Source organism: Streptomyces sp. NPDC086787, assembly GCF_044745865.1.
In the GTDB taxonomy this organism is placed as follows: Bacteria; Actinomycetota; Actinomycetes; order Streptomycetales; family Streptomycetaceae; genus Streptomyces.
Map to the genome: position 1 here is coordinate 55966 of NZ_JBIVBC010000003.1, position 57020 is coordinate 112985.

49 protein-coding genes, 1 pseudogene and 1 riboswitch (2 of these 51 only partly in view) are annotated in these 57020 nt (G+C 69.1%); of the genes and pseudogenes, 26 read left to right on the forward strand and 24 right to left on the reverse strand.

Features of this window, described 5'->3' with window-relative positions; translation table 11 throughout:
* Positions 1-954, reverse strand: the 5' portion of a protein-coding gene (locus ACIPK3_RS09875; RefSeq protein WP_402568640.1) for an ABC transporter ATP-binding protein. Its footprint begins 36 nt before the window's first position; 954 of the gene's 990 nt are visible here — the first part of the coding sequence; the start codon lies at positions 952-954; the stop codon falls past the left edge of the window.
* Between the two features lie 228 nt (positions 955-1182).
* Here ACIPK3_RS09875 and ACIPK3_RS09880 point away from each other — a divergent pair, with 228 nt between their 5' ends.
* The 4 genes from ACIPK3_RS09880 (at position 1183) to ACIPK3_RS09895 (ending at position 5475) form a co-directional block, all read left to right on the forward strand.
* Entirely contained in the window at positions 1183-2073 is an 891-nt protein-coding gene (locus ACIPK3_RS09880; RefSeq protein WP_402567967.1) for a M24 family metallopeptidase, read from the forward strand.
* An 8-nt stretch (positions 2074-2081) separates the two neighbouring features.
* The gene (locus ACIPK3_RS09885) at positions 2082-3836 is read left to right on the forward strand and encodes an SDR family oxidoreductase (protein ID WP_402567969.1); all 1755 of its coding nucleotides are present in this window, start codon (positions 2082-2084) and stop codon (positions 3834-3836) included.
* A 7-nt stretch (positions 3837-3843) separates the two neighbouring features.
* Positions 3844-4794 (forward strand): MerR family transcriptional regulator, encoded by a 951-nt coding sequence (locus tag ACIPK3_RS09890; protein WP_402567971.1) that lies wholly within the window; start codon positions 3844-3846, stop codon positions 4792-4794.
* Positions 4795-4917: 123 nt separating this feature from the next.
* Positions 4918-5475, forward strand: a complete 558-nt coding sequence (locus ACIPK3_RS09895) for an RNA 2'-phosphotransferase (protein ID WP_402567973.1) — start codon at positions 4918-4920, stop codon at positions 5473-5475.
* A gap of 13 nt (positions 5476-5488) precedes the next feature.
* Here ACIPK3_RS09895 and ACIPK3_RS09900 read toward each other — a convergent pair whose 3' ends face one another.
* Positions 5489-6391, reverse strand: a complete 903-nt coding sequence (locus ACIPK3_RS09900) for an LLM class flavin-dependent oxidoreductase (RefSeq protein ID WP_402567975.1) — start codon at positions 6389-6391, stop codon at positions 5489-5491.
* Positions 6392-6476: 85 nt separating this feature from the next.
* Between ACIPK3_RS09900 and ACIPK3_RS09905 the strand changes: the two genes are divergently transcribed.
* A complete protein-coding gene (locus ACIPK3_RS09905) occupies positions 6477-7439 on the forward strand; it encodes an HAD hydrolase family protein (RefSeq protein ID WP_402567977.1) in 963 nt (320 codons plus the stop codon).
* A 27-nt stretch (positions 7440-7466) separates the two neighbouring features.
* On the opposite strand, the gene cydD is transcribed toward ACIPK3_RS09905, so the two are convergent.
* The 4 genes from cydD to hisC all read right to left on the reverse strand — a co-directional run bounded on the left by cydD (position 7467) and on the right by hisC (position 14885).
* Positions 7467-10964: a thiol reductant ABC exporter subunit CydD gene (gene cydD, locus ACIPK3_RS09910; RefSeq protein WP_402567979.1), complete on the reverse strand. Its 3498-nt coding sequence runs from the start codon at positions 10962-10964 to the stop codon at positions 7467-7469.
* Positions 10965-11034: 70 nt separating this feature from the next.
* Entirely contained in the window at positions 11035-12054 is a 1020-nt protein-coding gene (gene cydB / locus ACIPK3_RS09915; protein WP_402567981.1) for a cytochrome d ubiquinol oxidase subunit II, read from the reverse strand.
* A gap of 17 nt (positions 12055-12071) precedes the next feature.
* Positions 12072-13580 carry a cytochrome ubiquinol oxidase subunit I gene (locus tag ACIPK3_RS09920; protein ID WP_402567983.1) on the reverse strand — a complete coding sequence of 503 codons (1509 nt, stop codon included), beginning with the start codon at positions 13578-13580 and terminating at the stop codon, positions 12072-12074.
* A 225-nt stretch (positions 13581-13805) separates the two neighbouring features.
* A complete protein-coding gene (gene hisC, locus ACIPK3_RS09925) occupies positions 13806-14885 on the reverse strand; it encodes a histidinol-phosphate transaminase (protein WP_402567985.1) in 1080 nt (359 codons plus the stop codon).
* A gap of 421 nt (positions 14886-15306) precedes the next feature.
* On the opposite strand from hisC, the gene ACIPK3_RS09930 reads away from it, so the two are divergent.
* The 3 genes from ACIPK3_RS09930 to ACIPK3_RS09940 all read left to right on the forward strand — a co-directional run bounded on the left by ACIPK3_RS09930 (position 15307) and on the right by ACIPK3_RS09940 (position 19000).
* Positions 15307-16419 (forward strand): LacI family DNA-binding transcriptional regulator, encoded by a 1113-nt coding sequence (locus tag ACIPK3_RS09930; protein ID WP_402567987.1) that lies wholly within the window; start codon positions 15307-15309, stop codon positions 16417-16419.
* A 459-nt stretch (positions 16420-16878) separates the two neighbouring features.
* Positions 16879-17952, forward strand: coding sequence for a metallophosphoesterase (locus ACIPK3_RS09935; RefSeq protein WP_402567988.1), 1074 nt, complete (start codon positions 16879-16881; stop codon positions 17950-17952).
* 181 nt (positions 17953-18133) lie between these two features.
* The gene (locus ACIPK3_RS09940) at positions 18134-19000 is read left to right on the forward strand and encodes a hypothetical protein (RefSeq protein WP_402567990.1); all 867 of its coding nucleotides are present in this window, start codon (positions 18134-18136) and stop codon (positions 18998-19000) included.
* A gap of 72 nt (positions 19001-19072) precedes the next feature.
* Here the strand turns inward: ACIPK3_RS09940 and thiC are convergent, their stop codons facing one another.
* Positions 19073-20881: a phosphomethylpyrimidine synthase ThiC gene (gene thiC / locus ACIPK3_RS09945; RefSeq protein ID WP_402567992.1), complete on the reverse strand. Its 1809-nt coding sequence runs from the start codon at positions 20879-20881 to the stop codon at positions 19073-19075.
* A riboswitch (TPP riboswitch) is annotated at positions 20874-21052 on the reverse strand. (Overlaps the previous gene by 8 nt.)
* Before the next feature lie 82 nt (positions 21053-21134).
* Here thiC and ACIPK3_RS09950 point away from each other — a divergent pair.
* On the forward strand, positions 21135-22523 hold the full coding sequence (locus ACIPK3_RS09950) for a YibE/F family protein (RefSeq protein WP_402568642.1): 1389 nt from the start codon (positions 21135-21137) through the stop codon (positions 22521-22523).
* A 94-nt stretch (positions 22524-22617) separates the two neighbouring features.
* On the opposite strand, the gene ACIPK3_RS09955 is transcribed toward ACIPK3_RS09950, so the two are convergent.
* From ACIPK3_RS09955 to ACIPK3_RS09970, 4 genes are all read right to left on the reverse strand, one after another.
* On the reverse strand, positions 22618-23055 hold the full coding sequence (locus ACIPK3_RS09955) for an SsgA family sporulation/cell division regulator (RefSeq protein ID WP_402567994.1): 438 nt from the start codon (positions 23053-23055) through the stop codon (positions 22618-22620).
* A 99-nt stretch (positions 23056-23154) separates the two neighbouring features.
* Positions 23155-24015 (reverse strand): IclR family transcriptional regulator, encoded by an 861-nt coding sequence (locus tag ACIPK3_RS09960; RefSeq protein WP_402567996.1) that lies wholly within the window; start codon positions 24013-24015, stop codon positions 23155-23157.
* A 196-nt stretch (positions 24016-24211) separates the two neighbouring features.
* Positions 24212-24424, reverse strand: coding sequence for a DUF5326 family protein (locus ACIPK3_RS09965; protein ID WP_402567997.1), 213 nt, complete (start codon positions 24422-24424; stop codon positions 24212-24214).
* Between the two features lie 135 nt (positions 24425-24559).
* Positions 24560-24877: a cupin domain-containing protein gene (locus ACIPK3_RS09970; protein WP_402567999.1), complete on the reverse strand. Its 318-nt coding sequence runs from the start codon at positions 24875-24877 to the stop codon at positions 24560-24562.
* Between the two features lie 60 nt (positions 24878-24937).
* Between ACIPK3_RS09970 and ACIPK3_RS09975 the strand changes: the two genes are divergently transcribed.
* From ACIPK3_RS09975 to ACIPK3_RS09995, 5 genes are all read left to right on the forward strand, one after another.
* Entirely contained in the window at positions 24938-25318 is a 381-nt protein-coding gene (locus tag ACIPK3_RS09975) for a phage holin family protein (RefSeq protein WP_402568001.1), read from the forward strand.
* Between the two features lie 6 nt (positions 25319-25324).
* On the forward strand, positions 25325-25816 hold the full coding sequence (locus ACIPK3_RS09980) for a low molecular weight protein-tyrosine-phosphatase (RefSeq protein WP_402568003.1): 492 nt from the start codon (positions 25325-25327) through the stop codon (positions 25814-25816).
* Positions 25813-26961 carry a cystathionine gamma-lyase gene (locus ACIPK3_RS09985; RefSeq protein WP_402568005.1) on the forward strand — a complete coding sequence of 383 codons (1149 nt, stop codon included), beginning with the start codon at positions 25813-25815 and terminating at the stop codon, positions 26959-26961. The genes ACIPK3_RS09980 and ACIPK3_RS09985 overlap by 4 nt, the downstream gene beginning before the upstream one ends.
* Positions 26962-27188: 227 nt before the next feature.
* The gene (locus tag ACIPK3_RS09990) at positions 27189-28088 is read left to right on the forward strand and encodes a LysR family transcriptional regulator (RefSeq protein ID WP_402568007.1); all 900 of its coding nucleotides are present in this window, start codon (positions 27189-27191) and stop codon (positions 28086-28088) included.
* Positions 28089-28175: 87 nt separating this feature from the next.
* Entirely contained in the window at positions 28176-28658 is a 483-nt protein-coding gene (locus ACIPK3_RS09995; protein WP_402568009.1) for an NUDIX domain-containing protein, read from the forward strand.
* 20 nt (positions 28659-28678) lie between these two features.
* Here ACIPK3_RS09995 and ACIPK3_RS10000 read toward each other — a convergent pair whose 3' ends face one another.
* Positions 28679-30076: a globin domain-containing protein gene (locus ACIPK3_RS10000; protein ID WP_402568010.1), complete on the reverse strand. Its 1398-nt coding sequence runs from the start codon at positions 30074-30076 to the stop codon at positions 28679-28681.
* A gap of 487 nt (positions 30077-30563) precedes the next feature.
* Between ACIPK3_RS10000 and ACIPK3_RS10005 the strand changes: the two genes are divergently transcribed.
* Positions 30564-31430 carry a GNAT family N-acetyltransferase gene (locus ACIPK3_RS10005; RefSeq protein WP_402568012.1) on the forward strand — a complete coding sequence of 289 codons (867 nt, stop codon included), beginning with the start codon at positions 30564-30566 and terminating at the stop codon, positions 31428-31430.
* 46 nt (positions 31431-31476) lie between these two features.
* Here ACIPK3_RS10005 and ACIPK3_RS10010 read toward each other — a convergent pair whose 3' ends face one another.
* On the reverse strand, positions 31477-32685 hold the full coding sequence (locus ACIPK3_RS10010; protein ID WP_402568014.1) for an MFS transporter: 1209 nt from the start codon (positions 32683-32685) through the stop codon (positions 31477-31479).
* A gap of 139 nt (positions 32686-32824) precedes the next feature.
* Here ACIPK3_RS10010 and ACIPK3_RS10015 point away from each other — a divergent pair, with 139 nt between their 5' ends.
* A complete protein-coding gene (locus tag ACIPK3_RS10015) occupies positions 32825-33283 on the forward strand; it encodes a MarR family winged helix-turn-helix transcriptional regulator (RefSeq protein ID WP_402568016.1) in 459 nt (152 codons plus the stop codon).
* A gap of 9 nt (positions 33284-33292) precedes the next feature.
* Positions 33293-33745: a GNAT family N-acetyltransferase gene (locus tag ACIPK3_RS10020; RefSeq protein WP_402568018.1), complete on the forward strand. Its 453-nt coding sequence runs from the start codon at positions 33293-33295 to the stop codon at positions 33743-33745.
* A gap of 78 nt (positions 33746-33823) precedes the next feature.
* Here ACIPK3_RS10020 and ACIPK3_RS10025 read toward each other — a convergent pair whose 3' ends face one another.
* The 4 genes and pseudogenes from ACIPK3_RS10025 to dnaB form a co-directional block, all read right to left on the reverse strand.
* The gene (locus ACIPK3_RS10025) at positions 33824-35209 is read right to left on the reverse strand and encodes a serine hydrolase domain-containing protein (protein ID WP_402568020.1); all 1386 of its coding nucleotides are present in this window, start codon (positions 35207-35209) and stop codon (positions 33824-33826) included.
* A 213-nt stretch (positions 35210-35422) separates the two neighbouring features.
* Positions 35423-35605, reverse strand: a pseudogene (locus ACIPK3_RS10030) (VOC family protein); the annotation flags it as partial.
* Between the two features lie 86 nt (positions 35606-35691).
* Positions 35692-35919 (reverse strand): LysR family transcriptional regulator, encoded by a 228-nt coding sequence (locus ACIPK3_RS10035; protein ID WP_402568644.1) that lies wholly within the window; start codon positions 35917-35919, stop codon positions 35692-35694.
* A 505-nt stretch (positions 35920-36424) separates the two neighbouring features.
* The gene (dnaB, locus tag ACIPK3_RS10040) at positions 36425-37903 is read right to left on the reverse strand and encodes a replicative DNA helicase (protein ID WP_402568022.1); all 1479 of its coding nucleotides are present in this window, start codon (positions 37901-37903) and stop codon (positions 36425-36427) included.
* A gap of 460 nt (positions 37904-38363) precedes the next feature.
* On the opposite strand from dnaB, the gene ACIPK3_RS10045 reads away from it, so the two are divergent.
* Positions 38364-39701, forward strand: a complete 1338-nt coding sequence (locus ACIPK3_RS10045) for an MATE family efflux transporter (RefSeq protein ID WP_402568024.1) — start codon at positions 38364-38366, stop codon at positions 39699-39701.
* A gap of 125 nt (positions 39702-39826) precedes the next feature.
* On the opposite strand, the gene rplI is transcribed toward ACIPK3_RS10045, so the two are convergent.
* The 4 genes from rplI to rpsF all read right to left on the reverse strand — a co-directional run bounded on the left by rplI (position 39827) and on the right by rpsF (position 41560).
* Positions 39827-40273, reverse strand: a complete 447-nt coding sequence (gene rplI, locus ACIPK3_RS10050; protein ID WP_402568025.1) for a 50S ribosomal protein L9 — start codon at positions 40271-40273, stop codon at positions 39827-39829.
* A 17-nt stretch (positions 40274-40290) separates the two neighbouring features.
* Positions 40291-40527, reverse strand: coding sequence for a 30S ribosomal protein S18 (rpsR, locus tag ACIPK3_RS10055; protein WP_003949403.1), 237 nt, complete (start codon positions 40525-40527; stop codon positions 40291-40293).
* A 58-nt stretch (positions 40528-40585) separates the two neighbouring features.
* Complete coding sequence (locus tag ACIPK3_RS10060; protein WP_402568026.1) at positions 40586-41188, reverse strand: single-stranded DNA-binding protein; 603 nt, start codon at positions 41186-41188, stop codon at positions 40586-40588.
* Between the two features lie 81 nt (positions 41189-41269).
* On the reverse strand, positions 41270-41560 hold the full coding sequence (gene rpsF / locus ACIPK3_RS10065) for a 30S ribosomal protein S6 (RefSeq protein ID WP_005482942.1): 291 nt from the start codon (positions 41558-41560) through the stop codon (positions 41270-41272).
* Positions 41561-41837: 277 nt separating this feature from the next.
* Between rpsF and ACIPK3_RS10070 the strand changes: the two genes are divergently transcribed.
* The 3 genes from ACIPK3_RS10070 to ACIPK3_RS10080 all read left to right on the forward strand — a co-directional run bounded on the left by ACIPK3_RS10070 (position 41838) and on the right by ACIPK3_RS10080 (position 44549).
* A complete protein-coding gene (locus ACIPK3_RS10070) occupies positions 41838-42137 on the forward strand; it encodes a hypothetical protein (RefSeq protein WP_402568646.1) in 300 nt (99 codons plus the stop codon).
* A gap of 179 nt (positions 42138-42316) precedes the next feature.
* Positions 42317-43438, forward strand: coding sequence for a peptidoglycan bridge formation glycyltransferase FemX (gene femX, locus ACIPK3_RS10075; RefSeq protein WP_402568027.1), 1122 nt, complete (start codon positions 42317-42319; stop codon positions 43436-43438).
* Positions 43439-43517: 79 nt separating this feature from the next.
* Entirely contained in the window at positions 43518-44549 is a 1032-nt protein-coding gene (locus tag ACIPK3_RS10080; RefSeq protein WP_402568028.1) for an alanine racemase, read from the forward strand.
* Between the two features lie 103 nt (positions 44550-44652).
* Here the strand turns inward: ACIPK3_RS10080 and ACIPK3_RS10085 are convergent, their stop codons facing one another.
* Positions 44653-46161, reverse strand: a complete 1509-nt coding sequence (locus ACIPK3_RS10085; RefSeq protein WP_402568029.1) for a glycosyltransferase family 87 protein — start codon at positions 46159-46161, stop codon at positions 44653-44655.
* Between the two features lie 130 nt (positions 46162-46291).
* Complete coding sequence (locus ACIPK3_RS10090; RefSeq protein WP_402568648.1) at positions 46292-48565, reverse strand: transglycosylase domain-containing protein; 2274 nt, start codon at positions 48563-48565, stop codon at positions 46292-46294.
* Positions 48566-49320: 755 nt separating this feature from the next.
* Between ACIPK3_RS10090 and ACIPK3_RS10095 the strand changes: the two genes are divergently transcribed.
* The 4 genes from ACIPK3_RS10095 to ACIPK3_RS10110 all read left to right on the forward strand — a co-directional run bounded on the left by ACIPK3_RS10095 (position 49321) and on the right by ACIPK3_RS10110 (position 53117).
* Positions 49321-50004: a PadR family transcriptional regulator gene (locus ACIPK3_RS10095; RefSeq protein WP_402568030.1), complete on the forward strand. Its 684-nt coding sequence runs from the start codon at positions 49321-49323 to the stop codon at positions 50002-50004.
* A gap of 44 nt (positions 50005-50048) precedes the next feature.
* Positions 50049-51131, forward strand: coding sequence for an inositol-3-phosphate synthase (locus ACIPK3_RS10100; protein ID WP_402568032.1), 1083 nt, complete (start codon positions 50049-50051; stop codon positions 51129-51131).
* Between the two features lie 95 nt (positions 51132-51226).
* Positions 51227-52489 (forward strand): MFS transporter, encoded by a 1263-nt coding sequence (locus tag ACIPK3_RS10105; protein ID WP_402568033.1) that lies wholly within the window; start codon positions 51227-51229, stop codon positions 52487-52489.
* Between the two features lie 136 nt (positions 52490-52625).
* On the forward strand, positions 52626-53117 hold the full coding sequence (locus ACIPK3_RS10110; protein ID WP_402568035.1) for a hypothetical protein: 492 nt from the start codon (positions 52626-52628) through the stop codon (positions 53115-53117).
* Between the two features lie 101 nt (positions 53118-53218).
* Here the strand turns inward: ACIPK3_RS10110 and ACIPK3_RS10115 are convergent, their stop codons facing one another.
* Positions 53219-54685, reverse strand: a complete 1467-nt coding sequence (locus ACIPK3_RS10115; protein WP_402568036.1) for a CCA tRNA nucleotidyltransferase — start codon at positions 54683-54685, stop codon at positions 53219-53221.
* 265 nt (positions 54686-54950) lie between these two features.
* Between ACIPK3_RS10115 and ACIPK3_RS10120 the strand changes: the two genes are divergently transcribed.
* Positions 54951-57020, forward strand: the 5' portion of a protein-coding gene (locus tag ACIPK3_RS10120; RefSeq protein ID WP_402568038.1) for a DUF6049 family protein. 294 nt of this gene lie beyond the right edge of the window; only the first 2070 of its 2364 coding nucleotides appear in the window; the start codon lies at positions 54951-54953; its stop codon lies off the right edge, out of view.

Genomic DNA, 57020 nt, shown 5'->3' on the forward strand with positions numbered 1-57020 from the left:
GTCCCCGTGCTGGTCGTCGTGCTGGTCCTCGCTGGTGAAGACCTCCGAGATGCGGTGCCGGCGCTGTTCCATGCGCACCAGGCCGAGGCCCAGGTCGGCGACCACGTCGCGCACCAGGTCGTAGGTCTCGTCGCCCGTGGCGGTCAGCAGCAGGATGTGGCCGGAGCCCGGCAGGCCGCCGCCCTCGAGGTGGGTCTCCACCCCGCGCGCGGTGAGCGCCTCGCGGACCGCGCGGGTGCCGTCGGGCAACTCGTCGTTGTCGGTGACCTCGATCGCGAGGGTGGTCGTGGTCTGGGTGAAGTCGGTGGTCGAGCTGGACCGCAGCAGCTTGCCGCCATCGATGACGACTACGTGGTCGCAGGTGCGCTCCAGTTCGCCCAGCAGGTGCGAGGTGACCAGGACGGAGATGCCGAAGTCGCTGTGGATCCGGCGGATCAGGCCGAGCATGTCGTCGCGGCCGACCGGGTCGAGGCCGTTGGTCGGCTCGTCCAGGAACACCAGCTTGGGGTCGTGGACGAGGGCCTGGGCGAGCTTGACTCGCTGCTTCATGCCGGTCGAGTAGCCGCCGATGGGTCGGTAGCGCTCCTCGTACAGGCCGACATGGCGCAGGGTGTCCGCGGTGCGCTCGCGCGCGGCCGTGGGCGGCAGGCCGGACATCCGAGCCATGTGCACGACGAACTCGGTGGCCGAGACGTCGGGCGGCAGGCAGTCGTGCTCGGGCATGTACCCGACCTGCTCACGGATGGCCGCGCCTTTGGTGGCGACGTCGAGGCCGAGTACCTCGGCGCGGCCCTCGGTGGCGGGGGAGAGACCCAGCAGGATCTTGATCAATGTGGACTTGCCGGCTCCGTTGGCACCCACGAGCCCCGTCACACCAGGTCCCACGTCCACGGAGAGCCGGTCAAGCGCGGTCACCCGGGGGAACCGCTTGCTCAGGCTTTCGGTCGCGATCACAGTCACGTATTCGACAGTAGTGAGGCGGAGGCCGTAGTCCATCAACCCGCAGAGCCGTCTTGGCGTCAGCCTCCAGTCGTACGGGGTCGTGGGGGATCTGCTGCCTGAGAGCTACGCCGGGGTTTTCCACAGGCCAGGACCGGCCCATTGACGCAGCCTCCGACAACTGTCACATTCACCAGTGTCAGGGTTAGGGGCACGCTACCGCGGTCGACGGGACGGGGCGGCATGACGGGCACAACGGGCACAACGGGCACAACAGGCACCGCCGGGGCATGGGACGGGGAGCTCTCCGCCCGGTTGCGCGGGTTCAGACGGGTCCAGCGGCTCGCCTACGAGTGCGCCGAGGCGGTCGCGGCGCGGCTGGAGCCCGGGGTGACCGAGCGCGAGGCCGCGCGCATGCAGCGCGAGTGGCTCCGCGAGCGGGGCGTGCGCGACTGGTTCCACCTGCCCTTCGCCTGGTTCGGGGACCGTACGGCGTTCACGGGCTTCCGGGTGCCGCTCCAGTTCTTCCCGACCGGCCGGCGGCTGGAGCCCGGTATGCCGTTCATCCTGGACATGGCCCCGGTGTACGAGGGATACACGGCTGACATCGGCTACTCGGGCTCCCTCGGCCCCCACCCGGTGCAGGAACGGCTGATGGCCGACCTCGAGGCGCACCGCGAGCTGATCCTGCGCGAGGTGCGCGAGCGTCGCCCGCTGCGCGAGATCTACGAGGACGTGGACCGCCTCATGGGCCGCCAGGGGTATGCCAACCGGCATCGCGCGTATCCCTTCGGGGTGATCGCGCACAAGGTGGACCAGGTGCGGCAGCGCCGCTGGTCGCCGCAGCTGTTCGGGTTCGGCACCCAGTCCCTGAAGGGCCTCGCCTCCGACGCGCTGCGCGGCCACCGTGAGGGCTGGTCGCCCCTGTGGTCGCCGTACCGCTTCTCCGACCACCCGCCGCGGCCGGGCCTGTGGGCGGTCGAACCGCACCTCGGTTTCCGGGGCACGGGCGCGAAGTTCGAGGAGATCCTGGTGGTGACCGACTCCCGGGACCCCGAGCAGAGTGCCTTCTGGCTCGACGACGATCTGCCGCATGTGCGGCGCTGGGTGGAGGAAGGGGCGGAAGCCAGGTGACGACCCGGATGACGACATTGAAGGACGCGCGGGAGCGCGTCGTCCGCACGGGCGGGGTCGAGCTGTGCGTGGCGGAGCTCGGTGATCCGGCACGGCCGACGGTGGTGCTGGTGCACGGCTATCCGGACAGCAAGGAGGTCTGGTCCGAGGTCGCCGTCCGGCTCGCCGAACGCTTTCACGTGGTGTTGTACGACGTCCGCGGCCACGGTGGATCGACGGCTCCGAAGCCGCTGCGCGGAGGCTTCACCCTGGCCAAGCTGACCGACGACTTCCTGGCCGTCGCGGACGCGGTCAGCCCGGACCGTCCGGTGCACCTGGTGGGGCACGACTGGGGTTCGGTGCAGGCCTGGGAGTTCGTCACGGTCGAGCGCACCAAGGGACGCGTCGCGTCCTTCACCTCGATGTCCGGCCCGTCCCTCGACCACTTCGGGCACTGGATCAACGCGCGCGTGAAGCGCCCGACCCCCCGCCGGGTGGGCCAGCTGCTCGGCCAGGGCGCCAAGTCCTGGTACGTGTACCTCCTGCACACCCCGGTCCTGCCCGAACTGGCCTGGCGCGGGCCGCTCGGCACCGCCTGGCCGCGGATCCTGCGGCGCGTCGAGAAGGTGCCCGGCGGCTACCCGACCTCCTCGCTGCCCAGGGACGCCGCGCACGGCGCCTGGCTGTACCGCGACAACGTGCGGCCACGGCTGCGCAGGCCGCGCGAGGACGCGCACGCGCATGTGCCCGTGCAGCTCGTCACGCCCACGGGGGACCTGTTCCTCTCGCAGCGGCTGTACGACGACCTGGAGCGCTGGGTGCCACGGCTGACCCGTCGCACCCTCCCGGCGGGCCACTGGATTCCGCGCACCCGGCCCGATCAACTGGCCTCCTGGATCGAGGAGTTCGTGACGGACACGGAAGGCGGACAGCCGGCACCGAAACCCGCCGGCCGCCACTTCGACCGCTTCGGCGGCCAGCTGGTGCTCATCACCGGGGCGGGCAGCGGCATCGGGCGGGCCACGGCGTTCGCCTTCGCGGAGGCGGGGGCGCGGATCGTCGCCGTGGACCGGGACGCGGAGTCCGCCGCCCGCACCGCCGAGCTGTCCGGGCTGCTCGGCGCCCCGAGCGCCTGGGCCGAGACCGCCGACGTGTCCGACGAGCAGGCGATGGAGAAGCTGGCCGAGAAGGTCGCCGCCGAGTACGGCGTAGTGGATGTTCTGGTCAACAATGCCGGTATCGGACTGTCCGGATCCTTCTTCGCCACCACACCGGAGGACTGGCGCAAGGTCCTCGACGTCAACCTGTGGGGTGTGATCCACGGCTGCCGCCTCTTCGGCGCGCAGATGGCCGCGCGCGGGCAGGGCGGCCACATCGTCAACATCGCTTCGGCTGCCGCTTACCAGCCCTCCAGGGCGCTGCCCGCCTACAGCACCTCCAAGGCGGCCGTGCTGATGCTGTCCGAGTGCCTGCGGGCCGAACTCGCCGGCCAGGACATCGGGGTGACCGCGATCTGCCCCGGCTTCGTCAACACCGCGATCACCTCCACCGCGCGCTTCACGGGCGTGGACGCGGAGGAGGAGCGGCGCCGTCAGAAGCGCACCGCGCGTCTGTACGGGATGCGCAACTACCCGCCGGAGAAGGTCGCGGAGGCGATCCTGCGAGCGGTCGCACGCAACGACGCGGTGGTCCCGGTGACTCCGGAGGCCCGCGGCGCCCGTCTCATGTCCCGGTTCGTACCAGGGGTGTTGCGGGCGATCGCACGAGTGGAACCGAAACTGTGAGGCGCGCGTGACCGGCTCGTCCCCCGGCGAAGGGGGTTACCGGATCGAGGACCTGGCCCAGCGGACCGGCGCCACGGTCCGCACCATCCGCGCCTACCAGGACCGCGGCCTGCTGCCACGCCCCGAACGCCGGGGCCGGGCCAACATGTACGGCGACACCCATGTCACCCGTCTCCGCCAGATCGCGGACCTGCTGGACCGCGGCTACACCCTGGCGTCCATCAAGGAGCTGCTGGACGCCTGGGACACCGGCCGAGGCCTGGGCGGCGTCCTCGGCCTGGTCACCGAGGTGGAGGGCCCGTGGACCGACGAGGAGCCGTCCCGCGTCTCCCGGGCGGAGCTGGACGTCCGCTTCGGCGGCGCCCCCGACGACGACGCCGTGACCGAGGCGGTCGAACTCGGCGTGCTCGAACCGGTCCCCGGCGACCCCGGCTCCTTCCTGGTGCCGAGCCCCCAAGAACTAGCCGTGGCCGCCGAGTTGCACGCCGCCGGGGTTCCGCTGATCGCGATCCTGGGCCATCTGCGGGAGTTGCGGGGCCAGGTGGAGCACATCGCCACGCGTTTCCTGGAGTTCACGACCGAACACGTCTTCGCCCCCTATCTCGACGCACCGCACCGTCTCACCGAGTCCGAGGCGGCCGAGGCCGCCGCTCTCGTACGCCGCCTGCGCCCACTCGCCCAGCACACCGTGGACGCCGAACTCGCCCGGGCCATGCGCCTGTTCGCTACCCGCGAGCTGCGTCAGCGGCTCGGCACGGGGGAGGCGCCGAAGACGTCGGAACAGAGCCGTGACATGCCGGTCCCCGCGGACACGATCCGGGCCGTGGAGCGGCTCGTTGGACCGGAGCGGGCTTCCGAGTTCGTCACGCTGGCCGTCGAACGCGAGGTGCGGGCAAGGGTTATGGATGACATGACGGCAAGTCACCCCACTCGTAATGATCTTGACGAAAAGTCCTGAGTCGTACGCCAGTTGTCCACAACTTCGTCAATTCAGCTGTGGATAACAGGACTTGGCTGTGGACCAAACCTCCAGACAAAAAATGGCCTGCGTGATCCGCGTCTCGCCCGGCACGCTGGTGCGGTGAACGAGAAACAGGAGAGCCGCACCGTGAAGGTGTCGAAGTACCTCTCGAAGCATCTGCGCCATCAGCCGGAGCGCATCGGCCTCGTGCTCGACGCGGGCGGCTGGGTGGAGATCGACACCCTGATCGCGGCGGCGGCCGCGCACGGGTTCCGGTTCAGCCGCGCGGAACTCGACCATGTGGTGGCCGCCAACGACAAGAAGCGGTTCGCCGTGGACGGCGACCGGATCCGCGCCAGCCAGGGCCACAGCGTCGAGGTCGACCTGGGACTGCCCCCGGCGACCCCGCCGCCGTACCTGTACCACGGGACCGTCCCCCGCAATCTGGAGTCGATCCGCGCGACGGGCCTCGAGCCGATGAACCGGCACGACGTGCATCTCTCGGCAGACCGGGAGACCGCCACCCGGGTCGGCGCCCGCCGCGGCCGCCCGGTCGTGCTCACGGTCGACGCGGCCGCCATGCACCGCGACGGCCACGTCTTCCAGGTCAGCGCGAACGGGGTGTGGCTGACCCGGGCCGTTCCGCCCCGGTATCTGCGGTTCGCCGAGCCGCGCTGAGCACCCAGCACCCCTACCCCAGCTGGGCGGGTGCCTCCATCGCGATCTGCTCGAAGACCTTCTCGTCCGCGGCGAAGTCCGAGTCGGGGATCGGCCAGTGCACCACGATCTCCGTGAAGCCCAGTTCCCGATGGCGGCCCGCGAAGTCGACGAACGCGTCCAGCGACTCCAGGGGCCGTCCACGGTCCGGCGTGAATCCGGTGAGCAGGACCTTGTCGAGCTCCGAGACGTCGCGGCCGATGGCCGCACACGCGTCGGCCAGCTTCCCGGCCTGCTCACGCAGGGCCACCACCGACTGCTCCGGGGTGCCCTCCTCGTACAGCTTGGGGTCTCCGGTGGTCACCCACGCCTGCCCGTACCGGGCGGCCAGCTTCAGCCCGCGCGGGCCCGTCGCGGCCACCGCGAAGGGCAGCCTGGGGCGCTGCACACAGCCCGGAATGTTGCGTGCCTCGACCGCCGAGTAGAAGTCGCCTTCGTGGGACACCGAGTCCTCGGTGAGCAGCCGGTCCAGCAGCGGCACGAACTCGGCGAACCGGTCCGCGCGCTCACGCGGGCTCCATGGTTCCTGGCCGAGCGCGGTGGCGTCGAAACCGGTGCCACCCGCCCCGATACCGAGGGTGACCCGGCCGCCGGAGATGTCGTCGAGGGAGATCAGCTCCTTCGCCAGCGTCACCGGGTGCCGGAAATTGGGCGAGGTGACCAGGGTGCCCAGACGTATGCGCCGGGTCACGGCCGCGGCGGCGGTCAGCGTGGGCACGGCACCGAACCACGGTCCGTCGCGGAAGCTCCGCCACGACAGGTGGTCGTAGGTGTACGCGGTGTGGAAGCCCAGCTCCTCTGCGCGCTGCCAGGCCGCGCCCCCGCCCTCGGTCCAGCGGCGGTACGGAAGAATCGCAGTGCTCAGACGGAAACTCATGCCTCAAAGCCTACGGCGATCCGCCCTGCGGGCCCGGGGCGGCCGTGTCTCAACCGCGCGCACCCTCGCACGGGCGTACTGGCATATGCGCGAGAATGGCCCGGTGACCTCAGCCACCGGAACGCCAGAGACCCCGGCCTCCCCCCAGCTCGCGACCTCGATTCCGACGCCGTTCGCGGCGTCGCTCCCGACGTCGTCCGAGCATGGAGGCACTCCCGCCGTCGCACCCCGGCTGATCGCCACCGATCTCGACGGCACCCTGCTGCGGGACGACAAGTCGGTGTCCCCGCGCACGATCGCCGCGCTCGCCGCCGCCGAGAAGGCGGGCATCGAGGTGTTCTTCGTGACCGGCCGTCCGGCCCGCTGGATGGACATCGTCAGCGAGCACGTCCACGGCCACGGCCTGGCGATCTGCGGCAACGGCGCCGCCGTCGTCGATCTGCACGGCGGCCCCGGCGCCCACCGGTTCATGAAGGTGCGTGAACTGGCCAGGCAGAACGCCCTGACCGCAGCGCTGCTGCTGCGTGAGGCCGCGCCGGGCGCGGTGTTCGCGGTCGAGCAGACCTACGGCTTCCACCAGGAACCGGCCTATCCGAAGCTGCACATGGAGGTCCCGGACACCCTGGCGCCGGCCGAGGAGCTGCTCGCCGACGACGGTCCGGGTGCCGCCGAGCCGGTACTCAAGATCCTCGCCTTCCACCCGGAACTGGACCCCGACGCCTTCCTCACCCTGGCCCGCCTCGCCGTCGGTGAGCACGCGAACGTCACCCGCTCCAGCCCCAGCGCCCTGCTGGAGCTCAGTGGCCCCGGCGTCTCCAAGGCCAGCACCCTCGCCCTGTGCTGCGCCGAGCGCGGCATCCTGCCCGAGGAGGTCGTCGCCTTCGGGGACATGCCCAACGACGTGGAGATGCTGACCTGGGCGGGCCGGTCGTACGCCATGGGCAACGCGCACCCGGCCGCGCTCGCCGCGGCCTCGGGACGGACGACCGGCAACAACGACGACGGCGTGGCGCTCGTCATCGAGCGGCTGCTGGCCGACCTGGCGTAGAACCCAGTCCCGGACCCGCCGGGGGCGTCAGCCGATTCCGGCCGACGCCTCCGTCCGCGCCTCACGCTCCGCCATGTCCCGCAGCGGCCCCGGCACTGCGGCCAGCTCGGCATACGGTCCCCGCTGCACCACGCGTCCCGCGTCCAGCACGATCACCTCGTCCACCGCTTCGAGTCCGGCGAGACGATGGGTGATGAGCAGGGTGGTACGCCCCTCGGTGGCGGCCAGCAGATCGGCGGTGAGCGCGTCGGCCGTGGGCAGGTCCAAGTGCTCGGCGGGCTCGTCGAGCACAAGGACCGGGAAGTCGGCGAGCAGCGTGCGGGCGAGCGCCAGCCGCTGCCGCTGCCCGCCGGACAGCCGCGCACCGTGCTCTCCGACGAGCGTGTCGAGCCCGTCGGGCAGCCCGTCCGCCCAGTCGAGCAGCCGGGCCCGGGCCAGCGCCCCGCGCAGATCGGTCTCGGTCGCCTGCTTCCTGGCGAGCAGGAGGTTCTCGCGGACCGAGCTGTCGAAGAGGTGCGCGTCCTGGGCGCACAGTCCGACGAGCCGCCGCACATCGTCGCCGTCCAGCGCGCAGGCGTCCACTCCGGCCAGGGTGTAGGAGCCGGTGTCCGGGTCGACGAACCGCAGCAGCACCTGGGCCAGCGTCGTCTTGCCGGACCCGGACGGCCCGACCACGGCGATTCGCCGGCCCTCCTTCAGCGTCAGGTCGAGGCCCGTGAGGGCCTCCCGGTGCTGCCCCCGGTGCCGAGCCGCCAGCCCCTTCACGACGAGCGGGAAGGGCGCCTCGGGCGCCTGCCGCGGCCGTGCCGGTTCGAGGACCGGTTCGGGCGCGTCCAGCACCTCGTACACGCGCTCCGCGCTCCGGCGCACCCGCTGCCGGTAGCGCACGGCGGTCGGCAACGGCAGCACCGCCTCGAAGGCGGCGAGCGGAGTGAGCACCACCACGGCCGCCGCGACACCGCTCAGCCGTCCCCCGGCAACCGCCTGCGCGGCCGACAGGGCGGCCGCCGTCACGGTCAGGCCGGAGACCAGCGCGGTGAGCCCGTCGCCGAGCGCGCCCGCAGCGGCGGCACGCGAGGCGATCCGGGTGAGCACTCCGTCCGCCCTGCGGGCCGCGTCGGTACGGGCGGGCAGCGCGCCCGCGACCGTCAGCTCGGCGGTTCCGGTGAGCAGGTCGGTGACGCGCGTCGCCAGCACCCCCCGGGCCGGGGCCAGCCGCCGCTCGGCCCGGCGCGCCAGGGCACCGGTCAGCAGCGGCACTCCGGCTCCCGCCGCCAAGAGACCCACGGCGAGCGCGACACCGGCCGCGGGGAACAGCCACGCCATGAACGCCACCGAGGCGGCGGAGACGGCCACCGCGACACCCGCGGGCAGCAGCCAGCGCAGCCAGTAGTCCTGGAGGGCGTCGACGTCCGCGACGAGCCGGGACAGCAGATCACCCCTGCGTGCCGTGCGCAGGCCCGCCGGGGCCAGTCGCTCCAGCCGCCGGTAGACGGCGACCCTGGTGTCGGCCATCATCCGCAGCACCGCGTCGTGCGAAACCAGCCGTTCCGCGTACCGGAACACGGCCCGCCCGATGCCGAAGGCCCGGGTGGCCGTGACGGCCACCATCAGATACAGCACCGGCGGCTGTTGCGAGGCCCGCGAGATGAGCCAGCCGGAGGTCGCCATCAGCCCGACGGCACTGCCGAGCGCCAGGCTTCCGAGGAGCAGCGCGAGAAGCAGCCGCCCGCGCCGGGGGCCGGACAGGGCACGCACCCGGGCGAGGACTCCCGCCCGGGGTACGGCAACTTCGGTCGTCCCGGAATCGTCGCCCGCCGGGACGGTGGCCGTCGGAGCCTCCTCGACGGAACGCGGCCGTGGCAACCCCCCGACGGGAACGAAGGCGACGGTCTCCGCCTCCTCCAGTCGCACCACCCGGTCGGCGACGGCCAGCAGCGCCGGCCGGTGCACCACGAGCAGCACGGTCCGCCCCACGGCCAGCCGGCGCACCGCCTCCACGACCTCGGCCTCGGTGGCCCCGTCGAGCGCGGCCGTCGGCTCGTCCAGCAGCAGTACGGGCCGGTCCCCGAGGAACGCCCGTGCCAGCGCCAGCCGTTGCCGCTGGCCGGCGGAGAGCCCGGCCCCGTCCTCACCCAGTACGGTCGCCGCCCCCGCGGGCAGCGCGTCCACGAACTCCAGCGCCCCCGCGTCGCGCAGCGCCCGCCGTACGGCGTCGTCGTCCGCGTCGGGGCGGGCAAGGCGAACGTTCTCCGCGATCGTCCCGGCGTACAGGTGAGGCCGCTGCGGCACCCAGGCGATGCGCGAGCGCCACTGCTCCGGGTCGACGGCGGCGAGGTCGGTCTCCCCGATCCGCACCCGGCCCTCGGCAGGCCGTACGAACCCCAGCAGGACGTTCAGCAGAGTCGACTTGCCCGCACCGCTCGGGCCGGCCAGGGCGACGGTCTCACCGGGCCGGACGGTGAAGGAAGCGTCCCGCACAGCGTCCAGCGACCGTCCGGGATAGCGGACCGTCACGCCCTCGAAGACAATCGCGCCGGGGGGCACTGCCGCGAACCCGGACTCCGGCAGCGGGGTCTCCAGGACGGCGAAGATCTCCTCGGCCGCGGCGAGCCCCTCCGCGGCCGCGTGGTACTGCGTTCCCACCTGCCGCAGCGGCAGATACGCCTCGGGCGCCAGCACCAGGACGACCAGCCCGACGTACAGGTCCATGTCGCCGTGGACGAGCCGCATACCGATGGTCACCGCGACCAGTGCCACGGAGAGGGTGGCGAGCAGTTCCAGCGCGAAGGAGGAGAGGAAGGCGATCCGCAGGGTCCGCAGGGTCGCCCGCCGGTACTCGCCGGTGATCCTGCGGATGGATTCGGCCTGCGCCTTGGCACGCCCGAACACCTTCAGGGTGGGCAGCCCCGCCACGACGTCCAGGAAGTGCCCCGAGAGCCTGGACAGCAGACGCCACTGGCGGTCCGTCCGGGACTGGGTGGCCCAGCCGATCAGCACCATGAACAGGGGGATGAGCGGCAGGGTGCCGGCGATGATGGCCGCCGACACCCAGTCCTCGGTCACGATCCGCGCCAGCACCGCCACGGGCACGACCACCGCGAGCCCCAGCTGTGGCAGATAGCGCGAGAAGTAGTCGTCGAGGGCGTCGACTCCCCGTGTGGCAAGGGTGACCAGCGAGCCGGTCCGCTGCCCGCTCAGCCATCCGGGACCGAGCGCCGCCGTCCGCTCCAGCAGCCGCCCGCGCAGCTCGGACTTCACCGCCGCGCTCGCCCGGTGCGCCGCCAGCCCGGTGAGCCAGGAGACCAGTGCGCGGCCGAGGGCGACGGCCGCCAGCAGCAGGAGAGGGACGCGCAGTTCGTCCGCCGACCGGCCGTGCTGGAAGGCACCGACCACCACCTCGGCGATGAGCATGGCCTGCGCGATGACGAGTCCGGCGCCGAGGGCACCCAGGGCGACGACCGCCGTCAGGAAGACACGCGTGGCGCGGGCGTAGCGCAGAAGACGCGGATCGATGGGTTTCACGTGAAACATGCCCTTCGGCACGGGGAGGGGTGTTTCACGTGAAACACGGCGAACACCCCTCCCGCCGGACTCAGTTCACGGCTTCGGCGGCAGCCTCGGGGGCTATGTGCTGCGTACCGATCCGCTTGCGGAACACCCAGTAGGTCCATCCCTGGTAGAGCAGCACGATCGGCGTGGCGATCCCGGCGCACCAGGTCATGATCTTCAGGGTGTACGGGCTGGACGAGGCGTTCGTGACCGTGAGGCTCCAGTCGCTGTTGAGCGAGGACGGCATCACATTGGGAAACAGCGACAGGAAGAACATCGCCACCGTGGCCACGATGGTGATGCCGGACAGGGCGAACGACCATCCCTCGCGACCCGCCTGGTTCGCCACGAGGGCAGCGGCCAGCGCGGCAATCGCCACGACCAGCGCGACCAGGCTCTTGCCGTCACCACTCTCCGACTGCGTCCACAGCAGGAAGACCGCCGCCAGCACGGCCGTGACAAGACCGACGCGCAGGGCCAGCGTCCGGGCCCGTTCCCTGATCTCCCCGAGCGTCTTGAGCGCGGTGAACACCGTGCCGTGGAAGGTGAACAGCGTCAGCGTCACCAGGCCGCCGAGGAGCGCGTACGGGTTGAGCAGGTCCCCCACCGTGCCCACGTACTCGAAGCTCTTGTCGATCTTCACGCCCCGCACGATGTTGGCGAAGGCCACGCCCCACAGGAACGCGGGGATCAGCGAGGTCCAGAAGATCGCCGTCTCCCAGTTGCGCTGCCAGCTCTCCTCGGGCCGCTTCGCCCGGTACTCGAAGGCGACACCCCGCACGATCAGGCAGACCAGGATGACCAGCAGCGGCAGGTAGAAGCCGGAGAACAGCGTGGCGTACCACTCGGGGAAGGCGGCGAAGGTGGCGCCACCCGCCGTGAGCAACCACACCTCGTTGCCGTCCCAGACGGGCCCGACGGTGTTGATCAGTACGCGCTTCTCGGCGCGGTTCCGGGCCAGCAGTCCGGTGAGGACGCCGACCCCGAAGTCGAAGCCCTCCAGGAAGAAGTAGCCGGTCCACAGGACGGCGATCAGTACGAACCAGACGTCGTGAAGTTCCATGACTGCGCTCCCTCGGCCTAGTACGAGAAGGCCATCGGCTTGTCGGCGTCACTGGGATCGCCGCCGATCTTCGTGGGCGGGTTGAGGTCGGCCTCGGTGAGCTCGGGCGGCCCTGCCTTGACGTACTTCACGAGCAGCTTGACCTCGACGACGGCGAGGATCGCGTAGAGGACGGTGAAGACGCTCATCGAGATGAGGACCTCGGCCTGGGAGACCCCGGGGGAGACCGCCTGCCGGGTCTGCAGAACGCCGTAGACCACCCAGGGCTGGCGGCCCATCTCGGTGAAGATCCAGCCCCAGGAGTTGGCGATCAGCGGGAAGCCCAGGGTCCAGATCGCCACGAGCCAGTAGAGCCTGCCGAGCTTCGGGCTGAGCGCCTTGTTCCTGAAGAGGACCAGATGCGGCACCTCGTCGTCGCCCACCCGCAGATGCTGCGGCAGCATGAACTTCTTCCGGGTCAGCCAGAGTCCGGCGAGGCCGACCGCGAAGGACGCCATGCCGAAACCGATCATCCAGCGGAACGCCCAGAAGGTGACCGGAATGATGGGCCGGTAGTCGCCGGGGCCGTACTTCTCCTGCTCGGCCTTGTTGGTGTCGTTGATGCCGGGCACATAGGAGCCGAAGTCGTCGTCGGCGAGGAAGGAGAGTATGCCCGGCACCGACAGCTCGACCGAGTTGTGGCCCTTGCTCACATCGCCGTAGGCGAAGACCGAGAACGGCGCCGAGTTCTGGCCGTCCCACAGCGCCTCGGCGGCGGCCATCTTCATCGGCTGCTGCTTGAACATGACCTTGCCGAGGGTGTCGCCGCTGATCGCGGTGAGCAGGCCGGCGACGACGACGGTGACCAGGCCCAGCCGCAGCGAGGCCTTCATCACGGAGATGTGCTTCTTGCGGAACAGGTGGAAGGCGGCGATGCCGACCATGAACGCGCCACCGGTCAGGAAGGAGGCCGCGAGCGTGTGGAATGCCTGGGCCAGCGCGGTGTTCTGGGTCAGGACGAGCCAGAAGTCGGTGAGTTCGGCCCGCCCCCTCGCCTTGTCGATCCGGTAGCCCACGGGGTGCTGCATCCACGAGTTGGCCGCGAGGATGAAGTACGCCGACAGGACCGTGCCGATCGAGACCATCCAGATGCAGGCCAGGTGGATCTTCTTGGGCAGCTTGTCCCAGCCGAAGATCCACAGGCCGATGAAGGTGGACTCGAAGAAGAAGGCGATCAGGGCCTCGAAGGCCAGCGGGGCTCCGAAGATGTCGCCGACGAAGCGCGAGTAGTCCGACCAGTTCATGCCGAACTGGAACTCCTGCACGATGCCGGTGACGACACCCATCGCGATGTTGATCAGGAAGAGCTTCCCCCAGAACTTCGTCGCTCTGAGGTACTTCTCCTTCTCCGTACGTACCCAGGCGGTCTGCAGCCCGGCCGTGAGAGCGGCCAGGGAGATCGTCAGCGGGACGAACAGGAAGTGGTAGACGGTGGTGATGCCGAACTGCCAGCGCGCCAGCGTCTCCGGCGCCAGAGCCAACTCCACGTCATCAGCCTCCTCACGTGCCGTGGGGCGAGCGGCACAGTGCCCCTTACATCCCACGCTTGTGAACGCGTTCACATTCACAAGCAATTATGACGCACCGATTTTCGGCCGAGGAAGGGGGGGTGCCCCTTCTATGGCTCCTACGGCACGGAAACGGCCACGGGCACCCGTTCCACGTGAAACGGGTGCCCGGCAGGCCACGCTCAGTACGCGCTCAGTACGTGCTCAGAACTCCTTGCGGAAGGCCTCTGCCGCCTTCAGGAAGATGTCGTTCGCTTCGTTCTCGCCGATCGTGACCCGCACTCCTTCACCCGGGAACGGCCGGACCACGACACCGTGCTGCTCACAGGCGGCCGCGAACGCGGTCGCGCGCTCCCCCAGCCGCAGCCAGACGAAGTTGGCCTGGGTCTCCGGGACGGTCCACCCCTGGGCGCGCAGCGTGTCGACCACCCGCTTGCGCTCGCACACCAGCGAGCCGACCCGGCCAAGCAGCTCGTCCTCGGCCCGCAGCGAGGCGATCGCCGCCTCCTGCGCGAGCTGGCTCACCCCGAACGGCACGGCCGTCTTGCGCAGCGCCGCGGCCACCGGCTCGTGGGCGATGGCGAAACCGACCCGCAGCCCGGCAAGGCCGTACGCCTTGGAGAAGGTGCGCAGGACACAGACGTTCGGCCGGTCGCGGTAGAGCTCCACGCCGTCCGGCACCTCCGGGTCACGGATGAACTCCCGGTACGCCTCGTCCAGCACCACCAGGACATCGCCGGGCACCCGGTCGAGGAACCGCTCCAGCTCGGCCCGCCGCACGACCGTGCCCGTCGGGTTGTTCGGGTTGCAGACGAAGATCAGCCGGGTCCGGTCGGTGATCGCGTCCGCCATCGCGTCCAGGTCGTGCACATCGCCCGGAGTGAGCGGCACCCGCACCGACCGCGCACCGCTGATCTGCGTGATGATCGGGTAGGCCTCGAAGGACCGCCAGGCATAGATGACCTCGTCGCCGGGGCCGCTGGTGGCCTGGATCAGCTGCTGGGCGACACCCACCGAGCCGGTGCCGGTGGCCAGATGGCCGACCGGGACGCCGAACCGCTCCGACAGCTCGTTCATCAGCCCGTTGCACGCCATGTCCGGGTAGCGGTTGAAGTTCCCGGCGGCGGCGGTCACCGACTCCATGACCCCGGGCAGCGGCGGATAGGGGTTCTCGTTGGACGACAGCTTGTAGGCGACGGGGCCGTCGGCAGCGGCCGGCTTGCCCGGCTTGTAGGTGGGGATACCCGCCAGCTCGGCGCGCAGCTTGGGGCTCGTCTCGCTCACCGCAGTCCTCCTCGCGATCACCGGCGGTCCGTCAGCGCCGCCGGCTTCCAATACTCCTCACCTTAAGAGGATTCGGGCCGGTGCGAACAGGTCGGAGGCGACGGGAGAGCGCGGAGAAGAGCCGAGCGAAGAGCGGGCGGGGGCGAGGCGCGCGAAACAGGGGGCGCGACGCACATATATCTACGCGCCGGTGGCTCACGCCGTGGCGCGCATCCCTCGTGAAGGTGAGTTGAGACCTCTTCGAAACATCGGGCACTTGGCAGGCTCATGCGTGCCCACGGGTTACGTCCTACCATTGGATCGTTCAACTGTCTTTGTTTCAAAGGCAGTTACTGCCTTATGACCTTGCAGAAACGTGCCTGTCAACGCGCGCATATGCGTCCGCCCTACCCCACCGCATGAGCCCTACTATCGGCTCGCCATGACAGCAGCAGGGAAGCATCAGGTGAGCCGCGCGGAAACCTCCCGTAGAGGAAGCCGGCCGGGCCGGGCGGGCATCAGAGACGTGGCCGCCGCCGCCGGCGTCTCCATCACGACCGTCTCCGACGCCCTCAACGGCAAGGGCAGGCTCCCGGACGCCACCCGGCGCCATGTGCGCGAGGTCGCCGACCGACTGGGATACCGCCCCTCGGCCGCCGCCCGCACCCTCCGTACCGGCAAGTCGGGGCTCATCGGCCTGACCGTGACGACGTACGGGGATGAACCTTTCACCTTCACCGAGTTCGCGTACTTCGCCGAGATGGCCCGAGCCGCGACCTCGGCCGCACTGGCCCGCGGCTACGCCCTCGTCATCCTGCCCGCGACGTCGCGCCACGACGTGTGGTCGAACGTCGCCCTGGACGGCACGGTCGTCATCGACCCCTCCGACCAGGACCCGGTGGTCAGCGAGCTGGTCCGGCAGGGCCTGCCGGTCGTCTCCGACGGCCGCCCGGCCGGATCGCTCCCGGTCACCGCCTGGGTCGACAACGACCACGAGGCCGCCGTACTGGGCATCCTCGACCACCTGGCCGACGCGGGCGCCCGCCGGATCGGTCTCCTCACCGGCACGACCACGGACACCTACACCCATCTGTCCACCACCGCGTATCTGCGCTGGTGCGAACGGGTCGGCCAGGACCCCGTGTACGAGGCCTACCCTGCGCACGACCCGTGCGCAGGCGCCGTCGCCGCCGACCGCCTGCTGGCCCGCCCCGACCGCCCCGACGCGGTCTACGGCCTCTTCGACCCCAACGGCACCGACCTGCTGGCCGCCGCCCGTCGCTACGGCCTGCGCGTGCCGGACGACCTGTTGCTGGTGTGCTGCAGCGAGTCCGTGGTGTACGCGAACACCGAGCCGCCCGTCACCACGCTCTCACTGAAGCCGCGCCGCATCGGCACCGCGGTGGTCCAGCTGCTCATCGACGCCATCGAGGGAGTCGACTCCGACCACCCGGTCGAGCAGGTGATACCGACCGAGTTGATCGTGCGCACTTCGTCCCAGCGGCGCCCGCCGCGCACCACGGTCAGCCCGCCGCGGGTGCCGGAGGAGAAGTAACGCGGCACAGCACGCGGGAGCGCCTCCCCGCCGTCCCGGTCATCGCCCGGCAGGTGTCCGGCGCGCGCCCCGGGAGGCGGACGGCACTCGTACGGCGGAGGACCGGTCACGAATCCGTCACACCTCCGGGCCCCCGCTCGACATCGGCGAGCGGGGGCCCGTCCGCGTACCGGCGGCGGGCGATGACAGCTGGTCATCTGCGTACGACAGCGGGTCGTCAGCCCGGCGCCAGGATGTCGTCCGCTCGGCGCCGGACGTTCCAGAGCCGGTCGCGCCGCGCCGAAACACCCGCCCAAACGGGGCGAAAGCCGCGCCGGACCGCGGCCCTGCCCCGATTCACCACCCCTGGGTCATCACATGGCGCGATCCGCATTCCTATGATGGGCCCACGACACCGCGGGCCGCTGCGACCAGGCAGTCCGATCAGGTGCAGATGCGGCGCGATGGTGGAGGGGTCTGATGACTCAGGGGGCCGGTCAGGGACCCGAGACGGAGCGGACGGCGACGTTGCGCGACTTCCGGGTACCCGCGTACGTCAACGAGGCCGGTCAGTACGCCCCCAGCATCCCCGCCGACACCGTCGCCCCCGTGACCGAGGGCTTCCCCGAGGGGTACACGCCGACCCAGCGCGACCTGCCCGTGATCAACCGCGGCGACACGCTCCAGGTGCCCGTCGAACCCACTGCCGCTCCTGAGCCGCAGACCGCCACCGGGTCGGGTCCGCTGTATGTCGTGGGCGACGTGCACGGCTTCCTGGACGACCTGACCCACGCCCTCCAGGAGCAGGGCCTGATCGACGCCGACGGCCACTGGTGCGCGGGCACGACCCGGCTCTGGTTCCTCGGTGACTTCACCGACCGCGGCCCGGACGGCATCGGCGTCATCGACCTGGTGATGCGGCTGTCCGCCGAGGCCGCGGCGGCCGGCGGCTACTGCAAGGCGCTGATGGGCAACCACGAGCTCCTCCTGCTCGGCGCCAAGCGCTTCGGCGACACCCCGGTCAACTCCGGCGCGGGCACCGCCACGTTCCAGGCGGGCTGGCTGCTCAACGGCGGCCAGAAGACCGACATGGACCGTCTCCAGGACCACCACCTGCAGTGGATGGCCCGGCTCGATGCGATCGAAGAGGTCGACGGATACCTGCTCGTGCACTCCGACACGACGGCCTATCTCGACTACGGTGACTCCATCGAGGCGGTCAACGACACCGTCCGCGAGACCCTCACACGCAACGACGCCGACGAGGTGTGGGATCTGTTCCGCAAGTTCACCAAGCGGTTCTCCTTCCGTGACGAGGGCGGCGCCGACGCGGCCCGCTCCCTCCTCGATACGTACGGCGGCACCCGCATCGTTCACGGTCACAGCCCCATTCCCTACCTGCTCGGCGAGGTCGGGTCCGAGGAGGGCGACGAGAGCACCGGCCCGCAGGTCGAGGGCCCGCACATCTACGCCGACGGCCTGGCCATCGCGATGGACGGCGGAGTGACCATGGCCGGAAAGCTGCTGGTCCAGCAACTTCCCCTGGATATCTGAGCGTTCGCCGGGCAGGCGTCCCACGGCGGCAGACTTGCGAGACGGCACTCAATTTCCGGCAACCCCCTGTCACCGCGTGCCGTCGCGGCTCTACCATCGGCTTATCCGTAGCAGGCTCCCCTCCGTTTCTGCCCGACGGCTCGCCGGCGTGCGAGCCCCAAGCCCTACGGAGCATCGGGGGATGCACATGAACAGCGTTCCGCAGCACCTGCACAGCGAGGACCGCCAGGAGTACGAGCGGATCCTCGATGCGGCGCTGCGCTCCGCACCCGACCGTCCCGAACTGGCCGCTGTGGGACAGCGACTGAATACCGAGCAGCTGCGGACCATGGCGCTCAACGCCACGACGCTCATCACGGCGGCCGCGGCGACCGAGTACCAGCACTACGTGAAGGTCCGCGAGGCACTGCGTCAGCCGGCGCCGTCCGCCCCCGCGTCCTCCCGTGACTCCGGCCCGGGGGAGCCGGACGCGGGCGCGATGGGACTCGCCACCGCCCTCGGCGAGGCCGCCGAGACCACCGGCGCCGGCGCCATCGCCGTCGTAGCGGTCCTCGCACCCGTCCTCGCCGGCACCGCCGCGGCGATCTTCCTGCTCGTCGGCTACATCCTGAGGATGCTGAACCCCGAGCCCGCCTTCGCCCGGACCATGCTGACCGCGGGGTGGGTGTTCGGCGCCCTGACCGTGGTCACGATCCTGGTGGCCGCCGTCGGTCTGCTGCTCACCGCCCTGCGCAACAGCCCCTCCCTGGACGCCGGGACCCACCGCGAGGCGAGCGGTGAGGTCGCACGGGCCAGGGAGGCCTGGCGGGAGGCCCTGCTGGATCGCGGCATACTGCCGTTCCTGAAGGACGCGCTCGCCGGCCCCGGCACGGTGGCACTGCACCACTCGCCGCCGTCGGAGCCCACCGGCCGCATGCCGCGCCTCGGCTACGGCCGGCCGGGCTTCAGCAGCCCCGACGACGGCTCCACCGCGGCATCACGCCCGAGCTTCAGCAGTCCGGACTACACCAGCCCGGACTTCGGAGGCCCGGAGCACCAGCCGGAATAACCCCGGCTTGCGCCCCACCGCGGGCGCAAGCCGGACGACCGGAGCCATGACCCGCGGGACGCGGGCCGGACCTCAGTCGGCTATCGGCAGATACACGCGGTTCCCCGACGCCGCGAACTCCTTCGACTTCTGAGCCATCCCCTCCTCGATCTCCCCCCGGGAGCCGCCGTGTTCGCGGCGGATGTCCTGGGAGATCTTCATCGAACAGAACTTCGGCCCGCACATGGAGCAGAAGTGGGCCGTCTTGGCCGGTTCGGCCGGAAGCGTCTCGTCGTGGAACTCCCGCGCCGTGTCCGGATCCAGGGCCAGGTTGAACTGGTCCTCCCACCGGAACTCGAAGCGCGCGTCGGACAGCGCGTCGTCCCACTCCTGCGCGCCGGGGTGCCCTTTGGCGAGGTCGGCCGCGTGGGCGGCGATCTTGTAGGTGATGACGCCGGTCTTGACGTCGTCACGGTTGGGCAGGCCCAGATGCTCCTTGGGCGTGACGTAGCAGAGCATCGCCGTGCCCCACCAGGCGATCATCGCGGCACCGATGCCGGAGGTGATGTGGTCGTACGCCGGCGCGACGTCCGTGGTCAGCGGGCCGAGCGTATAGAACGGAGCTTCATCGCAGATCTCCTGCTGAAGGTCGATGTTCTCCTTGATCTTGTGCATCGGGACGTGCCCCGGGCCCTCGATCATCGTCTGTACATGGAAACGCTTCGCGATCCGGTTGAGTTCCCCGAGCGTGCGCAATTCCGCGAACTGCGCCTCGTCGTTGGCGTCCGCGATCGAGCCCGGCCTGAGGCCGTCGCCCAGCGAGTACGTGACGTCGTAGGCGGCGAGGATCTCGCAGAGTTCCTCGAAGTTCTCGTAGAGGAAGGACTCCTGATGGTGCGCGAGACACCAGGCCGCCATGATCGAGCCGCCGCGCGAGACGATGCCGGTCTTGCGGTTCGCGGTCAGCGGGACGTACGGGAGCCGGACGCCCGCGTGGACCGTCATGTAGTCCACGCCCTGCTCGGCCTGTTCGATGACCGTGTCCTTGTAGATCTCCCAGGTGAGTTCCTCGGCCCTGCCGTCCACCTTCTCCAGCGCCTGGTAGAGCGGCACCGTCCCGATGGGTACCGGGGAGTTGCGCAGCACCCACTCACGGGTGGTGTGAATGTTGCGCCCTGTTGACAGGTCCATGACCGTGTCGGCGCCCCAGCGGGTGGCCCAGGTCATCTTCTCGACCTCCTCCTCGATGGAGGAGGTCACCGCGGAGTTGCCGATGTTGGCGTTGACCTTCACCAGGAACCGTTTGCCGATGATCATTGGCTCGATCTCCGGATGGTTCACGTTGGCGGGCAGTACAGCCCTGCCCGCCGCGATCTCCTCGCGGACCACCTCGGGTGAGACGTTCTCCCGGACGGCCACGAACTCCATCTCCGGCGTGATCTCGCCCCGGCGCGCATACGCGAGCTGTGTGACCGCCTTGCCGTCCCGGCCACGGCGCGGCTGGCGGGGCCGGCCGGGGAATACCGCGTCGAGGTTGCGCAGGCCCCCACGGGGGGATGTGTGCCTGACCCCGTCGTCCTCGGGACGGACGGGACGGCCCGCGTACTCCTCTGTGTCGCCGCGGGCGATGATCCAGTTCTCCCGCAGCGGTGGCAGGCCCCTGCGGACGTCGGTCTCCACTAGCGGGTCGGTGTACGGGCCTGAGGTGTCGTACAGCGTGACCGACTGCCCGTTGGTGAGATGCACCTGACGGACCGGCACGCGCAGATCGGGACGTGAGCCCTCGATGTACCCCTTGTGCCAGCCGATGGACTTCCCGGTCTCCTCGCCGACCGCGTCCGGCGCGTTCGCGCCGTTCGCGTTCTGCGCTGAGGCAGGCGTGCGTATGTCCTTCTTGGTCATGAGACCTACTCCCTACGCCGGCATTACCCGGTAACAGGTTCAGCGGTCGACGCAGCGGCTTCCGTCTCTGTCGCCATTCGTGTGAACCAGCTCGTGTTCCACGTGAAACATGGCGAATACGGAGGTCAGCGCCCTCTCAGCCCGGTGCTCCGAGCTCCCGCGTGTGCAAAGGTGCTTCTACGCTAGCGTCAATTCGGGCGAGATGAACAGAGGGCCCCTCTCTCGTTCTTGCGATGATCGGCCGGTGACCACGATGCAGAACCACCCGTACGAGCCGCCCGAGCCGCCGCACACCGGCTCGGGAGAGGGCGACGGACGACACGGCGGCGGACACGGCCACTCGCACGGTCACAGCCACGGCCCCGCAGCTCCGGTCTCCAAGCACCTGCGGAAGGTCATCGCGGCCATCCTGATCCCGTTCGCCACGGCGGTCGTCGTCGGGCTCGTGGTGCTCTGGCCCGGCGGCGCCCCGTCCCACGAGCGCACCGGGGTCGGCTTCGACCGGCAGACCCAGCAGGCCACCGTCACCGCGGTGGTCGAGGTGAGCTGCGAGTCGGTGAACGCCTCGGGACAGACCCCGCCCGATGACACCTCCAGCGGCGGGAACGGTTCGGCGTCCCGGAAGGCGAACGGCACCTGCAAGAAGGCGACGATCCGGATCGACACCGGCAAGGACAAGGGCCGCACGTTCACCGAGATCGTGCAGCCCGACCAATCACGTCAGCTGCACCAGGGCGAGAAGGTCGTGGCCGCGTACGAGCCGTCCGCGCCCAAGGACCTGCAGTACTCGGTCACCGACGTGGACCGGAAGTTCCCGATGGCACTGCTCGCCGGGATCTTCGCGATCGCCGTCGTGGCGGTGGGTCGCCTGCGCGGCGTGATGGCGCTGATCGCACTGGCCGTCAGCTTCCTGGTGCTGACCCTCTTCATCCTGCCCGCGATCCTCCAGGGAGCGAATCCCCTGCTCGTGGCGGTGGTCGGGGCGAGTGCCATCATGCTGATCGCGCTCTACATGTGCCATGGCCTGTCGGCACGCACCTCGGTCGCGGTGCTCGGCACCCTGGTGTCGCTCGTGCTGATCGGCCTCCTGGGTTCGGAGTTCATCGACTGGGCGGTACTGACCGGCAACACGGACGACAACACCGGCCTGATCCACGGCCTGTATCCGTCGATCGACATGAGCGGACTCCTGCTGGCCGGCGTCATCATCGGTTCTCTCGGTGTCCTGGACGACGTGACGGTCACACAGACCTCGGCCGTCTGGGAACTGCACGAGGCCAACCCGTCGATGGGCTGGCGGGGGCTGTACCGGGCGGGCATCCGTATCGGCCGTGACCACATCGCGTCGGTCGTGAACACTCTCGTCCTCGCCTACGCCGGGGCGGCGCTGCCTCTGCTGCTGCTCTTCTCGATCGCGCAGAGCAGTGTGACGACCGTGGCGAACAGCGAACTGGTGGCGGAGGAGATCGTGCGCACCCTGGTCGGTTCGATCGGCCTGGTCGCCTCGGTACCGGTCACCACGGCCCTGGCCGCTCTGGTGGTCTCGGCAGACCGGCCGGGACCAGGACAGGAGACGGGCAGGACCGCGGACGGCCGGCCGGCCACGACGCGCGGTGGACGGGGCCGACGCCGCAAGAAGTGACGCCCGGGCGGCGCATTGCCGCCGGATCAGGAGAAGCGTTACTGCACCGGTCCACACAGCGCCACCGAGCGCCGTGCGCTCATCCCCATGACGTTCAGCCGGCGCTCTGTTCCTCGGCCAGGATGCGGTCCAGGGCCTCGTCGAGATGGGCGTCGAAGTCGGCGAGCGCTCCCTCCTGACCGAGCGGGACCAGTTTGTCCGTGCGGTCCAGGAAGGCCACCAGCGGCGGCGCCGAGGAGCGGAACACCGCCTGGTCCCCGCCGACCTGAAGCCGGATCAGGACCTCGCCCAGCACGTCCGAGTCGGTGGGCGCGATGTGCACATCGCCGTCGCCGCACGGCCGTCCCACCCCGTCGATCAGCAGCTCACGTCCGAAGGCCCAGGTCACCGGAGCGTCCCCGGGCAGATGGAAGGTGAGCCGCACGGCATAGGGATCACAGGTCTCGTAACGCAGCTCCACCGGAATACGGAAAGAGAGCTCCTCGGACACGAGGAAGCTCATCATGACCTCTGCTTGTACGGACTCGCGCATCGCCTACCCCGTCTAATGACACCGACTGGCCGTGTTTGATCCCTGTGACACTGGTCAAATCTTGCAGAAAGTGCACGCGAGATCACAAGGAGTGAGTTTTCAGATACTGATAGAGAGCGCGAGCGTCCCGAGGTTCCGCCCGACCTCGCTCTGCAGCCGACGGGCCGCGGGCAGCAGCCGGTCGGCCTGGTGGGCGGGCAGTGAGATGGCCATCGTGGCCGCGGTGGCGCCGACCGTGATCGGGATCGCGGCGCACACCGTCCCCAGCGCGTACTCCTGGTGCTCGGTCACCGGTGTCATCCGGCGCACCCGGTCCAGGCGCCGCAGCAGGCTCTGGCTGTCACGCACCGTGTACGGGGTGAGGGAGCACACCTGATGGCGCGCGAGGTGGTCGCGGCGGGCGGTCTCGTCCATCTGGGACAGCAGGCACTGCCCGACCGCATGCGCGTGCCCGGTCTCACGGAAGCCGGCCCACTCCTCGACCGCCGGGTTGCCCGGGCTGTCGGAGACGCACATGACCTCGATCTCGCCGTCCCGGTACATCGCGTAGTACACCGGCGCACCGAGGGCGTCGCGCCAGTGCGCGAGTACGCCGGCGACCGTGCTGCGACGTTTCTCCTGCGCCCCGCTGCTGCCCAGCCGTTCGGCCGCCTCACCGAGGAAGAACAGTCCCTTGTCACGGCGCAGATAGCCCTCGTGCACAAGGGTGCGCAGCAGGTGGTAAGCCGTCGGGAGCGCGAGGCCGGTCTCACGGGCCAGTTGCTTGGCGGGGGCGCCGTACTGATGTCCGGCGACCGATTCCAGCAGGCGCATCGCGCGCTGGACGGAGCCGATGAGAGTGGCCGGGTGCGGCTGCTCGGGAACCGCCGCGGTCGGTGGCCGCCGGCCGGGCGACCGGGAAGAGCGCGGCCGCACGGGAAGTGCGAGCGGTACCGCGGATGCGGTGTCAGCCGTGGCCAAGGGTGTACTCCCGAAGCGCGAGGGGGCAGCCCGTGCGCGGGAACACGGGTGGGGTGCAGGCCGCCCGCGGGGCTGGACCCCGCGTCGATTTCCGGACTTTAACCGCCTGCCACCGGTGTCGGACGACTTGCCCGGAAAACTTCCCTCGCCCGAGGGAACCGGTGATTCCTGTTACCGCCACCGGCCCCCTCTGCGCTCACCAGCCGCCGCGCGACGAGGAACTCGCCACGAACTTCCGCACGATGTAGATCAGTCCGCCGACCAGGGCCACGAAGACCAGTACCTTGAAGAGCAGGACGACCACGAAGTGGAGCAGGGCGGCGATCAGCCCGCCGAACACGACCAGGGCGATGACCGGCACCGCGATCCACTTCACCCACCACGGCAGTCCCGTGAAGATCTCTCGCATTGCCTTCGTCCTTTGCGGTCTTGTGTGCTCTCTCGGTGTTCTGCGCTCGATGCTAGAGCCGCGTGCGGGCCCCGCGGAGGCCCGGTGCCCCTTGTCCTCCCCTGACCCTTCCCCTAGGGAACCCTGAGTCGCGGGTCAGGCCTCGGGTGGAGAGAAGACCACCAGCACCCTGAGGTCCTCGCTGATGTGGTGGAACTTGTGCGCGACGCCGGCGGGCACGTACACCACGCTGCCGCGCGCTACCTGAGTGGTCTCCAGTCCGACGGTGATCGCCGCCCGGCCGCTGACGACCAGGTAGACCTCGTCCTGGTCGTGCGGGCGCTGCGGGTCGTGCTCGCCCGCGTCCAGGGCGTAGAGGCCGACCGACATGTTCCGTTCCCGCAGGAACTGAAGGTAGGCCCCGTCATTGGCGGCGCGCTCCGCCTCCAGCTCGTCCAGCCTGAATGCCTTCATCGACGCTGATCACTCCTGCCACCCTGCTCATATCCGGTCTCGTCTGCCACGATCAGACACATGAGGAATTTCGTAGTCAAGACGATCGCCAACGCCGGCGCCCTGGCAGTCGCTGTATGGCTGCTCGACAAGATCACCCTGACCGGCGACAACACGGCCAAGAAGGTCGGCACGCTGATACTGGTCGCCCTAGTCTTCGGCCTGGTCAACTCCGTGGTCAAACCGATCCTGAAGGTGCTGACCTTCCCGCTGTTCATCCTGACGCTCGGCCTGATCACCCTGGTGGTCAACGCGCTCATGCTGCTGCTGACCTCGTGGCTGTGCGACAAGCTCGACCTGAGCTTCCATGTGGACGGCTTCTGGACCGCGGTCGTCGGCGGCCTGATCATCTCGGTCGTCTCCTGGGCCCTGAACGTCCTCCTGCCCGACGGCAAGGACTGACCCTCGATGGCGTACCGCGTCTGCTTCGTCTGCACGGGCAACATCTGCCGCTCCCCGATGGCCGAGTCCGTCTTCCGCGCCCGTGTCGCCGAGGCCGGCCTGGAGGGCCTTGTCGAGGTCGACAGTGCCGGGACCGACGGCTGGCACGAGGGCGACGGCGCGGACCCGCGCACCGTGTCCGTCCTCGCGGAGAACGGCTACGGCGGCGACCACACCGCCCGGCAGTTCCGGGCGTCCTGGTTCCAGCGCCTCGACCTCGTGATCGCCCTCGACGCCGGTCACCTCAGGACCCTGCGCCGCCTCGCGCCCACACCTGAGGATGCTCACAAGGTGCGGCTTCTGCGCTCCTACGGTCCCGCCGCCGATGACGGCCTCGACGTACCGGACCCGTACTACGGCGGTCCGGAGGGCTTTGTGAAGTGCCTTGAGATGGTGGAGGCGGCAAGCCTCGGCCTGCTGGCCGAGGTGCGCGAGCAGGTGGAGGGACGGGCCGCATGACTGATTCCGCCGGTCATGACGGCCCCACGGGCGAGGGCACGCGCGCGGTGCGGGCCGGTCTGCCCGAGCCGGTCAGACACGAGCCGACCCTGCCCGGCCCGGTGTTCGCCGCGCACTTCCATCTGCCGGGCGAAGTAACGGGCCCCTACGCCTACGGCCGTGACGACAACCCGACCTGGACCCTGCTGGAGCGGGCGATCGGCGAGCTGGAGGCGCCCGGCCACGACGGTGTCGAGACGCTCGTGTTCGCCTCCGGCATGGCCGCCATCTCGTCGGTGCTCTTCTCCCAGCTGCGCGCCGGGGACGCCGTGGTGCTGCCGGGCGACGGTTATCAGGTGCTGCCCATGGTCGGCGCCCAGCTGGAGGCCTACGGCATCGAGGTGCGCACCGCGCCGACCGCGGGCGACGCCCAGCTGGAGGTCCTCGACGGTGCGAGGCTGCTGTGGATCGAGTCGCCGTCCAACCCCGGACTCGACGTCTGCGACATCCGGCGGCTCGTCGAGGCCGCGCACGCGCGCGGTGCCCTGGTCGCCGTCGACAACACCCTCGCGACACCGCTGGGTCAGCGGCCGCTGGAACTGGGCGCCGACTTCTCCGTGGCCAGCGGCACCAAGCAGCTGACCGGTCACGGAGACATCCTCCTCGGCTACGTCGCCGGCCGCGACGCCGAAACCATGGCCGCCGTGCGGCGCTGGCGCAAGATCGTCGGGGCGATCGCCGGTCCCATGGAAGCTTGGCTGGCGCACCGCTCCATCGCCACGCTCCAGCTGCGCGTGGACCGTCAGAACACCACCGCCCTCGCCGTCGCTCGGGGCCTGAGCGAGCGGCCCGAGGTGTCCGGGCTGCGCTATCCCGGCCTGCCGGACGACCCGGCGCACACGACCGCCTCACGGCAGATGCGCCGCTACGGATGCGTGGTCTCCTTCACGCTGCCCACGCGCGCGCGTGCCGAGCGTTTTCTCGGCGCGCTGAGGCTCGTGGACGACGCGACGAGTTTCGGCGGGGTGCGCTCCACGGCCGAGCGGCGTCGGCGCTGGGGTGGGGACCAGGTGCCGGAGGGCTTCGTCCGGCTGTCGGTCGGTGCCGAGGATCCCGGGGATCTGGTGGCCGATGTGCTCCGGGCACTCGACGAGTCGGCGGACTGACCGGAACTCACGTATGAGGGCGGAGGCCGACTACGCACAGCGGACGGTCCGAGCCTCCCCCCTCGTGGCTCGGACCGTCACGGTCCCCCACGCGAAGAACCGCGCAAACAAGGCTAGTTGACTCTGTGTCAGAGTCCAATCACTGTAGCGACAGGACCCTATCGACTTATTTATAGTTGGTCCCTGCCCGAGGTCGGAGATGGCAGAGAAACAGGGAGGGCGTTGCCATGGATCTGGCCTTGCTGCGGACCTTCGTGACCGTGCACCGGGCCGGCTCCTTCACTCGTGCCGCCGCGTTGCTGGGCCTCTCGCAGCCTGCCGTCACCTCACAGATCCGCACCCTGGAGAGGCAGCTGGGGCGCCCGCTGTTCCTGCGACAGGCCAGGGGCGTCACTCCCACGACCATCGGCGACGAACTCGCCCACAAGGCCGCGCCCCACCTCGACGCCCTCGTGGAGATCACCGAGACCGGACTCGACCACGAGTCCTCGCTGCGTACGCTGCATCTGGCCGGGCCGCCCGAGTTCACCGCCGAACGCGCGCTGCCCGTGCTGACGGAACTCACCGGAGACGACGGCCAGGCGCTACGCGCCTCGTTCGGAAACGCGGAGGAGGTCCTGGAGGGGCTGGCCGCAGGGCATCACGACCTGGCCATCAGCACGGCCCGGCCGCGTGGCGCGCTGCTTACCGCGACCGCGCTGTGCGACGAGGAGCATGTGCTCGTCGCCGCCCCGCAGTGGGCCGAGCGGATCGGCCCGGGGACGCTGCGGCGCAAGGGCGCGGCCGCCCTCAAGAACCTGCCCGTGGTCGAGGTCCACGAGTCGCTCCCCTTCGTCTCCCGCTACTGGGCTTCCGTCTTCGACTCCCGTCCGTCCGCCTCGGGCACCATCATCGTGCCCGATCTGCGCGCCGTCCTCGCGTGCGCGATCTCGGGCGCCGGCCTCGCGGTGCTGCCCCGCTATCTGTGCGCCTCCGCCCTCGGCCAGGGCGAGGTTGTCGCCCTGCACGATCCCGCCGTGCCACCTCTGCGTACGTACTTCCTGGTGGTGCGCACCGGCACGCTCGCCCTGCCTCATGTCGCGCGGGCGCATGAGTGGCTCCAGCGGGCGGCCGCGGACTGGTCCTGAGCGACTTTCCACACTGATCACCCAGCGCGGTCGGACGGTACCGCTTTGCGATGTTTCACGTGGAACCAGCCGGGCCACATTTCATCCATGACCGTCCGACCCGTGGTCAAGCGCACCGCCCGTGCCGTCCTCCTGGACGGAGATGACCTGATCCTGATCAAGCGCACCAAACCCGGCATCGATCCCTACTGGGTCACTCCCGGTGGCGGGGTCGAGCAGGAGGACACGACCGTCGTCGACGCCCTGCACCGCGAGGTGCACGAGGAACTCGGCGCCAAGATCACCGATGTGGTGCCCTGCTTCGTGGACACCGTGGAGCACATCGGCGAGGACGGCGGCGCGACCGGCGTGAAGGTGCAGCACTTCTTCGTCTGCCGGCTGGAGTCCATGGATCCGGCCCTCCGTCACGGCCCCGAGGTGGAGGAGCCCGCCGGCGAGTACGAGATCGTGCGTGTGCCCTTCACCCGAGTGGGCATCGCATCCGTTCATCTCGTCCCGCTGTCGCTGCGCCACTACCTGGACGGCAACATCGAGGGCGTGCGCGCCATGCACGCCCCCGACCTCGGCTGAGGACCGGCTGGGCCGACGGATCAGCTCCCGGTCAAGACGAGTTCCTCGACCGAGTCGTGCCGGATGCGCTCCGACGGAATACCGACGTCCCGCAGTACGCCGACTCCACTGCGGATCATGCCGGGCGGCCCCGACACATAGGCGTCGTATTCGGTCCAGGGACCGTGACCACGGACGGCATCCGGCAGCTGAAGGCGCTTCTGACGGTCGACAACAGCCCGGACGGAGAGCCACGAGTGCGTGTGCTGAAGCAGGAGCAGGGTGTCGATGTCGTAGAGGTCGTGATCGGTGCGAGCGCCGTAGAACACCTTCACCGGACGTCGCGCGCCGCGCTCGGCGACATCCTCGACCAGCGCCTTGATGGGGGCGATACCGGTGCCGCCACCCAGACACAACAGCCCGCTGTCGGTGGTGTGGTCTACCGTCATCGAACCGGCGGGCGGCCCGAGCCGGATGATGTCACCGGGGCTCGCCCGATGCACGAGCGCGTTCGAGACCCAGCCCGCGGGCACGGCCTTCACATGGAACGTCAGCAGCCCGTCGGCCCGGGGCGCGGAGGCGAAGGAGTAGTGCCGCCAGACGCGCGGCCACCAGGGGGTCTCCACACTCGTGTACTGCCCGGCGAGAAAGGGGTAGTGCTGGTCGGGGCGGACGGTGACCACGGCGACGTCCGGCGTCCTCAGGTCATGGTGGACGACTTCGGCGTACCACCAGGCGGGAGCACGCAGTTCGTCCACGGCCGCCGCGTCGATCATGACCTGCGAGATGGTCGTGTACGTCCGGACCCAGGCCTCCTCCGTCTCCGCGTCCCAGGAGGCCGAGGCGTACTTGCTCAGCGCGCCGATGAGGCACTCGCCGACGGCCGGGTAGTGCTCGGGCCGCGTGCCGTACTTGCGGTGTCCGCGGCCAAGGTTCCGCAGGTAATCGACAAGGACGGGCGTGTTGTCGATGTGCTCGGCGGCGGTGAGCAGCGCCCTGAGAAGCCGGTCCCGCTGGGTGTCCATCGCGGCCGGGAAAAGGGACCGCAGATCGGGGTGACGGACGAAGAGGAGGGCGTAGAAGTACGAGGTGACCTTGTCGGCCACCGGGGCGATCTCGGCCATGGTGCGGCGAACGCGAGCGGCGTCGGAGGAGGCCTCGTCGGTCGTGACGGCCCCGCGCTGCTCCGGCATGAGCGGGCCCAGGGGAGGAGCAGCGGAATCCCTTGGTGCGCCGGCGGTGGTGGCTGCGGACGGCTCGGGGGGCGGTATTCGCTCCCGAGCCGCCGCGGTCCCGCTCATGTCGGCGGGGAAGTCTCCACCGCCGGGTATCCGGCGGTCATCGGTCAACGGCGTGTCCGCCGGCGTCTTTCGCGGCGTGAACCAGCCTCCCCCGCCGGCCGTGCCGTTGTCCGCCGACTCGGTGGTCGGAGCGTCCATGGTGTATGCCTCGCCTCGAACATCTCTCGGTCGGTCTGCGCACTTCCTGGTTGGGGAAGTGCCTGCTTTCCCCCGCGGACGGCTCGCCTTTCCGGTTCCGGCAAAGGGCCCACAAGACCCAAATCAATCCGCAGCATCTCACTCTGAACGGATGCCCTGGTCACATACCCGGAAAAGCGGCTCTTCGATCTCTCCGTCCGTTAGGCTGCATTGCCCTTGCTCGCGGCACGCGCGGGACGTCTGTATCGCATCCCGGACGTGAACCGGGGTCGACCCTACCGGCCATCGCCATGCGCACAAGTCCCGCCTTGCTGTGAGGAATTGGCCGTGTCGGAAAAGCCGAGAACCTCGGATCGTGGCGTTTCACGTGAAACATCGTGCCGCTGTGGCCACGCCTCGTTCGGATGGCCACGACATGGCCAAAAGCATGTGTGCCCCAGCCGAAACGGGTGGACGTCAGGGGCGCTCGTCGGACAGCCTGACCTGCGTGCCAACTCCTATCCTCAGCGCTCTGCCCATCCGTCGACTGACGCATCGCGATCTCACCGCCTGCGCCGACTTGTCAGAGGACCGGGGGTGGCAACGCGAGGAACACAAGTGGGGCTTCCTCCTCACCGCCGGGAAGGGCTACGGCATCGACGCCCCCGACGGCGGCCTCGTTGCCGTATGCGCGGTGACGGAGTACGGCTCCCGGGAGCAGCCGGAGCTCGGGGCCATCGGCATGGTCCTGGTCGCCGAACGGTACGCCCGGCAGGGAGTCGGACGCCGGCTGATGCGGCACATCGTCTCCATGGTGGGCACCACGCCGCTCACACTCCATGCGACACCGTACGGGCGGCCGCTGTACGAGGAGATCGGCTTCAAGGTCGCCGGCCGCGCGGAGATGCTGATGGGGCCCTTCACTCCCGCCGGGCCGGAACCCCGGGTCCCGACCCGAGCGGCGACCGCCGAGGACCTCCCCTCGATCCTCCGGCTCGACGAGGAGGTCTTCGGTATCGATCGCACGCACATCGTCACGCGGTTGCCCGCCTTCGCCGACCAGCTGCGCGTCGCCGAGGAGGACGGCCGGATCATCGGCTACGCGGCCGCCTGGCCCAACATGGACACCCATGTCGTGGGTCCGCTGATCGCCCGCGACACGCAGACCGCACAGGCTCTCGTCACCTCGCTCGCCGCACGCACCGAGCGTCCGCTCCGTATCGACGTCGACGTACGGCATGAGGAGCTCCTCGCCTGGTTCAAGGCGCGGGGGCTGAAGTCCGTGGCCTTCAACGCGGTCATGACCTATGGCATCGGCGAGCTGCCGGGCGACTGGAAGCGGCGGTTCGCGCCGGTGACGGTTGCGGCGGCCTGAGGTGCGCTCGCCGACGCGGTGAGGTCGTAACGGCCCCCGGGCGGAATCAGTGGTGGACGGCCGTCCGCCGGGCCATGGGCACGGCGCCCGCAGCCTCGGTGGCCGGACCACCGGTACGACGTTCCAGCGCGGACGAGAGAACGGCCAGGAGCAGAGCGGACGCGGCGAGGGCGGCGCCGACCCAGTTGGGTGCGGTGTAGCCGAGGCCGACCGCGATCACTATGCCGCCGAGCCAGGCGGCGAGGGCGTTGCCGAGGTTGAACGCTCCGATGTTCACCGCGGAGGCCAGGGTGGGTGCGCCGTGCGCCTGGTCGAGGACGCGCTTCTGCAGCGGCGGTACCGTCGCGAACCCGAGGGCGCCGATGAGGGCGATGGTCACGGCTGCCGCGATCTTGTTGTGCGCGGTGAACGTGAAGAGCGCGAGCACGACGGACAGGGATCCGAGGGAGACGTACAGCATCGGCATCAGGGCGCGGTCGGCGAACCTGCCGCCGACGAGGTTGCCGCCGACCATGCCGAGGCCGAACAGCACCAGCAGCCAGGTCACGGAACCGTCGGCGAAGCCCGCGACGCGGGTCATCATCGGCGCGATGTAGGTGATGGCCGCGAAGACGCCGCCGAAGCCGAGGACGGTCATCGCCATGGCGAGCAGCACCTGGGCGTTCTTGAAGGCGGCCAGCTCGTGGCGGAGATGTACGCCTTCCGGCCTCGGCAGTTCGGGGACGAGCCGGGCTATTCCCGCCAGGCCGAGAACACCGAGCGCGGCGACGATCGCGAATGTCACCCGCCAGCCGACGGCCTGTCCGACGAGCGTGCCGAGCGGCACACCGACGACGTTGGCGACGGTCAGTCCGGTGAACATCATCGCGATGGCTCCGGCCTTCTTGTCCGGGGCAACCAGTTCGGCCGCAACGACCGAGCCGATGCCGAAGAAGGCGCCATGGGCGAGGGATGCGACCACCCGGCCGGCCAGCATGACCGCGAAGGTGGGAGCGAGGGCGGACAGCAGGTTTCCCGCGATGAACAGGCCCATCAGCAGCATCAGCATCCGCTTGCGGGAGATCTTGGTGCCGAGCACGGTCATCAGTGGAGCGCCCGTCACCACGCCGAGCGCGTATCCGGTGACGAGCAGGCCCGCGGTGGGGATGGAGACCCCGAAGTCGCTCGCGACCTCGGGCAGCAAGCCCATGATCACGAATTCCGTGGTTCCGATTCCGAAGGCCCCGATCGCGAGGGCCACAAGCGCGAGAGGCATGGGGGTAGACCTTCCAAATGGTTGCAGGGGCGCTTTGCCTACGACCACAATAGTTGCAGGCGCGGGTTATCTGCAACCGCCGGATATCGCGGTGCTGCCCTATCCTGGTGTCAGCGGCTCCGGACGGAGGAAAACGCCAATGACAGCGACGGACCCCGCGCTCACCGCCCTGGCTCAGGGCTGGTGCGCCCTCTCTCTGCTGCACGGCAGGATCGAGGCGCACATCGAGCGGTCCCTTCAGGCACGGCACGATCTGAGCGTGCGCGAGTACTCACTGCTCGATGTGCTCAGTCGGCAACACGACGGCGACGGGGGCCATCTACAGATGAAGCAGGTCGCCGACGCGGTCGTCCTCAGCCAGAGCGCCACCACCCGACTGGTCACACGGCTGGAGGACCGCGGACTGCTGGAGCGCTATCTGTGCCCCACCGACCGACGCGGCATCTACACCAACGTCACCGAGACGGGGCTCAAACTGCTCGAAGAAGCACGCCCCACAAATGACGCCGCGTTGCGCGAGGCCCTCGACACAGCAGCCGGGAACGCCGAGCTCGCGCCCCTGGTCCGAGCCGTGGAGAGGCTGCACACACCTGCATAGGGTGAAGTCATGGCAGACCTCGAAATACGACCCGTTGTCGCCGCCGACCTCCCCGAAGTCGTCGGCATGCTCGCCGACGATCCCCTGGGCGCCGAACGCGAGTCACCGGATGACATGGCCCCGTACCTGGCCGCGCTGGAGCGGCTCGCCGAAGACCCGAACCAGTGCCTGGTCGTGGCCGTACGCGAGGAGCGCATCGTCGGCACGCTCCAGCTCACCTTCATTCCCGGGCTGTCGCGGCGCGGTGCCACCCGCTCGATCATCGAAGCCGTGCGCATTCACCGGGACGAGCGTGGCAGCGGTCTGGGCACACAGCTCATCGAGTGGGCGCTCGATGAATCCCGCCGCCGCGACTGTCAGTTGGTGCAGCTGACATCCGACACCTCGCGCACCGACGCCCACCGCTTCTATGAGCGGCTCGGCTTCAGCGCCTCGCACGTCGGCTTCAAGTTTCAGCTCTGATCCGCTGCGTTCCACGGCGTGCGGCCTGTTTCACGTGGAACAGGCCGCCTCCGTGCCGCTGTCCGGCCGCCGGACTGTCTAGCCGATTCCGCGCCACCCTCCGGGATCCACCCCGCCGGGCACCGAAGCCCCCTCCTCGTACGGCTGACGAGTGAACACGAACGACCCGAGGTCGAGGTGGCTGACCGTACCGTCGGGGCGGCGTACGGCACGCAGGATCTCTCCGGCGTAGTAGCCCTCCAGGCCCGTCCAGGTGCCGTCCCCGTTGGGCCGGAAGCGGGAGCGGCGGCCGTTGCCGGACAGCGGACCCAGGGAGACGAGCCCGTCGGCCGTCACGCGCAGAGCGAAGGCCTGCGTACCCCAATACCACTGGCCGGCCAGCTCGACCACCGCCGGATCGGCCTCCCTCAGCGGCCTCCACGGCTCCGGGATCCGCGGCTCGGCCTCCGCGACGATCCGTACGAGATCGGCGGCCACCCCGGACAGCAGGGGTCCGGAGGTGCAGTTGGCCAGCACCACGGCCGCGACGTCGTCCACCACACTGAGGGTGAGGTTGGCCAGGAAACCCGGCAGCGAACCCGAGTGCCCCACCAGGAGCCGCTCGTCCCGGTACTGGATCTGCATGCCGAGTCCGTATGTGGCACCGTCGGCCACATCCGCCGCCTCGGCCGGCGCCGCGGGCGTCCGCATGTCCCGCACGGACTCGGCGCTCAGCACCCGGTCGTCGCCCTCGGCCAGGAACGCGGCAAACCGGGCCAGGTCACCGGAGGTCGACCAGAGCTGACCGGCGGGAGCCATCCTGCCGAGATCCTCGGCAGGCTCCCGCAGCATCACATCGGCCCAGGGGTGCACGGCCCAGCCCGACGCGTGCGGCGCCCGGGGCTGAACGCTCGTGTGGTTCAGGCCCAGGGGTTCGAGGACCTCGCGTTGCAGGACGTCCTCCCAGGGAACTCCTCTCAGCTCCGCCACCAGCACGCCCAGCAGCGTGTACCCGGGATTCGAGTAGTGGTGGCGGCGGCCGACGGGGTGCACCAGGGGTTGCTCGCCGAGGACGTCGGAGAGTTCGGGACGCAGTGACCCGGGGGTGCGCTCCCACCACGGCGCGGGCGACTCGGCCGCCAGACCGCCCGTGTGCGCGAGCAGTTCGGCGATGGTGGCTTCCCCCGCTCCGGTGCCCGGCAGATGCTTCTCCAGCGGGTCACCGAGGTCGAGCAGCCCCTCGTCCCGCAGCCGCAGCACGAGGACGGCGGTGAAGGTCTTGGTGATCGAGCCGATCCTGTACCGCACGGCCTCGTCCGGCATCCGGCCGTCCACGGAACCCCGCGCGCCGTGCCAGACCGCCCTGCCGCCCCTCACCACCGCGGCAACCAGCGACGGCGCCCGCCCTTCGGCCTGCGCCACGGCGATCCGGTGCAACAACGCCCGCCGCGTACCGGGAAGCAACTCTTCCTGCGATGTCGTCATACGCCCAGTCCACCCGTTGTGACGACGCGCGTCGAGTCGATTCGCGGTGCGCGTGATCCCGGTTGCACGCTGTAGGGTCTCGCCGCCCGTGGCATAGCTTGGTGCTGTGACCTGCGACTTCACTGGTTGTCTCATGGGCTGGCCAATGAGTTGTGTCTCACCGCCGTGTCATTTCCTCTGCGGCGATCCTCCTGGCCGAAAGGGCTCTGAGGCCTATCGGGGGGTCAGCACACAGAACTCGTGACCGTCGGGATCGGCCATCACCACCCAGTCGACGTCCCCTTGGCCGATGTCGATGCGCGTTGCCCCGAGGGAGACGAGCCGATCGACCTCCGTCTGCTGGTCACTGCCGGCCGGTGGAGCGAGGTCGAAGTGCAGCCGTTCCTTCGCCGTCCGGGACTATTCGACGGCCTTCACTGGCTGATCAATGTCGTGACCTGGGGTTTTCCGGTTGTCTCACGGCTTGGCGGGGGTATTTCGTCTCACCGTCGTGTCATTTCCTCAGCCGCGATAGCCGCGATCTTCTGGGCGGAAGCAGCGACGCGTTTCCCGAATCGGGCCAGTTTCATGGCCGTACCGCGTTCGGCTCGTTCGAAGAGGGGCAGTCCGAGGTCCGCTTCGAGGCGGTTGATCTGGATCACCAGGGTGGACTGGTGGATGCCGAGGTCTCGGGCTGCTTCGGTGAGGGTGGGGTAGGTCCGGGCTGCCAGGAAGCGAGAGAGCCTCGGGCGTGCTTATGGGCTGGTGAGCACTTTGCGGAGGATGGCGGGGAGAGCGTCGGCGGTGCGGAGGGCGGTGCCGCGACAGCTCAAGTCGCGACTCGTAGATCAAGTGGTCGCGCATAGTCACCGACCAGTAGGTGCCCGAGTAGTGCTTCTGGCCCCTGTGCCAACGGAACGTCCGCCATGGGCAAGCCGACTGCAGAAGGTCTACAGGCGCCGTGCCCCAATCTTGGTCCTCTATGAGAGGACCGCGCTGCCGACGGACGCTCACCGTCGCAGTGGCACTGTCCATCGCATACCCCAGCCCACGGGCGACGGCCCGTGTAGCCAAGGGTTTCAGTGCCACATAGGCGAGTTGGCGGACTGGAGTCTCCATCACCCAAAAGGGTGAGCGCCTCGACCAGCAAGTCTCACGAAGACGGCATAAGTGCCACCGATGTGCCATCGAGCCTGAGACTGTGCCGCGAAATCTGAGACCCTGCAGTACGCCGGATCAGGTCTGTGCCATGTCCACAAAGCGTGAGTAGTGGCCCTGGAAGGCCACGGTGATGGTCGCGGTGGGGCCGTTTCGGTGCTTGGCGACGATCAGGTCGGCCTCGCCGGCGCGTGGGGACTCCTTCTCGTAGGCGTCCTCGCGGTGCAGCAGGATGACCATGTCGGCGTCCTGCTCGATGGAGCCGGACTCACGCAGGTCGGAGACCATCGGCTTCTTGTCGGTGCGCTGTTCGGGGCCTCGGTTCAGCTGGGACAGCGCGATGACCGGGACCTCCAGCTCCTTTGCGAGCAGCTTGAGGTTACGGGACATGTCCGAGACCTCCTGCTGGCGGCTCTCGGCCCGCTTGGAACCACCGGACTGCATCAGCTGGAGGTAGTCGATGACCACCAGCTTGATGTCATTGCGCTGCTTCAGACGGCGGCACTTGGCGCGGATCTCCATCATCGACAGATTCGGGGAGTCGTCGATGAAGAGGGGGGCCGCGGAGACGTCCGGCATGCGCCGGGCCAGCCTCGTCCAGTCCTCGTCGGTCATGGTGCCCGACCGCATGTGGTGCAGGGCGACGCGGGCCTCGGCGGACAGCAGACGCATGGCGATCTCGTTGCGGCCCATTTCGAGGGAGAAAATGACGCTCGGCAGGTTGTGCTTGATCGAGGCGGCCCGGGCGAAGTCCAGCGCGAGCGTCGACTTACCCATGGCCGGACGTGCCGCGATGACGATCATCTGACCGGGATGCAGACCGTTGGTCAGCGAGTCGAAGTCCGTGAAACCGGTGGGCACACCCGTCATCTCGCCGCTGCGCGAACCGATCGCCTCGATCTCGTCGAGTGCGCCCTCCATGATGTCGCCGAGCGGCAGGTAGTCCTCACTGGTGCGCTGCTCGGTCACGGCGTAGATCTCGGCCTGTGCCCGGTTGACGATCTCGTCGACGTCGTCGTCGGCCGCGTATCCCATCTGCGTGATACGCGTGCCTGCCTCGACCAGGCGGCGCAGTACGGCCCGCTCGTGGACGATCTCGGCGTAGTACTCCGCGTTGGCCGCGGTCGGCACGGTCTGGACGAGCGTATGCAGATACGCGGCCCCGCCGACCTTGTTGATCTCGCCGCGCTTGGTGAGTTCGGCGGCGATGGTGATGGGGTCGGCCGGCTCCCCCTTGGCATAGATGTCGAGGATCGCCTGATAGATCGTCTCGTGGGCCGGCTTGTAGAAGTCATGGCCCTTGAGGACCTCGACGACGTCCGCGATGGCGTCCTTGGACAGGAGCATGCCGCCGAGAACGGACTGTTCGGCGTCGAGGTCCTGTGGCGGCACCCGCTCGAACGCCGGACCGCCGCCGTCCCAGTCCCCGTTCTCCCGGCCCCGGTCGTGCTGCTCGTCACGGCTCCGGCCGCCGTCCCCCCGACGGCGGGAAGCAGGCAGACGATCACTGGGACCGCTGTCGGCCCACGGGTCGTCCAAGGGCTCGGAAATACTCACCGAGCCACCTCCTCCCGTCCGCCCCGCGGACCTCGTCGTGCCTCTCTTTTCTACGGCACGACACTGACAATCGAGAGCCCCAACTCTGGTTCTGCCACGTCGGTTTTGCGAAGTTTCCGAAGCCGGAGGACGGAGCGGGCGCCGGACCACGGTAGGCCCGTCGGCACCGTCAGCCAATCTGGTTATCCACAGGCCATGTGGACGACGGCCCCGATGCTGTGGAGAACTCGCCGAAACCTGTGCACGACCCGGTGGACAGCCCTGTGAACAAGACCTCGATCTTTCCGAGGAGACCGCCCCGACCTGCGCAGTTGCCGTCCACCGGCTGTGCAGAAGAAAAACTTTCCCAGTCGGATCAAGATCGGTTCGAGCGGTACGCAAGACCGTGCGACACCAGAGCAGAAGTAAGGATCACAAATAGATTGCACCACTTACCTGTGGACGATTAACATAGACCCTCATGTCCCAGGCTCCCGCGATCCCCAGCGCCACTCGCCGACGCCACGACCGTGAGATCGTCGCACTCGCCGTCCCGGCCTTCGGCGCGCTCGTCGCCGAGCCGCTGTTCGTCATGGCCGACAGCGCCATCGTCGGCCACCTCGGCACCGCCCAGCTCGCCGGCCTCGGTGTCGCCTCGGCCCTCCTCATGACTGCCGTGAGCGTCTTCGTCTTCCTCGCCTACGCCACCACGGCGGCCGTCTCCCGCCGTGTCGGCGCGGGTGACCTCCGCGCGGCCATACGCCAGGGCATGGACGGCATCTGGCTGGCACTGCTCCTCGGCACGGCGGTCGTCATCGTCGTCCTGCCCCTCGCACCCGGTCTGGTCTCCCTCTTCGGCACCTCGCCCACGGCAGCACCCTTCGCGACGACATATCTGCGCGTGTCCGCGCTGGGCATCCCGGCGATGCTGGCCGTACTGGCCGCGACCGGTGTACTGCGCGGACTCCAGGACACCAGGACGCCGTTGTATGTCGCCGTCGCGGGCTTCGTCGCCAACGCCGGACTCAACGCCGTGTTCGTTTACGGCGCCGGACTCGGTATCGCCGGTTCCGCCTGGGGCACTGTCATCGCCCAGTGGGGCATGGCCACGGTCTACCTGACCGTCGTCGTCCGGGGCGCCCGTGCGCACGGCGCGTCGCTGCGACCCGACGCCACCGGGATCAGGGCCTCCGCGCGGGCGGGTGTCCCACTGCTCGTTCGTACGCTGTCTCTCCGGGCGATCCTCATGATCGCCACAGCCGTCGCGGCCGGTCTCGGAGACGCCGACATCGCCGCCCACCAGATCGTTCTCTCCCTGTGGAGCCTGTTGGCCTTCGCCCTCGACGCCATCGCGATCGCGGGGCAGGCGATCATCGGACGCTACCTCGGCGCGGGTGACTCGCGGGGTGCGCGGGAGGCCTGCCGCCGCATGGTCCAGTGGGGCGTCGCCACCGGTGTCGTGCTGGGCCTGCTCGTGGTGGCCGCCCGGCCGTTGTTCCTTCCGCTCTTCACCAGCGATTCCCTGGTAAGGGACAACGCGCTGCCCGCGCTGCTGATGGTCGCCCTCTCCCAGCCCGTCTGCGGGATCGTCTTCGTCCTGGACGGTGTCCTGATGGGCGCCGGAGACGGGCCCTACCTGGCCTGGGCCATGGTGGCGACCCTGGCGGTATTCACCCCGGTCGCGCTGCTGGTGCCCACTCTGGGCGGAGGCCTCACCGCGCTCTGGGCGGCCATGACGCTGATGATGACGGTCAGGATGCTGACCCTCTGGCTGCGCGCCCGATCGGGCCGCTGGATCGTGACGGGCGCGACACGCTGACTGTTTCACGTGAAACGCGAGACGAACGCAAGGGGGCCGCACCCCCACCGAATGCAAGAGGGCCGCACCCCATAGGGATGCGGCCCTCTTCACCGGCTCAAGCGAGCGCGGCGATCACGCGGCGATCAGGCCGCGACGACCTCGATGCTGACCTTGGCGGCCACCTCGGGGTGCAGACGCACGGACGTCTCGTGGGCGCCCAGGGTCTTGATCGCCGTACCGAGCTCGATGCGACGCTTGTCGACCTCGGGGCCACCGGAAGCCTTGATCGCGGAAGCGACGTCGGCCTGGGTGACGGAACCGAAGAGACGGCCGGAGTCACCGGAACGGACAGCCAGGCGGACCTTGACGCCCTCCAGCTGAGCCTTCACGGCGTTGGCCTGCTCGATGGTCTGGATCTCGTGGATCTTGCGAGCACGACGAATCTGCTCGACGTCCTTCTCGCCACCCTTGGTCCAGCGGATCGCGAAGTTCCGCGGGATGAGGTAGTTGCGAGCGTAACCGTCCTTGACGTCAACGACGTCGCCGGCGGCACCGAGGCCAGAGACCTCGTGAGTGAGGATGATCTTCATGATTCGGTCACCCTCCCTTAGCGCGCGGTGGACGTGTAGGGCAGCAGCGCCATCTCACGGCTGTTCTTGACGGCCGTGGCGACGTCACGCTGGTGCTGCGTGCAGTTGCCGGTCACGCGGCGGGCACGGATCTTGCCGCGGTCGGAAATGAACTTCCGCAGCATGTTCGTGTCCTTGTAGTCCACGTACGTGACCTTGTCCTTGCAGAAAGCGCAGACCTTCTTCTTAGGCTTGCGCACAGGCGGCTTCGCCATGGTGTTTCTCCTGTGTGATCAAGAAGTTTGGGTACGACCCGCCCCCCGGTCCGGGGACCTAGAAGGGGGGTTCGTCCGAGTAGCCGCCACCGCCGCCAGAGCTTCCGCCGGAGCTTCCGCCGGAACCGCCGCCCCAGCCGCCGCCGCCCTGCTGGTTGCCACCAGCGGGAGCGCCGGTCGCCCAGGGGTCGTCGGCGGGAGCGCCGCCCTGCTGGCCGCCACCGGGGCCGCCGCCCCAGCCGCCGCCACCCTGGCCGCCACCGCCGCCGTAACCGCCCTGGCCGCCGCGCGCGCCACCAGAGGTCTTGGTGACCTTGGCGGTGGCGTTGCGCAGGCTGGCGCCGACTTCCTCGACATCCAGCTCGTAGACCGTGCGCTTGACACCCTCACGGTCCTCATAGGACCGCTGCTTCAGCCGGCCCTGCACGATGACGCGCATGCCTCGCTGGAGCGACTCGGCGACGTTCTCAGCCGCCTGGCGCCAGACCGAGCAGGTCAGGAACAGGCTCTCGCCGTCCTTCCACTCGTTCGTCTGGCGGTCGAAGGTGCGGGGAGTGGACGCGACACGGAACTTCGCGACCGCCGCACCGGAGGGGGTGAAGCGCAGCTCGGGGTCGTCGACAAGATTGCCGACGACCGTGATGACGGTCTCGCCTGCCATGGGGGAACCTCTCGGCGGGTTTGCTGCTCTGGCTGCTTGGTTGCTGCTACTCGAATTCCGAGATCAGCTGAGCGGGAGTGCTCAGTGGGTCTCGGGGCGGAGGACCTTGGTCCGGAGGACCGACTCGTTCAGGTTCATCTGGCGGTCGAGCTCCTTGACGACCGCAGGCTCGGCCTGCAGGTCGATGACCGAGTAGATGCCCTCGGGCTTCTTCTTGATCTCGTACGAGAGACGACGACGGCCCCAGGTGTCGACCTTCTCCACCTTTCCGTTGCCCTCACGGACGACGGAGAGGAAGTTCTCGATCAGGGGGGCGACAGCGCGCTCCTCCAGATCGGGGTCGAGGATGACCATCACCTCGTAGTGACGCATGTGGAACCCACCTCCTTTGGACTCAGCGGCCACGGTCGTTCCGTGGCAGGAGGGTTGTGATGCGTACGCAACGGTATCGGCCACCACTGACAATCGGGGCTCCCGTGGGAGCCCCTGCCAGGGTCTGGGCAGACACCGTGCAGACGGTACAGACTACCCGCACAGTGGCTTCCGGTTGAAATCCGCCCCCGAGGACCGTCAATCTGTACACATCGGGTGTCCAAGGCGCTACGATGCGCCGCCTTTCCGCTGGAGGTGCCTCATGGCACAGCAGGCAATGCGACCCAACACCGCCGGATCCTTCCTCGCCACGGACGGCAAGTCCCATCCCGTCCAGGACACGCTGACCGTAGTGACCCTGGTCCTGGGCATCGTCTCCTTCACCACCGCGATGTTCGACAACCTCCACCTGGTCAGCTCGTGGACGGGCCTGGTGGGGATCCTCACCGGCGCGTACGGGCAGTGGATCTCGGAGACCACACGCGAGCGCCTCGGCCTGATCGTGGGTCTCGGTGCCTCGGGGGTCGGTTTCTACCTGGGAATGGCCCACGGCGGCCTGTTCGGCGGAATCGGATGAGTGGCCGGACGCCACCTCCCGAACGTCCATAGAACGCCTTCGAACGCTCTGGCGGCCCACAGGCCGGGGCGTTCGAATCCGTGCGCCCAGTCGGGGCGCTCGCAAGGCGCAGTAGGCTTCGGCGCGAGAGCCGGAGCCCCTGACCCGTGGGGACACACCAGCCCGAGGAGCGCCCCGACATGAGCCTGACCCTGAGGACCATCAGCCGCGAGCAGCATCTGGCGTACATCCAGAGCCTGCCCTCGGCTAGCCACATGCAGGTTCCGGCATGGGCCGACGTCAAGGCCGAGTGGCGCTCGGAGAGCCTCGGCTGGTTCGACGACCGCACCGGCGAGATGGTCGGCGCCGGCCTGGTCCTCTACCGCCAGCTGCCCAAGATCAAGCGCTACCTGGCCTACCTGCCCGAGGGCCCGGTCATCAACTGGTTCGCACCGAACCTGGACGACTGGCTCCAGCCGATGCTGGCCCACCTCAAGCAGCAGGGCGCCTTCTCGGTGAAGATGGGCCCGCCGGTGATCATCCGGCGCTGGGAGGCCAACTCCATCAAGCAGGGCATCCAGAGCCCGGACGTGAAGCGCCTGCGCGACATCGAGGCCGACTTCATCGAGCCGCGCGCCTTCGAGGTGGCCGACAAGCTGCGCCGCATGGGCTGGCAGCAGGGTGAGGACGGCGGGGCCGGCTTCGGTGACGTGCAGCCCCGCTACGTCTTCCAGGTGCCGCTGGCGGGCCGCTCCCTGGAAGAGGTGCACAAGAACTTCAACCAGTTGTGGCGCCGCAACATCAAGAAGGCCGAGAAGGCCGGCGTGGAGGTCGTCCAGGGCGGCTACCAGGACCTCGCCGAGTGGCAGCGGCTGTACGAGATCACGGCCGTGCGCGACCACTTCCGGCCGCGTCCGCTGTCGTACTTCCAGCGCATGTGGACGGCCCTCAACAGCGAGGACCCCAACCGCATGCGGCTGTACTTCGCCCGGCACAACGGGGTGAACCTCTCGGCGGCGACGATGCTGATCGTCGGCGGGCACGTGTGGTACTCCTACGGCGCCTCGGACAACATCGGCCGTGAGGTCCGCCCCTCGAACGCGATGCAGTGGCGGATGCTGCGTGACGCGTACGCGCTCGGCGCCACGGCCTACGACCTGCGCGGCATCTCGGACTCGCTGGACGAGACCGATCACCTCTTCGGCCTGATCCAGTTCAAGGTGGGCACCGGCGGACAGGCCGCCGAGTACCTCGGCGAATGGGACTTCCCGCTGAACAAGCTGCTCCACAAGGCTCTCGACATCTACATGTCGCGCCGCTGACATCTCGTTCAGTGCTTCGATACCTCTGACACACCGCCGCTGACACACCGCAGCCACGAGAAAGGTTCCAGGTACGGCCATGGCGCTCACGCTCTACGTCGACACCGCGCGCTGGCGTGCGCACCACAAGCACGTGCAGGATCAGTTCCCGGGGCTGGTCCCGGTGTGCAAGGGCAACGGGTACGGCTTCGGGCACGAGCGCCTGGCCGAGGAGGCCACCCGGCTGGGCTCGGACATCCTCGCCGTGGGCACGACGTACGAGGCGGCGCGCATCAAGGACTGGTTCGGCGGCGACCTGCTGGTGCTGACGCCGTACCGGCGCGGCGAGGAACCGGTGCCGCTCCCCGACCGGGTCATCCGGTCGGTGTCGTCCGTCGACGGTGTGTACGGCCTCGTCGGTGCCCGTGTGGTCATCGAGGTGATGTCCACGATGAAGCGGCACGGCATCAGCGAGCAGGAGCTGCCGCAGCTGCACACGGCCATAGAGAACATCCGGCTGGAGGGCTTCGCCATCCACCTGCCGCTGGACCGCACCGACGGCTCCGACGCCGTCGAGGAGGTCATCGGCTGGATGGACCGGCTGCGTGCTGCCCGGCTGCCACTGCACACGATGTTCGTCAGCCACCTCAAGGCCGACGAACTCGCCCGGTTGCAGCAGCAGTTCCCGCAGACCCGGTTCCGCGCCCGCATCGGCACGCGGCTGTGGCTGGGGGACCACGAGGCGACCGAGTACCGCGGCGCGGTCCTGGACGTCACCCGGGTCGCCAAGGGCGACCGCTTCGGCTACCGGCAGCAGAAGGCCGCCTCGGACGGTTACCTGGTGGTCGTGGCGGGCGGTACGTCGCACGGGGTGGGCCTTGAGGCTCCGAAGGCGCTGCACGGCGTCATGCCGCGTGCCAAGGGTGTGGCACGGGCCGGTCTGGCCACGGTCAACCGGAACCTTTCTCCCTTCGTCTGGGGCGGCAAACAGCGCTGGTTCGCGGAGCCCCCGCACATGCAGGTGTCGATCCTGTTCGTGCCGGCGGACGCGCCCGAGCCGCAGGTGGGCGAGGAGCTGATCGCTCATCTGCGGCACACCACCACGCAGTTCGACCGGATGATGGACCGCTGAGAGACCGGACACCACCGGACACCAGCAGAAGGGCCGTACGCGGGACTCCGCGTACGGCCCTTACCCTTCCGACGCCATTCGGCCCTGTCCGCCGGATGTTCGCTCAGAGCGAACGGCCGCTGGGGGGCGTGGCGCTCCGGCTGCCCCACTCCACCTGGGCACCCGCGTAGTGGTCGGTGAGCCGACGGCGACGGGCCGCCGGGCCGAGCACGAAGACGTCGTCCGCGCCGTCGAGCACGCCTCCCGACGGGTCGTCCTCGCCGGACCGGCGTACCGGGTCCCGCTCGGGCATGAGGATGTCCCGTACGACGACCCCGCACAGATACAGCGTGCCCAGCAGATGGACCACGATCGCCCACTGGTAGCCCAGCGTCGGCAGACCCTTGTGGGCGTCTCCGCTGGTCGTGTAGGCGAGATACATCCAGATCCCCAGGAAGTACACCACCTCGCACGCCTGCCAGATCAGGAAGTCCCGCCACTTCGGCCGGGCCAGCACGGCCAGCGGCACCAGCCACAGCACGTACTGCGGCGAATAGACCTTGTTGGTGACGATGAAGGCCGCCACGATCAGGAAGACGAGCTGGGCGAAGCGCGGACGGCGGGGGGCGGTGAAGGCGAGGGCCGCGATCCCGGCGCAGCACGGCACCAACAGCAGTTCGGCGAGCAGGTTGATCGTGTCGGTGCTGGGCGCGCTGCTCGAGTTCTGGGCCCAGATCAGCCAGAGGGACCCGAAGTCGACGGGCCGCTCCTGGCTGAACCTGTAGAACTTCGACCAGCCGTCGAAGGCGAACACCATCACCGGCAGGTTCACGGCGAGCCAGGCAACCGCCGCACCGCCCAGGGCCCTGCCGAACTCCCGCCACTTGCCCGCGCGCCAGCACAGCACCAGCAGGGGGCCGAGCAGCAGGACGGGATAGAACTTGGCGGCCGTGGCAAGCCCCAGGAGGACGCCGAAAGCGAGGGAGCGGCCCCGCGACCACATCAGCATCGCCGCGGCCGTCAGAGCGACCGCCAGCAGATCCCAGTTGATGGTGGCCGTCAGCGCAAAGGCCGGTGCCAGAGCGACCAGCAGGCCGTCCCAGGGGCGGCGGACGTGCGTGCGGCTGACGCAGACGACGATGACGGCGGCGCACGCCATCAGCAGTCCGGCGTTGACGAACCAGTACCACTGCTCCTGGTGCTCGATGCTGCCGCTGCCCGGGGTGAACCAGGCGGCCAGCTCCATGAACACACCGGTCAGCACCGGGTACTCGAGATAGTCCATGTCGCCGGGGAGCTTGTCGAAGTACGGCACCAGTCCATCGGCGAAGCCGCGGCCCTGGTAGAGGTGCGGGATGTCCGAGTAGCAGGCGTGCGTGTACTGGGAGCTCGCGCCGAAGAACCAGCCGCTGTCGTAGCAGGGCGCCTTCTGGACCAGGCCGAGGGCGAACATGCCGATCGCCACGAGCACGACCACGCGTACGGGCGTCCACCAGGACGTCCCGAGCAGGGCGTGTCTGCCGATGGGGCCGCCGATCAGCTCACTGCCGGCCGCGGCGACCTCGTCCTCGTGGGTCGGCCGCACCGGCTCCGGCTCGTGCACGCCCGTGGGCGTCGTTTCTGCGCTGGGCATGGGGCACATCCTGCCGTACCTCTCTGGGAATACACCGAGGGCCGCCGCACCCGGCAGGGTGCGGCGGCCCGTGTTTCACGTGAAACAGCTCCGGTGGGAGGAAATGACCACCAACCGGGCAGCCCGCGGACTAGCCGGTCTGGCCGCCGAAGAAGTTGCCTCCGTTGACGTTGCCCCTGGTGGGGTCCTGCCCGGTGGTGTCCGTCGGTGAGGGTTCGAGGGTTGTGCCTCCGTCGACCCCACCATTGCCGCCGTTACCACCGTTGCCGCCGCCGTTGCCGCCGCAGAAGAACCGTCGGCAGGTCTCGGTCGGTGTGGGCGAGGGCGTGACGGGCGTCTGACTCGGTGTTTCGCTGGGCGTCTCGCTCGGCGTCTCGCTCGGTGTGATGGTGACGGACGGAGTGGGGGAGGGAGCACCCGCCTCGTCCGCGACCTCACCGATCTTCTCGGCATCCGGGAAGCCGAGGTCGGACTTCCCCTTGAGCGCGACCTTCATGTATTCGGTCCACACCGACGCCGGGATGTCACCACCGTGGATGGACGCCACACCGGCCGTACCGTTCATGGAGAGCAGCTTGTGGTCCTTGGGGTTCTCCCGGAACATCGCCACGGACGTTGCCAGCTGCCGGGTGTAACCGACGAACCAGGCCGACTTGTTGCTGTCGGTGGTACCGGTCTTGCCCGCCGCAGTACGGCCCAGGGCCTTGGCGTTCTTGCCGGTGCCGTTCTGGATCACGTTCTCCAGCGTGTCGGTGACGTTGTCGGCGATCGCCTCCTCGAACGCCCTGGACACCTTCGGCTTGGCGAAGCCGTCGAGTTCACGGCCGTCCTTCTTGACCTTGGTCACCGAGTACGGGTCCACGTGCTTGCCGGAGGCGGCGAAGGTCGCGTAGGCGTCGGCCATCCGGATCGCGCTGGGCGTCGAGGTACCGATGGCGAACGAGGGATTGAGGTCCTTCGCCATGCTCTGGTCCAGAATGCCGGCCGCCTTGGCGGTGTCCCGTACGTGTGTCATCCCCACGTCCACACCGAGCTGCACGAACGGCGTGTTGACGGACTGCTCCATCGCCTTGCGGAGGGTGATGTAGCCCCAGGGGTGAGGACTCTCGTTCTTCTGGAAGAAGGTCGAATTGTCCTTGTTCAGGAAGAACGACCCGTCCGGCTTTCTCACCTTGAGATGGTCGTCGCCGTTGTACTTGCTCAACGGCGAGACACCGACGCCGTCCGTCTTGTACGTGCCGTACTCCATGGCCGCCGCGAGCACGAACGGCTTCCACGTCGAACCGACGGGGACACCCGAGGTGTCGGCGTTGTTGGTGAAGTGGCCGTTCTCGTAGCCCGCGCCACCGTACAGAGCCACGATCGCGCCGTCATTGGGCACCACCGAAGCCGCACCGAACTGGACGAACTTGTCCAGGTCGCGCTTCTTCGGGTCGATCTTCTCCTTCTCGATCTTCTTGACGGACGCGGTCAGCGCCTCGACATTGCTCTTCTGGAAGGTCGTGTAGATCTGGTAGCCGCCCTGGTCGAACTGGGCCTCCGTGACGTCGGAGTGGGCCAGGACGTACTTCTTGGCCGTGTCGGCCAGATAGCTGATCTGGCCGGTCATGCCCTTGGTCGCCTTGCGGCCCTGAGGCATGGGGTACTGCTTGATCGCTTCCTGGTACTCGGCGTCGGTGATGCGCCTGTCCTTGTGCATCTCGCCGAGAATCCAGCCCCAGCGCGCCTTGGAGCGCCTCTCGTTGGACTTGGCGTCCGCCGAGGCGTCGAGGTCGGCATTGCCCGCCGGGTCGTAGTACGTCGGACCCTTGAGCAGCGCGGCGAGGAAGGCGCACTGGCTCGGCTTGAGCTTGACCGCGTCCACGCCGTAGTAGGTCTGGGCGGCGGCCTGGATGCCGTAGGCGCCACGGCCGAAGTACGAGGTGTTCAGATAGCCCTGGAGTATCTGCTGCTTGGTGAGCTTGGTGCCCACCTTGATGGAGATGAACATCTCCTTGAACTTGCGGGTGAGCGTCTGGTCCTGACTGAGGTAGGTGTTCTTGACGTACTGCTGGGTGATCGTCGAACCACCTTGCGTCTGACCACCGCGCGCCATGTTGGCCAGGGCACGGGCGATGCCCATGGGGTCGACGCCCTTGTCGTCGTAGAAGCTCTTGTTCTCCGCCGAGATCACGGCCCACTGCATGGCCTCGGGGATCTGGTCGATGGTGACGTTCTGCCGGTTCACACCCGTGCCGGTGGCCACCATCTGCTTGCCGTCGGCCCAGTAGTAGACGTTGTTCTGGGACTGCGCCGCGACGTTCTCACTGGGGATGGAGACCAACGCGTAGCCGACACCGATCATGGCCACGAGGCCGCCCATGAAGCCGATGAACAGCCCGGTCACCAGCTTCCAGGACGGCATCCAGCGACGCCAGCCGTCCTTGCCGAAGCGGGGGTAGTCGATGAACCGCCTCCTGGACGGCTGGACCGCCCGGCCCCTGCCGCGTCCTGGTCCGGCAGGGCCGCCCGGACCGCCGCGCCGGCCTCCCGGGCTCTCGTCGGCCACTCTGCGACGGCCTCCTGCGCCTCTCTGCGCCGCGCGGCGGGCCTCGGCCCGGCTGCCGTAGGAACGCGATTCGTCTCCCGGTCCCCGGGAGCCCGTTCCATGGGAACTGGACCCGCCGGGTCCATAGGAGTCGGCAGAAGACCCGGTGGCGCCTCGCGGTGCCGCACGGCGGCCGGAGGACGGGCCGGATTGGCCGCGTCGGGCCGCGGCACGTCCGCCTTCCTGCGACTGCGGCGGTTTGCGACGGTGCTCGCTCATCGAACGATTACTCCTCGGGCAGGCGCACCCTCGCGCGCCTGGAAAAGGCGGCTGGTTTCCGGTCCCCCCGAAGTACGGATGCGGTCGCTCACGCATTCACCCGTACTGCACCGAGGACATGGACGCTCCCCAGTCGTCACTTGGTTCTCGGTGCACTGCATGCCGCACAGACTACGCACCGCCAAAACCTGCCGAGCCCCGAAGTTCATCCCAAATCAGGCAACTTGCCTCCTGCGAATCGGTGATGTGATCCCGTTCACCGTCCCCGCTCTTGTCCCACGCGGAAGGCCGTTCTATCGTCTTGATGTATCGAGTCGATACATCAGCGCGAGATAAGGGTGAGAGGAGGCGACGTGAGCCGGCGTTCCGGCATCCTTGAGTTCGCCGTACTCGGCCTGCTCCGTGAGTCTCCGATGCACGGCTACGAGCTGCGCAAACGCCTCAACACGTCGTTGGGTGTGTTCCGGGCGTTCAGCTACGGAACGCTCTACCCCTGTCTCAAGACGCTGGTCGCCGACGGCTGGTTGATCGAGGAACCGGGCAGCACCCACGAGGACGCCCTGGCCGCTCCCCTCACGGGACGACGCGCCAAGATCGTCTACCGGTTGACGGCGGAAGGTAAGGAGCACTTCGAGGAGCTGCTCTCGCAGACCGGCCCCGACGCATACGAGGACGAGCACTTCGCCGCCCGTTTCGCCTTCTTCGGGCAGACGTCGCGCGACGTGCGCATGCGTGTGCTGGAGGGCCGCCGCAGCCGGCTGGAGGAGCGCCTGGAGAAAATGCGCGCCTCGCTGGCACGTACGCGGGAGCGACTCGACGACTACACGCTTGAGCTCCAGCGCCACGGAATGGAGTCCGTGGAGCGCGAAGTGCGCTGGCTGAACGAGCTCATCGAGAGCGAGCGGGCCGGGAGGGACCTCAGGGGTTCCATGCCCGGAGGTCCCGCTCAGCAGGACACCACATCTGGAGCGACGGGCGGCCTGCCCCGTCCCGGGGAGACCCCCCGGACGGATACGCCCGGCGACACCGCCACGTGAAGCCCATCTCAGGGCCTCACTCGTACACACAGGGAGCAACCGGAATGGGTTCGGTTCGCGTAGCCATCGTCGGCGTGGGCAACTGCGCCGCGTCGCTGGTGCAGGGAGTCGAGTACTACAAGGACGCCGACCCGGCGTCCAAGGTGCCCGGCCTCATGCACGTGCAGTTCGGCGACTACCACGTGCGTGACGTCGAGTTCGTCGCCGCGTTCGACGTGGACGCGAAGAAGGTCGGTCTCGACCTCGCGGACGCGATCGGCGCGTCCGAGAACAACACGATCAAGATCTGCGACGTGCCCTCCACCGGTGTCACGGTCCAGCGCGGCCACACCCTCGACGGCCTGGGCAAGTACTACCGCCTCACCATCGAGGAGTCCGCCGAGGAGCCGGTCGACGTCGTCCAGGTCCTCAAGGACAAGCAGGTCGACGTTCTCGTCTGCTACCTGCCCGTCGGCTCCGAGGACGCGGCGAAGTTCTACGCCCAGTGCGCCATCGACGCCAAGGTCGCCTTCGTCAACGCTCTCCCGGTCTTCATCGCCGGTACCAAGGAGTGGGCGGACAAGTTCACCGAGGCGGGCGTCCCGATCGTCGGCGACGACATCAAGTCGCAGGTCGGCGCCACCATCACGCACCGCGTCATGGCGAAGCTGTTCGAGGACCGTGGTGTGCGCCTGGAGCGCACGATGCAGCTGAACGTCGGCGGCAACATGGACTTCAAGAACATGCTCGAGCGGGATCGCCTCGAGTCCAAGAAGATCTCCAAGACGCAGGCCGTCACCTCCCAGATCCCCGACCGGGACCTCGGTGAGAAGAACGTCCACATCGGCCCGTCCGACTACGTGGCCTGGCTGGACGACCGCAAGTGGGCGTACGTCCGCCTCGAGGGCCGCGCCTTCGGCGACGTCCCGCTGAACCTGGAGTACAAGCTGGAGGTCTGGGACTCCCCGAACTCCGCCGGCATCATCATCGACGCCCTGCGCGCCGCGAAGATCGCCAAGGACCGCGGCATCGGCGGCCCGATCCTCTCCGCGTCCTCGTACTTCATGAAGTCCCCGCCGGTCCAGTACTTCGACGACGAGGCCCGCGAGAACGTCGAGAAGTTCATCAACGGCGACGTCGAGCGCTGAGCCTGCCGCTCGTTCCGAGAACGCTCCTGCCAGGGCTGTGAAGGGTCCCCGGGTTGTACAACCCGGGGACCCTCCCATGTGTGAGGGTGGGCCCCATGCCCGCCGTCCGCGACCTGCGTGTACTGCTCCGTTTCCGGGACTTCCGGCGCCTGCTCTCCGTACGTCTGCTCTCCCAGGGCGCCGACGGCGTCTATCAGGTCGCGCTCGCCGCGTATGTCGTCTTCTCCCCGGAGAAACAGGCCTCGGCCGCCGCCATCGCCTCGGCAATGGCGGTCCTGCTACTGCCGTACTCGCTGGTCGGCCCCTTCGCGGGCGTACTGCTGGACCGCTGGCGACGTCGACAGGTGTTCGTGTACGGAAACCTGCTGCGTGCCCTGCTGGCGGCCGCGACCGCCGTACTCGTGGCAGGCCGGGCGCCGGACTGGCTGTTCTACGCCTCCGCGCTCTGTGTCACGGCTGTCAACCGCTTCGTTCTCGCCGGACTCTCCGCCGCCCTGCCTCGCGTGGTCGACACCGCGCGCCTGGTGGTGGCCAACTCGCTCTCTCCGACCGCCGGAACGCTCGCGGCGACCGCGGGCGGCGGCCTGGCCCTACTGGTGCGGCTGGCGGTGTCCGACTCGGACGCCCCGGTGGTGCTGCTGGGCGCCGCCCTGTACCTGTGCGCGTCCCTCGCCTCGCTCTCCATGGCCCCCGGCCTGCTCGGGCCCGACCCCGGCCACGCGCTTCCGCACCTGGGAACGGCACTCGTGGGAACCGCCCGGGAGCTGTCCGCGGCCGTGCGGCACCTCGCCGCGCCCCCGCGCCGGGAGGCGGTCTGGGCGCTGGCGGCGATGACACTGATGCGCTTCTGCTACGGCGCGCTGCTGGTCATGCTGCTGATGCTGTGCCGCTACGCCTTCTCGTCCGGCCCACAGGAGGGACTGCGTCTGCTGGGTCTCGCGCTGGGGGTTTCCGGCGCCGGTTTCTTCGCGGCGGCGGTGGTGACACCGGCGGCCGCCGGACGGTTCGGCCCCGGCACCTGGATCTCCGTATGCGCCGGCACGGCCGCCGTCCTGGAACCGGCTCTCGGTCTGCCCTTCGCCACCGGTCCCATGCTGGCCGCGGCCTTCGTCCTGGGCCTCGTCACCCAGGGAGCGAAGATCGCCACCGACACGATCGTGCAGTCCGCCGTCGACGACGGCTTCCGGGGCCGGATCTTCTCCGTCTACGACGTCCTGTTCAACGTCGCCTTCGTCGGCGCCGCGGGAGCGGCTGCCCTGGTGCTGCCACCGGACGGCCGCTCGACGGTGCTGGTGGTCACCATCGCCGTTGTCTACGGAGCGGTTGCAGCAGCTATGGCCCGCTTTGAGCGTGGGTGAGTGTCACAGCACGGACACAGGGACCCCCTCGATTGCAGGGTTGTCAGTGGGAGCCGCTAACTTACGTGCGTCTTATATCGCGCCATGCGCTGCCGCTTTCAGCCATGCGCATCCACGTTCTAGGGGGATCCCCAAAGTGTCGACTCCGCCGCCCCAGGGCCAGACTCCATACCCGCCGCAGGGCGGCTACCCGCAGCAGGGCCAGGTACCGCCCCAGGCCCAGGCCCCGTACCCGCCCCAGCCGGGCGCGCCGTACGCTCCGGTTCCCCCGCAGCCGCCCAAGCGCAAGCTCAGCTTCAAGGCGATCAAGGCCATCGTCGTCGTCGTGATCGCCCTCGGCGTGGCGATCGGCGGCTACATAGCCAGCCGCGACGACGCCGAGACCGCCAAGGTCGGCGACTGCATGCACCGGGGCAGCACCAACGACACGAACCCGGACCTCGAGGTCGTCGACTGCACGTCGTCGAAGGCTCAGTACGAGGTGCTGGCCAAGATCAAGGGCGAGTACAAGACCGAGCTCGCAGCCTCGACCAAGTGCGAGGCCGCGGCCAAGGGCTTCCAGTACACCTACAGCCAGAGCGGCGACGGAAGCGACTTCCTGCTCTGCCTGAAGGACCACAAGAAGTAGGACGGACGCACTGGGGGCGGTGTTTCACGTGAAACACCGCCCCCAGTTCACTCGGGCCGGGGTCATGTTTCACGTGAAACATGACCCCGTTCTTCATGGGCTCAGCCCTGCGCGGCCCACCACTCCTTGAGTGCTGCCACCGCCGCGTCGTGTTCCATCGGTCCGTGCTCCAGGCGCAGTTCCAGCATGTGCTTGTAGGCGCGGCCGATGACCGGGCTGGGCCCGATTCCCAGGAGTTCCATGATCTGGTTGCCATCGAGGTCCGGACGGATCGCGTCCAGTTCCTCCTGCTCCTGGAGCTGAGCGATGCGCTCCTCCAGCCCGTCGTACGCCCGGGAGAGCGCCGCGGCCCTGCGCTTGTTGCGGGTGGTGCAGTCGGAGCGGGTCAGCTTGTGGAGGCGGTCGAGAAGCGGTCCCGCGTCACGGACGTAGCGGCGGACCGCGGAGTCCGTCCACTCCCCGGTTCCGTAGCCGTGGAAGCGCAGGTGGAGTTCGACCAGACGGGAGACGTCCTTCACCAGCTCGTTGGAGTACTTGAGCGCGGTCATGCGCTTCTTGGTCATCTTCGCCCCGACCACCTCGTGGTGGTGGAACGAGACCCGCCCGTCGTCCTCGAACCGACGGGTGCGCGGCTTACCGATGTCATGCAGCAGAGCCGCCAGACGGAGGGTCAGGTCGGGACCGGCCTGCTCCAGCGCGATCGCCTGCTCCAGGACGATCAGGGTGTGCTCGTACACGTCCTTGTGCCGGTGGTGCTCATCGCTCTCCAGGCTGAGCGCGGGCAGCTCGGGCAGCACATGCTCGGCCAGGCCGGTATCGACCAGGAGCGTGAGGCCCTTGCGGGGGTGGGAGGACAGGATCAGCTTGTTCAGCTCTTCCCGGATCCGCTCCGCGGAGACGATCTCAAGGCGCCCCGACATGTCCTTCATCGCCGCGACGACCTCGGGGGCCACCTCGAAGTCCAGCTGAGCGGCGAAGCGTGCCGCCCTCATCATCCGCAGGGGATCGTCCGAGAACGAGTCCTGAGGGGTGCCAGGAGTGCGCAGCACCCGCGCGGCGAGGTCCTCACGGCCGCCGTGCGGGTCGATGAACTCCTTCTCCGGAAGTGCCACGGCCATCGCGTTGACCGTGAAGTCACGCCGGACAAGGTCCTCCTCGATGGAGTCGCCGTACGACACCTCGGGCTTGCGTGAGGTGCGGTCGTACGACTCCGACCGGTAGGTGGTCACCTCGATCTGAAAGCTCCGGACAGCGTCTCCGACGCGAGCATCCTTCTGAGCCCCGACCGTGCCGAAGGCGATCCCGACCTCCCAGACGGCGTCCGCCCATGGCCGCACGATCTTCAGTACGTCCTCGGGACGGGCGTCAGTGGTGAAGTCCAGGTCGTTCCCCAGCCTGCCGAGCAGCGCGTCCCGGACCGAGCCGCCGACCAGGGCGAGCGAGAACCCGGCTTCCCGGAAGCGGCGGGCGAGGTCGTCGGCGACGGGAGCCACCCGCAGCAGCTCGCTCACCGCGCGCTGCTGCACCTGGCTCAGGGCAGTAGGAGTGTCTTCGTTGGCGTTCGGCACAACAAAAGAGGGTACGTGGCCCGGACGGCCGGGGGCTCCCCCATTAAGCACGTGAGACCACGTGGGACCACCCGCCGATACCCACCCAGGACCGTGCCCGGCGACGTTTGGTCACCATTCGCTCAATACTGGATGCACAGGGCAGGTCCTCCTGCTCCGCCGATCTTGCAAGGCAGACCGCGGCACTTCGGCTCGGCGCACATCGTTACCATGCGTGGACGCACATTCCGACGACCACTGACGACGACGAGGGACGGGCGAGCGCGTGGCCGAGGCGGCAGACATCCAGGGGATGAGGTCCTCACCTGCCCGTCGGTGGCTGCGCCGGGCCGGCGCACTGCTCGTCGGCGCGCCCCTGCTGGCGGGCCTGCTGCAGCTTCCCGCGGCGGCGCCCGCACAGGCCGCCTCCTCGGACACCGTGTCGGTCTCTCTGGACTCTCTCAGCCCCAGCGTCCCCGCCGACGGGGACACGCTGACCGTGTCCGGGACAGTGACGAACAACGGCAAGCAGGCCGTCACGGACGCCCACGTGGGGCTGCACGTGAGCCGGCCGCTCACCACGCGGTCTGCCATCGGCAGCGCCGCCAGACAGTCCGACGACCTCCAGACGTCGGCGGGCCCGGAGATCGGCGGAAAGTACGTCGAGCAGTTCGACAAGCTGGCCCCGGGTGTCGCCCAGCACTTCACCCTCGCCGTGCCGGTCGACAAGCTCGGCCTCGGCGAGCACGGCGTCTACGAACTCGGGGTCGCGCTCTCCGGCCAGACCTCCGCGCAGCCCTGGGAACAGATGCTGGGCATCCGGCGGACGTTCCTGCCCTGGCAGCCGGAAGCGGCAGGCACCCCGACGAGGACGACCTACCTCTGGCCGTTGATCTCCACCGTGCACATGACGGCGAAGACGGGCGCCGGCGAGCAGCAGACACCGGTGTTCCTCAACGACGACCTGGCCAAGGACATCGCGCCGGGCGGCCGTCTGGAGCAGATGCTGGCCCTGGGCAAGGAACTCGACGTCACCTGGGTGATCGACCCGGACCTGCTGGCCTCGGTGGACGCGATGACCCGCAGCTACCAGATCCAGAACGACGACGGCACCACCACGGCCGGCACCCACCAGGCGGTCGCCAAACAGTGGCTCGCCGACCTGCAGAAGGCCGTGGCGGACAAGGAGGTCGTCGCACTGCCCTTCGCGGACCCCGACCTGGCCTCGCTCGCCCACACCGGCACCAGCGTCACCGGCTCCCTCAGCCATCTCAAGGACGCCACGGACGTGGCCGCCACCACGGTCGAGACCGTGCTGCATGTCACACCCACCACGGACTTCGCCTGGCCCGTCGACGGCGCCGTGGATCCGTCGATCGTCAAGGTCGCCACCTCCGCGGGCGCCGACAAGGTGATCGCCCGCAGCGACAGCCTCCGGGAGACCGGCAGCCTGTCCTACACGCCCTCCGCCGCCCGCCCCGTCGGCGGTGGCACCACGGCGGTCGTCGCGGACGCTCGACTGTCAACGGCGTTCGAGGGCGACCTGACCAAGGCGGACTCGACCACGCTCGCCGTCCAGCAGTTCCTGGCCCAGAGTCTGGCCCTGAACCTCCAGACCAGTCGGCAGCGCGCCATCGTGGTCGCCCCGCAGCGCATGCCCTCGGCGAGCCAGGCCCAGGCGATGGCCCAGGCCATCGCCATGCTCCAGGGCAGTACCTGGGACGAGACCGAGAACCTCAGCGCGGCCGCGGCCGCCAAGCCCGACCCGGGCGCCACCACGCGGATCCCGTCCACGTCCGCCTACCCCTCCTCGCTGCGCAGGCAGGAACTGCCGCGGTCCGCCTTCGAGCAGATCGCACGGACACAGGACAAGCTCGACAACTTCCAGGTGGTCCTGACCGACAGGTCCCGGGTGGCGACTCCCTTCGGGCGGGCCATAAACCGCGGCATGTCCACCTCGTGGCGGGGCCGGGCCGCCGAGGGTGACAGCTTCCGTCAGGGTGTGGAGAGCTGGCTCGACCAGCTGTCCGACCAGGTCAAGCTGATCGACAAGTCCGAGACCAAGCTTTCCGGCCGCAGCGCCACCATCCCGGTGACCGTGCAGAACAACCTGGTGCAGGGTGTCGACCATCTGGTCCTGCGGCTGACCTCGACGATGCCTACCCGCCTCAAGATCGGCGGCAAGGCATACGCGGAGCGGCCCGTCGCGGTCAACGGCGGCCACAGCCAGTCCGTGAAGTTCACCACCTCGGCCAACGCCAACGGCCGCGTGACAGTGATCGCCCAGCTCTACACCCAGGACGGTCAGGAGTACGGCGCGCCGGTCAGCTTCGACGTGAAGGTCACCGAGGTCACC

Excerpts from the sequence above, each read along its gene's own strand:
- ACIPK3_RS09880 (WP_402567967.1), top strand. The coding sequence starts at position 1,183 with ATGACGGGCACAACGGGCACAACGGGCACAACAGGCACCGCCGGGGCA.
- ACIPK3_RS09885 (WP_402567969.1), top strand. The coding sequence starts at position 2,082 with ATGACGACATTGAAGGACGCGCGGGAGCGCGTCGTCCGCACGGGCGGG.
- ACIPK3_RS09900 (WP_402567975.1), bottom strand. The coding sequence starts at position 6,391 with ATGAGTTTCCGTCTGAGCACTGCGATTCTTCCGTACCGCCGCTGGACC.
- ACIPK3_RS09905 (WP_402567977.1), top strand. The coding sequence starts at position 6,477 with ATGCGCGAGAATGGCCCGGTGACCTCAGCCACCGGAACGCCAGAGACC.
- cydB (WP_402567981.1), bottom strand. The coding sequence starts at position 12,054 with ATGGAACTTCACGACGTCTGGTTCGTACTGATCGCCGTCCTGTGGACC.
- ACIPK3_RS09930 (WP_402567987.1), top strand. The coding sequence starts at position 15,307 with ATGACAGCAGCAGGGAAGCATCAGGTGAGCCGCGCGGAAACCTCCCGT.
- ACIPK3_RS09935 (WP_402567988.1), top strand. The coding sequence starts at position 16,879 with ATGACTCAGGGGGCCGGTCAGGGACCCGAGACGGAGCGGACGGCGACG.
- ACIPK3_RS09940 (WP_402567990.1), top strand. The coding sequence starts at position 18,134 with ATGCACATGAACAGCGTTCCGCAGCACCTGCACAGCGAGGACCGCCAG.
- thiC (WP_402567992.1), bottom strand. The coding sequence starts at position 20,881 with ATGACCAAGAAGGACATACGCACGCCTGCCTCAGCGCAGAACGCGAAC.
- ACIPK3_RS09950 (WP_402568642.1), top strand. The coding sequence starts at position 21,135 with ATGCAGAACCACCCGTACGAGCCGCCCGAGCCGCCGCACACCGGCTCG.
- ACIPK3_RS09955 (WP_402567994.1), bottom strand. The coding sequence starts at position 23,055 with ATGCGCGAGTCCGTACAAGCAGAGGTCATGATGAGCTTCCTCGTGTCC.
- ACIPK3_RS09965 (WP_402567997.1), bottom strand. The coding sequence starts at position 24,424 with ATGCGAGAGATCTTCACGGGACTGCCGTGGTGGGTGAAGTGGATCGCG.
- ACIPK3_RS09970 (WP_402567999.1), bottom strand. The coding sequence starts at position 24,877 with ATGAAGGCATTCAGGCTGGACGAGCTGGAGGCGGAGCGCGCCGCCAAT.
- ACIPK3_RS09975 (WP_402568001.1), top strand. The coding sequence starts at position 24,938 with ATGAGGAATTTCGTAGTCAAGACGATCGCCAACGCCGGCGCCCTGGCA.
- ACIPK3_RS09980 (WP_402568003.1), top strand. The coding sequence starts at position 25,325 with ATGGCGTACCGCGTCTGCTTCGTCTGCACGGGCAACATCTGCCGCTCC.
- ACIPK3_RS09985 (WP_402568005.1), top strand. The coding sequence starts at position 25,813 with ATGACTGATTCCGCCGGTCATGACGGCCCCACGGGCGAGGGCACGCGC.
- ACIPK3_RS09990 (WP_402568007.1), top strand. The coding sequence starts at position 27,189 with ATGGATCTGGCCTTGCTGCGGACCTTCGTGACCGTGCACCGGGCCGGC.
- ACIPK3_RS09995 (WP_402568009.1), top strand. The coding sequence starts at position 28,176 with ATGACCGTCCGACCCGTGGTCAAGCGCACCGCCCGTGCCGTCCTCCTG.
- ACIPK3_RS10000 (WP_402568010.1), bottom strand. The coding sequence starts at position 30,076 with ATGGACGCTCCGACCACCGAGTCGGCGGACAACGGCACGGCCGGCGGG.
- ACIPK3_RS10010 (WP_402568014.1), bottom strand. The coding sequence starts at position 32,685 with ATGCCTCTCGCGCTTGTGGCCCTCGCGATCGGGGCCTTCGGAATCGGA.
- ACIPK3_RS10015 (WP_402568016.1), top strand. The coding sequence starts at position 32,825 with ATGACAGCGACGGACCCCGCGCTCACCGCCCTGGCTCAGGGCTGGTGC.
- ACIPK3_RS10020 (WP_402568018.1), top strand. The coding sequence starts at position 33,293 with ATGGCAGACCTCGAAATACGACCCGTTGTCGCCGCCGACCTCCCCGAA.
- ACIPK3_RS10025 (WP_402568020.1), bottom strand. The coding sequence starts at position 35,209 with ATGACGACATCGCAGGAAGAGTTGCTTCCCGGTACGCGGCGGGCGTTG.
- ACIPK3_RS10045 (WP_402568024.1), top strand. The coding sequence starts at position 38,364 with ATGTCCCAGGCTCCCGCGATCCCCAGCGCCACTCGCCGACGCCACGAC.
- rplI (WP_402568025.1), bottom strand. The coding sequence starts at position 40,273 with ATGAAGATCATCCTCACTCACGAGGTCTCTGGCCTCGGTGCCGCCGGC.
- rpsR (WP_003949403.1), bottom strand. The coding sequence starts at position 40,527 with ATGGCGAAGCCGCCTGTGCGCAAGCCTAAGAAGAAGGTCTGCGCTTTC.
- ACIPK3_RS10060 (WP_402568026.1), bottom strand. The coding sequence starts at position 41,188 with ATGGCAGGCGAGACCGTCATCACGGTCGTCGGCAATCTTGTCGACGAC.
- rpsF (WP_005482942.1), bottom strand. The coding sequence starts at position 41,560 with ATGCGTCACTACGAGGTGATGGTCATCCTCGACCCCGATCTGGAGGAG.
- ACIPK3_RS10070 (WP_402568646.1), top strand. The coding sequence starts at position 41,838 with ATGCGACCCAACACCGCCGGATCCTTCCTCGCCACGGACGGCAAGTCC.
- femX (WP_402568027.1), top strand. The coding sequence starts at position 42,317 with ATGAGCCTGACCCTGAGGACCATCAGCCGCGAGCAGCATCTGGCGTAC.
- ACIPK3_RS10080 (WP_402568028.1), top strand. The coding sequence starts at position 43,518 with ATGGCGCTCACGCTCTACGTCGACACCGCGCGCTGGCGTGCGCACCAC.
- ACIPK3_RS10085 (WP_402568029.1), bottom strand. The coding sequence starts at position 46,161 with ATGCCCAGCGCAGAAACGACGCCCACGGGCGTGCACGAGCCGGAGCCG.
- ACIPK3_RS10090 (WP_402568648.1), bottom strand. The coding sequence starts at position 48,565 with ATGCCGTCCTGGAAGCTGGTGACCGGGCTGTTCATCGGCTTCATGGGC.
- ACIPK3_RS10100 (WP_402568032.1), top strand. The coding sequence starts at position 50,049 with ATGGGTTCGGTTCGCGTAGCCATCGTCGGCGTGGGCAACTGCGCCGCG.
- ACIPK3_RS10105 (WP_402568033.1), top strand. The coding sequence starts at position 51,227 with ATGCCCGCCGTCCGCGACCTGCGTGTACTGCTCCGTTTCCGGGACTTC.